Source organism: Terriglobus tenax (genome assembly GCF_025685395.1).
Classification (GTDB): domain Bacteria; phylum Acidobacteriota; class Terriglobia; order Terriglobales; family Acidobacteriaceae; genus Terriglobus; species Terriglobus tenax.
In genome coordinates this window covers 2,292,700-2,347,276 of record NZ_JAGSYA010000004.1, presented here as the reverse complement: position 1 = coordinate 2,347,276, position 54,577 = coordinate 2,292,700, and the positions used below count along the sequence as shown (strand labels likewise).

The 54,577-nt window shown below is 60.4% G+C and carries 60 protein-coding genes (2 of these 60 running past the window's edge); 27 read left to right on the top strand and 33 right to left on the bottom strand.

What is annotated here, in order from left to right; all coding sequences use genetic code 11:
* Nucleotides 1-1,621 carry the 3' portion of a tRNA uridine-5-carboxymethylaminomethyl(34) synthesis enzyme MnmG gene (gene mnmG / locus OHL13_RS15465; protein WP_263411026.1) on the top strand. The gene continues 290 nt to the left of window position 1, outside the view, so only the last 1,621 of its 1,911 coding nucleotides appear in the window; its start codon lies beyond the left edge, outside the window; the stop codon is at nucleotides 1,619-1,621.
* Here the strand turns inward: mnmG and OHL13_RS15460 are convergent.
* The gene (locus tag OHL13_RS15460) at nucleotides 1,618-1,914 is read right to left on the bottom strand and encodes a DUF5076 domain-containing protein (protein ID WP_263411025.1); all 297 of its coding nucleotides are present in this window, start codon (nucleotides 1,912-1,914) and stop codon (nucleotides 1,618-1,620) included. The genes mnmG and OHL13_RS15460 overlap by 4 nt on opposite strands.
* 100 nt (nucleotides 1,915-2,014) lie before the next feature.
* Between OHL13_RS15460 and dnaB the strand changes: the two genes are divergently transcribed.
* Nucleotides 2,015-3,400 carry a replicative DNA helicase gene (gene dnaB / locus OHL13_RS15455; RefSeq protein ID WP_263411024.1) on the top strand — a complete coding sequence of 462 codons (1,386 nt, stop codon included), beginning with the start codon at nucleotides 2,015-2,017 and terminating at the stop codon, nucleotides 3,398-3,400.
* Here dnaB and OHL13_RS15450 read toward each other — a convergent pair.
* Nucleotides 3,397-3,816, bottom strand: a complete 420-nt coding sequence (locus OHL13_RS15450; RefSeq protein WP_263411023.1) for a hypothetical protein — start codon at nucleotides 3,814-3,816, stop codon at nucleotides 3,397-3,399. The genes dnaB and OHL13_RS15450 overlap by 4 nt on opposite strands.
* Before the next feature lie 53 nt (nucleotides 3,817-3,869).
* Between OHL13_RS15450 and OHL13_RS15445 the strand changes: the two genes are divergently transcribed.
* From OHL13_RS15445 to alr, 5 genes are all read left to right on the top strand, one after another.
* The gene (locus OHL13_RS15445; RefSeq protein WP_317889931.1) at nucleotides 3,870-4,178 is read left to right on the top strand and encodes a type II toxin-antitoxin system RelB/DinJ family antitoxin; all 309 of its coding nucleotides are present in this window, start codon (nucleotides 3,870-3,872) and stop codon (nucleotides 4,176-4,178) included.
* Nucleotides 4,114-4,455 (top strand): type II toxin-antitoxin system RelE/ParE family toxin, encoded by a 342-nt coding sequence (locus OHL13_RS15440; protein WP_263411021.1) that lies wholly within the window; start codon nucleotides 4,114-4,116, stop codon nucleotides 4,453-4,455. The genes OHL13_RS15445 and OHL13_RS15440 overlap by 65 nt, the downstream gene beginning before the upstream one ends.
* A gap of 93 nt (nucleotides 4,456-4,548) precedes the next feature.
* Complete coding sequence (locus OHL13_RS15435; protein ID WP_263411020.1) at nucleotides 4,549-4,929, top strand: VOC family protein; 381 nt, start codon at nucleotides 4,549-4,551, stop codon at nucleotides 4,927-4,929.
* A gap of 36 nt (nucleotides 4,930-4,965) precedes the next feature.
* On the top strand, nucleotides 4,966-5,661 hold the full coding sequence (locus OHL13_RS15430; protein WP_263411019.1) for a helix-turn-helix transcriptional regulator: 696 nt from the start codon (nucleotides 4,966-4,968) through the stop codon (nucleotides 5,659-5,661).
* A gap of 61 nt (nucleotides 5,662-5,722) precedes the next feature.
* Nucleotides 5,723-6,898: an alanine racemase gene (alr, locus tag OHL13_RS15425; RefSeq protein WP_263411018.1), complete on the top strand. Its 1,176-nt coding sequence runs from the start codon at nucleotides 5,723-5,725 to the stop codon at nucleotides 6,896-6,898.
* 72 nt (nucleotides 6,899-6,970) lie between these two features.
* Here the strand turns inward: alr and OHL13_RS15420 are convergent, their stop codons facing one another.
* Entirely contained in the window at nucleotides 6,971-8,629 is a 1,659-nt protein-coding gene (locus tag OHL13_RS15420) for a M28 family peptidase (protein ID WP_263411017.1), read from the bottom strand.
* 168 nt (nucleotides 8,630-8,797) lie between these two features.
* Nucleotides 8,798-9,763: an AraC family transcriptional regulator gene (locus tag OHL13_RS15415; protein WP_263411016.1), complete on the bottom strand. Its 966-nt coding sequence runs from the start codon at nucleotides 9,761-9,763 to the stop codon at nucleotides 8,798-8,800.
* A 97-nt stretch (nucleotides 9,764-9,860) separates the two neighbouring features.
* On the opposite strand from OHL13_RS15415, the gene OHL13_RS15410 reads away from it, so the two are divergent.
* From OHL13_RS15410 to OHL13_RS15400, 3 genes are all read left to right on the top strand, one after another.
* Complete coding sequence (locus OHL13_RS15410) at nucleotides 9,861-10,751, top strand: SDR family oxidoreductase (protein WP_263411015.1); 891 nt, start codon at nucleotides 9,861-9,863, stop codon at nucleotides 10,749-10,751.
* A gap of 105 nt (nucleotides 10,752-10,856) precedes the next feature.
* Nucleotides 10,857-11,009 (top strand): helix-turn-helix domain-containing protein, encoded by a 153-nt coding sequence (locus OHL13_RS15405; RefSeq protein WP_399255888.1) that lies wholly within the window; start codon nucleotides 10,857-10,859, stop codon nucleotides 11,007-11,009.
* 51 nt (nucleotides 11,010-11,060) lie between these two features.
* Nucleotides 11,061-12,227, top strand: a complete 1,167-nt coding sequence (locus OHL13_RS15400) for an alpha/beta fold hydrolase (RefSeq protein WP_263411014.1) — start codon at nucleotides 11,061-11,063, stop codon at nucleotides 12,225-12,227.
* 37 nt (nucleotides 12,228-12,264) lie between these two features.
* Here OHL13_RS15400 and OHL13_RS15395 read toward each other — a convergent pair whose 3' ends face one another.
* The gene (locus tag OHL13_RS15395) at nucleotides 12,265-12,390 is read right to left on the bottom strand and encodes a hypothetical protein (protein WP_263411013.1); all 126 of its coding nucleotides are present in this window, start codon (nucleotides 12,388-12,390) and stop codon (nucleotides 12,265-12,267) included.
* 285 nt (nucleotides 12,391-12,675) lie between these two features.
* Here OHL13_RS15395 and OHL13_RS15390 point away from each other — a divergent pair, with 285 nt between their 5' ends.
* Nucleotides 12,676-14,619 carry an alpha/beta hydrolase family protein gene (locus OHL13_RS15390; protein ID WP_263411012.1) on the top strand — a complete coding sequence of 648 codons (1,944 nt, stop codon included), beginning with the start codon at nucleotides 12,676-12,678 and terminating at the stop codon, nucleotides 14,617-14,619.
* Nucleotides 14,620-14,622: 3 nt separating this feature from the next.
* Here OHL13_RS15390 and OHL13_RS15385 read toward each other — a convergent pair whose 3' ends face one another.
* Both OHL13_RS15385 and OHL13_RS15380 read right to left on the bottom strand, forming a co-directional pair.
* On the bottom strand, nucleotides 14,623-15,519 hold the full coding sequence (locus tag OHL13_RS15385) for an alpha/beta hydrolase (RefSeq protein WP_263411011.1): 897 nt from the start codon (nucleotides 15,517-15,519) through the stop codon (nucleotides 14,623-14,625).
* 3 nt (nucleotides 15,520-15,522) lie between these two features.
* The gene (locus OHL13_RS15380) at nucleotides 15,523-16,257 is read right to left on the bottom strand and encodes a hypothetical protein (RefSeq protein ID WP_263411010.1); all 735 of its coding nucleotides are present in this window, start codon (nucleotides 16,255-16,257) and stop codon (nucleotides 15,523-15,525) included.
* Between the two features lie 137 nt (nucleotides 16,258-16,394).
* Here OHL13_RS15380 and glyA point away from each other — a divergent pair, with 137 nt between their 5' ends.
* The 3 genes from glyA to OHL13_RS15365 all read left to right on the top strand — a co-directional run bounded on the left by glyA (nucleotide 16,395) and on the right by OHL13_RS15365 (nucleotide 20,777).
* A complete protein-coding gene (gene glyA, locus OHL13_RS15375; RefSeq protein WP_263411009.1) occupies nucleotides 16,395-17,657 on the top strand; it encodes a serine hydroxymethyltransferase in 1,263 nt (420 codons plus the stop codon).
* 476 nt (nucleotides 17,658-18,133) lie between these two features.
* Complete coding sequence (locus tag OHL13_RS15370; RefSeq protein ID WP_263411008.1) at nucleotides 18,134-19,111, top strand: SPFH domain-containing protein; 978 nt, start codon at nucleotides 18,134-18,136, stop codon at nucleotides 19,109-19,111.
* A 265-nt stretch (nucleotides 19,112-19,376) separates the two neighbouring features.
* Entirely contained in the window at nucleotides 19,377-20,777 is a 1,401-nt protein-coding gene (locus OHL13_RS15365) for a mercuric reductase (RefSeq protein ID WP_263411007.1), read from the top strand.
* A 331-nt stretch (nucleotides 20,778-21,108) separates the two neighbouring features.
* On the opposite strand, the gene OHL13_RS15360 is transcribed toward OHL13_RS15365, so the two are convergent.
* Nucleotides 21,109-21,246, bottom strand: coding sequence for a hypothetical protein (locus tag OHL13_RS15360; RefSeq protein WP_263411006.1), 138 nt, complete (start codon nucleotides 21,244-21,246; stop codon nucleotides 21,109-21,111).
* Nucleotides 21,247-21,340: 94 nt separating this feature from the next.
* On the opposite strand from OHL13_RS15360, the gene OHL13_RS15355 reads away from it, so the two are divergent.
* Nucleotides 21,341-21,811, top strand: coding sequence for a hypothetical protein (locus OHL13_RS15355; protein WP_263411005.1), 471 nt, complete (start codon nucleotides 21,341-21,343; stop codon nucleotides 21,809-21,811).
* On the opposite strand, the gene OHL13_RS15350 is transcribed toward OHL13_RS15355, so the two are convergent.
* From OHL13_RS15350 to OHL13_RS15335, 4 genes are all read right to left on the bottom strand, one after another.
* The gene (locus tag OHL13_RS15350) at nucleotides 21,808-22,749 is read right to left on the bottom strand and encodes a hypothetical protein (RefSeq protein WP_263411004.1); all 942 of its coding nucleotides are present in this window, start codon (nucleotides 22,747-22,749) and stop codon (nucleotides 21,808-21,810) included. The two genes, OHL13_RS15355 and OHL13_RS15350, sit on opposite strands and share 4 nt — an antisense overlap.
* Nucleotides 22,750-22,912: 163 nt before the next feature.
* Nucleotides 22,913-24,091: a DNA polymerase III subunit beta gene (dnaN, locus tag OHL13_RS15345; protein ID WP_263411003.1), complete on the bottom strand. Its 1,179-nt coding sequence runs from the start codon at nucleotides 24,089-24,091 to the stop codon at nucleotides 22,913-22,915.
* Between the two features lie 189 nt (nucleotides 24,092-24,280).
* Entirely contained in the window at nucleotides 24,281-24,829 is a 549-nt protein-coding gene (locus OHL13_RS15340) for a glutathione peroxidase (RefSeq protein WP_263411002.1), read from the bottom strand.
* 170 nt (nucleotides 24,830-24,999) lie between these two features.
* Nucleotides 25,000-25,320, bottom strand: a complete 321-nt coding sequence (locus OHL13_RS15335; protein WP_263411001.1) for a GIY-YIG nuclease family protein — start codon at nucleotides 25,318-25,320, stop codon at nucleotides 25,000-25,002.
* Between the two features lie 231 nt (nucleotides 25,321-25,551).
* Here OHL13_RS15335 and OHL13_RS15330 point away from each other — a divergent pair, with 231 nt between their 5' ends.
* The 5 genes from OHL13_RS15330 to OHL13_RS15310 all read left to right on the top strand — a co-directional run bounded on the left by OHL13_RS15330 (nucleotide 25,552) and on the right by OHL13_RS15310 (nucleotide 29,834).
* Entirely contained in the window at nucleotides 25,552-26,397 is an 846-nt protein-coding gene (locus OHL13_RS15330) for a PEGA domain-containing protein (RefSeq protein WP_263411000.1), read from the top strand.
* 23 nt (nucleotides 26,398-26,420) lie between these two features.
* Entirely contained in the window at nucleotides 26,421-27,053 is a 633-nt protein-coding gene (locus OHL13_RS15325) for a DUF5343 domain-containing protein (protein WP_263410999.1), read from the top strand.
* On the top strand, nucleotides 27,046-27,633 hold the full coding sequence (locus tag OHL13_RS15320; RefSeq protein WP_263410998.1) for a Swt1 family HEPN domain-containing protein: 588 nt from the start codon (nucleotides 27,046-27,048) through the stop codon (nucleotides 27,631-27,633). The genes OHL13_RS15325 and OHL13_RS15320 overlap by 8 nt, the downstream gene beginning before the upstream one ends.
* 103 nt (nucleotides 27,634-27,736) lie before the next feature.
* Nucleotides 27,737-29,050: an adenylosuccinate synthase gene (locus OHL13_RS15315; protein WP_263410997.1), complete on the top strand. Its 1,314-nt coding sequence runs from the start codon at nucleotides 27,737-27,739 to the stop codon at nucleotides 29,048-29,050.
* 250 nt (nucleotides 29,051-29,300) lie between these two features.
* Nucleotides 29,301-29,834 carry a nuclear transport factor 2 family protein gene (locus tag OHL13_RS15310; protein ID WP_263410996.1) on the top strand — a complete coding sequence of 178 codons (534 nt, stop codon included), beginning with the start codon at nucleotides 29,301-29,303 and terminating at the stop codon, nucleotides 29,832-29,834.
* A 72-nt stretch (nucleotides 29,835-29,906) separates the two neighbouring features.
* Here OHL13_RS15310 and OHL13_RS15305 read toward each other — a convergent pair whose 3' ends face one another.
* The 14 genes from OHL13_RS15305 to OHL13_RS15240 all read right to left on the bottom strand — a co-directional run bounded on the left by OHL13_RS15305 (nucleotide 29,907) and on the right by OHL13_RS15240 (nucleotide 41,247).
* A complete protein-coding gene (locus OHL13_RS15305) occupies nucleotides 29,907-30,104 on the bottom strand; it encodes a hypothetical protein (protein ID WP_263410995.1) in 198 nt (65 codons plus the stop codon).
* Nucleotides 30,105-30,302: 198 nt separating this feature from the next.
* A complete protein-coding gene (locus OHL13_RS15300; protein WP_263410994.1) occupies nucleotides 30,303-30,911 on the bottom strand; it encodes an HIT family protein in 609 nt (202 codons plus the stop codon).
* 115 nt (nucleotides 30,912-31,026) lie between these two features.
* Entirely contained in the window at nucleotides 31,027-31,845 is an 819-nt protein-coding gene (locus tag OHL13_RS15295) for a tetratricopeptide repeat protein (RefSeq protein ID WP_263410993.1), read from the bottom strand.
* Nucleotides 31,846-32,020: 175 nt separating this feature from the next.
* Nucleotides 32,021-32,485 (bottom strand): biopolymer transporter ExbD, encoded by a 465-nt coding sequence (locus tag OHL13_RS15290; RefSeq protein WP_263410992.1) that lies wholly within the window; start codon nucleotides 32,483-32,485, stop codon nucleotides 32,021-32,023.
* A gap of 124 nt (nucleotides 32,486-32,609) precedes the next feature.
* Nucleotides 32,610-33,047: an ExbD/TolR family protein gene (locus OHL13_RS15285; RefSeq protein ID WP_263410991.1), complete on the bottom strand. Its 438-nt coding sequence runs from the start codon at nucleotides 33,045-33,047 to the stop codon at nucleotides 32,610-32,612.
* Between the two features lie 42 nt (nucleotides 33,048-33,089).
* Nucleotides 33,090-33,515, bottom strand: coding sequence for an ExbD/TolR family protein (locus OHL13_RS15280; protein WP_263410990.1), 426 nt, complete (start codon nucleotides 33,513-33,515; stop codon nucleotides 33,090-33,092).
* A gap of 109 nt (nucleotides 33,516-33,624) precedes the next feature.
* Nucleotides 33,625-34,359 (bottom strand): MotA/TolQ/ExbB proton channel family protein, encoded by a 735-nt coding sequence (locus OHL13_RS15275; RefSeq protein ID WP_263410989.1) that lies wholly within the window; start codon nucleotides 34,357-34,359, stop codon nucleotides 33,625-33,627.
* Between the two features lie 126 nt (nucleotides 34,360-34,485).
* On the bottom strand, nucleotides 34,486-35,223 hold the full coding sequence (locus tag OHL13_RS15270) for an energy transducer TonB (RefSeq protein WP_263410988.1): 738 nt from the start codon (nucleotides 35,221-35,223) through the stop codon (nucleotides 34,486-34,488).
* A gap of 158 nt (nucleotides 35,224-35,381) precedes the next feature.
* Complete coding sequence (secF, locus tag OHL13_RS15265; RefSeq protein WP_263410987.1) at nucleotides 35,382-36,329, bottom strand: protein translocase subunit SecF; 948 nt, start codon at nucleotides 36,327-36,329, stop codon at nucleotides 35,382-35,384.
* A gap of 21 nt (nucleotides 36,330-36,350) precedes the next feature.
* Entirely contained in the window at nucleotides 36,351-37,964 is a 1,614-nt protein-coding gene (gene secD / locus OHL13_RS15260) for a protein translocase subunit SecD (RefSeq protein WP_263410986.1), read from the bottom strand.
* Between the two features lie 2 nt (nucleotides 37,965-37,966).
* Nucleotides 37,967-38,290, bottom strand: a complete 324-nt coding sequence (yajC, locus tag OHL13_RS15255; protein WP_399255878.1) for a preprotein translocase subunit YajC — start codon at nucleotides 38,288-38,290, stop codon at nucleotides 37,967-37,969.
* A 248-nt stretch (nucleotides 38,291-38,538) separates the two neighbouring features.
* The gene (locus tag OHL13_RS15250) at nucleotides 38,539-39,744 is read right to left on the bottom strand and encodes an EAL domain-containing protein (RefSeq protein ID WP_263410984.1); all 1,206 of its coding nucleotides are present in this window, start codon (nucleotides 39,742-39,744) and stop codon (nucleotides 38,539-38,541) included.
* Nucleotides 39,745-39,753: 9 nt separating this feature from the next.
* Nucleotides 39,754-39,939, bottom strand: coding sequence for a DUF1059 domain-containing protein (locus OHL13_RS15245; RefSeq protein ID WP_263410983.1), 186 nt, complete (start codon nucleotides 39,937-39,939; stop codon nucleotides 39,754-39,756).
* Between the two features lie 138 nt (nucleotides 39,940-40,077).
* Nucleotides 40,078-41,247 carry a tRNA guanosine(34) transglycosylase Tgt gene (locus OHL13_RS15240; RefSeq protein ID WP_263410982.1) on the bottom strand — a complete coding sequence of 390 codons (1,170 nt, stop codon included), beginning with the start codon at nucleotides 41,245-41,247 and terminating at the stop codon, nucleotides 40,078-40,080.
* A gap of 437 nt (nucleotides 41,248-41,684) precedes the next feature.
* On the opposite strand from OHL13_RS15240, the gene OHL13_RS15235 reads away from it, so the two are divergent.
* Entirely contained in the window at nucleotides 41,685-41,876 is a 192-nt protein-coding gene (locus tag OHL13_RS15235; RefSeq protein WP_263410981.1) for an energy transducer TonB, read from the top strand.
* Between the two features lie 4 nt (nucleotides 41,877-41,880).
* Here OHL13_RS15235 and folK read toward each other — a convergent pair whose 3' ends face one another.
* Nucleotides 41,881-42,342, bottom strand: coding sequence for a 2-amino-4-hydroxy-6-hydroxymethyldihydropteridine diphosphokinase (gene folK / locus OHL13_RS15230; RefSeq protein ID WP_263410980.1), 462 nt, complete (start codon nucleotides 42,340-42,342; stop codon nucleotides 41,881-41,883).
* Entirely contained in the window at nucleotides 42,335-43,249 is a 915-nt protein-coding gene (lpxC, locus tag OHL13_RS15225; protein WP_263410979.1) for a UDP-3-O-acyl-N-acetylglucosamine deacetylase, read from the bottom strand. Before lpxC ends, folK begins: the two co-directional genes overlap by 8 nt.
* Nucleotides 43,250-43,373: 124 nt before the next feature.
* On the opposite strand from lpxC, the gene rsmG reads away from it, so the two are divergent.
* The 4 genes from rsmG (at nucleotide 43,374) to OHL13_RS15205 (ending at nucleotide 46,917) form a co-directional block, all read left to right on the top strand.
* Nucleotides 43,374-43,985, top strand: a complete 612-nt coding sequence (gene rsmG / locus OHL13_RS15220; RefSeq protein WP_263410978.1) for a 16S rRNA (guanine(527)-N(7))-methyltransferase RsmG — start codon at nucleotides 43,374-43,376, stop codon at nucleotides 43,983-43,985.
* A 389-nt stretch (nucleotides 43,986-44,374) separates the two neighbouring features.
* Nucleotides 44,375-45,217, top strand: a complete 843-nt coding sequence (locus OHL13_RS15215; protein WP_263410977.1) for a ParA family protein — start codon at nucleotides 44,375-44,377, stop codon at nucleotides 45,215-45,217.
* A gap of 66 nt (nucleotides 45,218-45,283) precedes the next feature.
* Nucleotides 45,284-46,198: a ParB/RepB/Spo0J family partition protein gene (locus OHL13_RS15210; protein WP_263410976.1), complete on the top strand. Its 915-nt coding sequence runs from the start codon at nucleotides 45,284-45,286 to the stop codon at nucleotides 46,196-46,198.
* Entirely contained in the window at nucleotides 46,195-46,917 is a 723-nt protein-coding gene (locus OHL13_RS15205; RefSeq protein ID WP_263410975.1) for a methyltransferase family protein, read from the top strand. Before OHL13_RS15210 ends, OHL13_RS15205 begins: the two co-directional genes overlap by 4 nt.
* A gap of 10 nt (nucleotides 46,918-46,927) precedes the next feature.
* On the opposite strand, the gene OHL13_RS15200 is transcribed toward OHL13_RS15205, so the two are convergent.
* Entirely contained in the window at nucleotides 46,928-47,182 is a 255-nt protein-coding gene (locus tag OHL13_RS15200) for a hypothetical protein (RefSeq protein WP_263410974.1), read from the bottom strand.
* Between the two features lie 126 nt (nucleotides 47,183-47,308).
* On the opposite strand from OHL13_RS15200, the gene OHL13_RS15195 reads away from it, so the two are divergent.
* Nucleotides 47,309-47,953, top strand: coding sequence for a trimeric intracellular cation channel family protein (locus OHL13_RS15195; RefSeq protein WP_263410973.1), 645 nt, complete (start codon nucleotides 47,309-47,311; stop codon nucleotides 47,951-47,953).
* A gap of 16 nt (nucleotides 47,954-47,969) precedes the next feature.
* Here OHL13_RS15195 and OHL13_RS15190 read toward each other — a convergent pair whose 3' ends face one another.
* A complete protein-coding gene (locus OHL13_RS15190) occupies nucleotides 47,970-49,169 on the bottom strand; it encodes a TIGR03435 family protein (protein WP_263410972.1) in 1,200 nt (399 codons plus the stop codon).
* Between the two features lie 146 nt (nucleotides 49,170-49,315).
* Here OHL13_RS15190 and OHL13_RS15185 point away from each other — a divergent pair, with 146 nt between their 5' ends.
* Complete coding sequence (locus tag OHL13_RS15185) at nucleotides 49,316-50,104, top strand: SDR family NAD(P)-dependent oxidoreductase (protein ID WP_263410971.1); 789 nt, start codon at nucleotides 49,316-49,318, stop codon at nucleotides 50,102-50,104.
* Between the two features lie 62 nt (nucleotides 50,105-50,166).
* Here OHL13_RS15185 and OHL13_RS15180 read toward each other — a convergent pair whose 3' ends face one another.
* The 3 genes from OHL13_RS15180 to OHL13_RS15170 form a co-directional block, all read right to left on the bottom strand.
* Complete coding sequence (locus OHL13_RS15180) at nucleotides 50,167-53,139, bottom strand: LssY C-terminal domain-containing protein (RefSeq protein WP_263410970.1); 2,973 nt, start codon at nucleotides 53,137-53,139, stop codon at nucleotides 50,167-50,169.
* Between the two features lie 307 nt (nucleotides 53,140-53,446).
* Nucleotides 53,447-53,743, bottom strand: coding sequence for an HU family DNA-binding protein (locus OHL13_RS15175; protein ID WP_263410969.1), 297 nt, complete (start codon nucleotides 53,741-53,743; stop codon nucleotides 53,447-53,449).
* Between the two features lie 269 nt (nucleotides 53,744-54,012).
* Nucleotides 54,013-54,577: the 3' portion of a DUF2461 domain-containing protein gene (locus tag OHL13_RS15170; RefSeq protein WP_263410968.1), read on the bottom strand. It continues 131 nt past the right edge of the window; the window shows 565 of its 696 coding nt (coding positions 132-696); its start codon lies off the right edge, out of view; its stop codon occupies nucleotides 54,013-54,015.

The following is a 54,577-nucleotide window of genomic DNA, read 5'->3' as shown; positions in this document are numbered from 1 at the left end:
GCAGTGCGACAAGGCCCTGTACCGCGTAAAAATGCGCGAGGTTCTGGAAGCTCAGCCGAACCTGTTCATCAAGCAGGCCGAAGTCATCGACGTCGTCCTTGAAGACACGGACGACACGCGCCGGATCACTGGCGTCAAACTCCGCGACGGACGCACCGTCCACGCCGCCGCCGTCGTCATCACCACCGGCACCTTCCTCAACGGACTCATCCACTGCGGCGAAGAGCGTTACACCGCCGGCCGCAGCGGCGAACCCGCCAGCGTCCTTCTGGGCGAGAGCCTGAAAAAGCTCGGCCTGCGCGAATGCCGCCTGAAGACCGGAACACCTCCGCGTCTCGACGGACGCACCATCGACTGGTCGCGCTTTGAAGAGCAGCCCGGCGACGTCGACCCGACACCCTTCAGCTTCCGCACGAAGACCGTGCCTCAACTGCGTCAGGTCAGCTGCCACATCGCGACCACGACACCGGAGACGCTGGAGATCATCCGCCAGAACGTGCACCGCTCGGCCATGTACTCCGGCCAGATTGAAGGCATCGGCCCGCGCTACTGCCCGTCCATCGAAGACAAGATCGTCAAGTTCCCGGACAAGACCCAGCACCAGTTCTTCCTGGAACCTGAAGGCCTGAATACGCACGAGGTCTACATCAACGGCATGTCCACCAGCCTTCCGATGGAAGTGCAGGCGGCGATGGTCCACTCCATCCCCGGTCTCGAAATGGCCGAGATGCTGCGCCCCGGCTATGCCATCGAGTACGACGCCATTGACCCCACCGAGCTGGACCGCTCGCTGAAGGTGAAGTCCATTGATGGCTTGTATCTTGCCGGACAGATCAACGGCACCAGCGGCTACGAAGAGGCCGCCTGCCAGGGTCTGATGGCCGGCATCAACGCCGCTCTCAGCGTTAAGGGCGAAGCGCCTTTCTGGCTCGACCGCTCCGACGGCTACACCGGCATCCTGATCGACGACCTCATCAGCAAGGGCACCAACGAACCCTACCGCATGTTCACCTCGCGCGCGGAGTTCCGCCTGCACCTGCGCATTGACAACGCCGACCGCCGCCTTACCCCCAAGGGCCGCATGCTCGGCCTGATCGGAGACGAGGCCTGGGCCGACTACGAGGCCAAGCAGGCCCGTATGGTCGCACTCGAAAAGCTGCTCTCCACCGAACGCATCAAGGAAGGCGAAACCAAGGGCCAGACACTGGCCCAGCTTCTCAAGCGGCCGGAAGTAACCATCGACCAGTTGCTACCGAACTTCGTCGCAAAGCTCTCCGAAGACGAGCGCTTCGCTCCCTACGCCGAGCCGCTGGCAAACGGCACGCTACCCTCCTGGATTCGCAATGAGCTGAAGTCCGTCGAAACCGAGATCAAGTTCGCCGGCTACCTGGACCAGCAGCGCCGTTCCATCGATAAACTGAAGAAGAGCGAGGAGCGCGCCATTCCTGATTTCTTCGACTACACGGCCGTCAGCGGCCTCTCGCGAGAAATTCAGGAGAAGCTCACCCGCATTCGCCCGGCCACCATCGGCCAGGCCAGCCGCATTCCCGGCATCACGCCCGCGGCGCTGACGCTGATCAACGTCTTCATCGAGATCCAGGCGCGCAAGCAGCCCGCCTAATGAATCTGCCCGCTGACCTCGTCGGTCGGCTCGTCCATCTCTTCCTCAAAGCCTTCCCGCAGCCGCGCCAGAAATGCCTCGGTATTCTTCGACTTGCCCGCCTGCTTCTGCGCATTGGCAATGTGGCGCGCCAGGTCGGCCAGAAAGATACCCCACGCCGCCGGGTCCTCCCACACCTCCGCCCCCAGGCTTACGTGCTGGTCCTGCTCGGCAATCCATACCCGCAGGATTTCAAAGGACTTCGCATCACGTTTGGCCGCGGGCGGCACCGCCAGGGCATGTTTTTCTGACATATTCGTTCTCCGTAATTCCACAGGTTCCCGCAATTTTCCGCAGCCCGACTTTCTCACCCGGCACGGTCGTAACAGGCATATCCTTAAGCCAGACCCACTGATGGCTTCCTACCTCCAGATTATCGAGCAGCAGGGCGCACCGGCGGCACTGCACGCGGAAAACACGATCCTCGGCGCCATGCTCACCGATGGGCTTGCGATCACGGACGCCACCGCGCGTCTGCGCATCGACGACTTCTCGCTCGACTCGCACCGCCGCGTCTACGCTGCCATGCTGGAGATGATCGAGGCCGGCCACGCCATCGACATTGTCACCGTCTCCGACAACCTTGCCCGCAAAAAAGAGCTGGAAGGCATCGGCGGCATCCCGTACCTCTCGTTCCTGACCGAAGGCATTCCGCGGAACCCGAACATTGAGGACTACGTCCGCATCGTCAAAGACAAGAGCCTGCTGCGCCAGCTCATGTCTGTCTGCAACGACGGGCTCCTCGCCGCGGCCGATCAGTCCGAGCTCGCCATCGATGTTCTCTCACGCGTGGAAGGCCGTGTCCTGGAGATCGCCGAAGGCGCCATCCAGAAGAGCTTCTCCAACATCGGCGAGATCGTCGCCGAAAGCTTCGGCACCATTGACGCGCTCTACGAGCAGGGCCGCGAGATCACCGGCCTGCGCACGCACTACGCCGAGTTCGACCGCATGACCAGCGGCCTGCAGCACTCCGAACTCACCATCATCGCCGCCCGCCCTTCGATGGGTAAAACGGCCTGGGCCATCAACATTGCACAGAACTCCGCCGTGCGCGACGGCAAGGTGGTCGCCGTCTTCTCGCTCGAAATGAGCAAGGAGTCGCTGCTTCGCCGTATGCTCGCCAGCGAAGCCCTGGTGAACTCGAAGAAGATCCAGACCGGCTTCCTTCCCCGCGAAGACAAGACCAAGCTGGTCGCCGCGCTTGACCGCCTGATGTCGTCCAAGATGTTCATTGACGACACCCCCGGCATCACCCTGGCAGAGATGCGCGCCAAGGCCCGCCGCCTGAAGCAGCAGGAAGGCGGTCTCGACCTGATTGTGATCGACTACCTGCAGTTGATGAGCGGCTCCACCGGCCCCGGCAAAAAAGGCTTCGAGAACCGCACGCAGGAAGTCAGCTCCATCTCGCGCGGTCTCAAAGCTCTTGCCAAGGAAATGAAGGTTCCCGTCGTCGCCCTGTCGCAGCTCTCCCGTGCCAGCGAACAGCGCGGCGGCGAAAAGAAGCCCATGCTCAGCGATCTCCGCGAATCAGGCTCCATCGAGCAGGACGCCGACGTCGTCTGCTTCATCCACCGCGAAGAGTACTACGACCGCGAAAACGAAGACGTCAAAGGCAAGGCCGAAATCATCATCGCCAAACAACGCAACGGCCCCACCGGCAGCGTCCACATGGCCTACCTGAGCGACTACACGCGTTTTGAGAATCTGGAATCCGCGCATAGTGGCGGGGCAGAATACTAGTTACTGCTTCTCCCCTGCCGCATAAGCAGAATGGTGACAATCACAGACAAAGGCACCGCGAGGATATCTCCGTCTCCGCCATGCACTCCGCCTAACCTGCTAAGCGCCTTATCAAAAACTGTAACGTGCAGCAGAGAAAAGGGCAGATAGCAAAACCCGAGCAGCAATCGTAGAAACTGCAGCGCGATGAACCCCGGAAACGCAAAAATAGCGATAAACGGCGCTCCAGCTTCGCTCATCAAGCCTGCAATCAACGCAGGAGATATAGCCAGTGCTTCCGTCGCGGATAACTTGTACCAGCGGTCGCGGCTTGTGTCGATGAACTCCAGCATGGTTGCGTAATTATTGCGCACGTCAAACGCAGCAACAAGAGCCTGGTATTCAAAAATGGGAAGCAAACCATTTTTGTTTTTCACAGGACTTGAGTTTGATTGTGTAGAAACACAGTCAACAGATATTTATACCTGTAATGCAATTGCATTACACTCAGTCCATGGCCGCCACAGCTCTCGTCCAAACACGCATCGACCCTGCCATCAAAAAACGCGCCGCGGCCGTGTTGAAGAAACAAGGAATCACTGTCTCGGACGCGGTCCGTATACTCCTCACTCGTACGGCGAATGAAGGCGCTTTACCCATCCCTGCGGACACGGAAGCCTACGATGCATGGTTCCGCGCGAAGGTACATGAAGCCCTGAACGATCCTCGGCCAGATGTCTCGCATTCCCGCGCCAAGGCGAGTTTGGCCCGCAGAAAGGCCGCTCTTCTCAACCGCTAATCTGCATCTTTCCTGGACTGCAGCGTCACTTGAGGACCGCGACGCGCTGCTGACATGGCTCGGCAAACGTAACCCGAAGGCCGCGGTTTCGCTGGATGATCGCATTGAGCACGAAGCCGAACAGCTCCTCCAATTTCCTGCCAGCGGACGTCCTGGCCGTGTCCCTGGAACCCGGGAACTGGTCGTTACCCGGACGAAGTATGTCCTTATTTACACCGTCAAGGGCCACCGCATTCGCATCCTTCGCGTACTCCATGGAGCACGCCAGTGGCCCTAGTCACGAATTAGAAGATCAGAATCTCTACTGACACCCCGCTGTCAGTAGCACGTCAGTAAGCTCCTCCTTGTAGTCATCCAAGGAGACCCCCACATGAGCGAAGCCGTGACCAACGCATCCACCTGGTTTGAAATCCCCACCCTCGAAATCCAGCGCGCACAAACCTTCTACGAGCAGGTCCTGGAGATGCAGATGAAGTCCTTCCCCGATGAAAACCCGATGGTGATGTTTCCCTACGAGCCCGGTGTCGGCACCGGCGGAGCGCTCGTGCAGCGCGACTTTCAGAAGCCCAGCGGGCAGGGAACCATCGTCTACCTCACCTGCAAGGGCGACCTCGACCCCGTCCTCGTCCGCGTTACCGCCAAGGGAGGCAACATCATTATCCCCAAGACGGCCATTCCCGGCGGCTTCGGCCACTACGCCTGCATCCGCGACACCGAAGGCAACCTGGTCGGTCTGCACTCCAAGGAATAACCACTCCTCACCACCTGAACGGATACCATTGCACCCATGCGCCGTGCCGACCGCCTGTTCCGCATTGTTCAAGTGCTGCGCGCCGGCCGCCTGCTGACCGCGCGCGACCTGGCCCGCAAGCTGGAGGTAAGCGAACGCACCGTCTACCGCGACGTGCGGGACCTTCAGCTTTCGGGCATGCCCATCCTGGGCGAAGCCGGCGTCGGCTACACCCTGCGACGCGATGTCGATCTGCCTCCCCTGATGTTCAACGCCAACGAACTCGCCGCACTCGTCCTCGGCGCCCGCCTGGTCAAAGCCTGGGGAGGCGACGAGGCCGTTGCAGGCGCAGCCGACGCCCTGCGCAAGATTGAAGCTGTCCTTCCGCCGGAGATGCGTCAGCAGATCGACTCCGTGATGATGTACGCTCCCGGCTTCCGCATGCAGAAGCACGTGCGCACCCTCATCGACCGCATTCATGAGGCCTGCGTAACGCAGCGCATCATCCAGTTTGACTACTGCCGTGAAGACGGCGAGCGCAGCTACAACCGCCGCACCCGCCCACTCGCTCTCTATTTCTGGGGAGGCGCATGGACCGCCGCCACATGGTGCGAGCTGCGCAACGACTTCCGCCTCTTCCGCCTGGACCGCATGGAGAACTTCGCCCTTCTCGACGAACACTTCACCCTGAAGAAAGGCCAGCGTCTGGAAGACTACCTCCGCCAGGTCGATCCTCCAAAGAAGAAACAGTAGCCGCCAAGGTTCCTCCTCACGCATCTTCCACCGCCCAGCCATCTAGCATGGAAGCAGAAGCATGCGAACCATTGAACCCAACCAGGTGCGGCCGGTGTGGGCCGAGATCTCGGCCTCGCGCCTGGCCACCAACTTTCGCCACACTCGCGCAGCCGCGGGCATGGAACTGCTCGCCGTCATCAAGGCAGACGCCTACGGCCACGGCGCAGAGCTCTGCGCGCCTATCCTCGCCGGAGCAGGCGCCGCGTGGCTCGGCGTCACCAGCGTGGAGGAAGGCGTTCGCGTCAAAGCCTCGCTCGGCATGCTGCCGCACTTCCTTATGCCGCGCATCCTGGTCATGTGCGGCGTTTGGAACGGTGAAGCAGCCGTCGCCGTCGAACACGGCCTTACCCCCGTCGTGTGGGAGGAGTACCAGCTTCGCCTGCTGGAAGAGGCAGCCCGCAAGCGCAGCCTCGCGCCGGGAAGTTTCGCCATCCATGTTGAGGTCGATACCGGCATGGCCCGCCAGGGAGTACTCGACCTTGCCGCCTTCGCTGCGCTGCTCGCCGAAGATTCGCCGCTGCGCATCGAAGGCGTGATGACCCACCTCGGCTCCACTGAAGAAGCAGACTCCCCGCTCAACCACGAGCAGATGCACCGCTTCGCCTCGCAAGTCTCCGCCAGCAAACTCCACCTCGACTGGGTACACGCAGGCAACACCTCTGGCGTGGACGCCGCGCAGATCCTCACCGAAATCAAATCCATCGCCGCCACCTGCGGAGCGCAGCCCATGGCACGCTCCGGCCTGGCCATGTACGGCTACGCTCTACCGCTGACCGGCGATGCCGAGCCGCATGTGCATCCCGCCCTGCAACCTGTCATGACCTGGAAGACCCGTGTGATCAGCCTGCGCGACGTACCCACGGGAGCGACCGTGGGCTACAACGCTACCTTCACCGCTCCGCAGCCCATGCGTCTTGCTCTGATTCCCGTCGGCTACGCCGACGGCCTGCGCCGTGAGCTCTCCAACCGCGGTCACGTCCTCGTACACGGCCAGCACGCAAAAATCGTGGGCCGCGTCTCCATGGACCTGACCATCCTCGACGTCACCAACATCCCCGGCGCGGCCATCGGCGACGAAGTCACGCTGATCGGCGACGGCGTCCCCGTGGAAGAGCAGGCCGCGCTCGCCGGAACGATTCCGTACGAGATCCTCTGCGGCATCAGCGACCGCGTTCCTCGCATGGTCGTGGAGTAGTTCTGCACGCTTGTCTGCAAGCACAAAGGGTGAGGCCGCTGGCCTCACCCTTTGCCGTTCCCGATGCTTTCGTTACTGCTTCTTCAAAGGTTCGGGGGTTGGGATGCGTGGCAGCATCTCTGCGCGAGTAGCTGCGTTGTAGGCGAACCATGCTTCCACAAAAGCTCCCTGGATCACGTCGTCCTTCTGCACGCGGTCATAGGTGTCCGCGTTGGAGTGGTGCGTACGCGTGCCGTACTCCAGGGGATCCTGCATGAAGCCGATGCCGTTCAGTCCGACCCACGTGAAGCTGGTCGAGTCCGTACCACCGGGTGAGGTCATGGGACGGTACTCGGTTCCCGAAACAGCAACAATGTGCTGGTCCTTGATGGGTTCAATCCACGACTTGAAGATGGCGCCTATCTCCTTGCTGCCACCGGCGGAGACGCCGCGGAAGCGGCCCGAGCCGTTGTCGTCGTTGAAGTAGACATCGAACTTGTCATACTCCGGGGTCTTCTTCATAGTGTCGCGCTGGGCGTAGTGCTGCTGCACATATGCGAGGGAGCCAAAGAGGCCTTCCTCTTCACCGCCCCACAGGGCAACGCGCACAGTGCGGGCCATCGGCTTCTTCAGCGTCGCCAGGATGCGTACAGCCTCCATGGCAACCGAGGAACCGGTGCCGTTGTCCGTTGCGCCGGTGCCGCCCTGCCAGCTGTCGAAGTGGCCGCCGACCATAACGACCTCCTCCGGCTTGGTCGTTCCGGGAATCTCACCGATGACGTTGAAGGCGTCGGTATCTTCTTTCTGGTACTCAACCTGCACATCGAAGGTCAGCTTGGGTGTATTGCCATGCTGCAGCAGGCGGACAATGCGGTTGTACTGCTCTGCCGCAATGGCAACCATCGGAGGCGGGACCGGGTCCTTGGGATCCTGCGAGCCACCGTAGCTGCCGAAGATGGTGCCGCCGTCTCCGTTGTAGCCGGGGGTGAGGACAACTGCCGGAGCCTCTTCCTTCAGGAAAGCATTCAGCTCCTTACGAATGGCCGTGTTGCCGGAAAGGGCCTGCGAAGTCGGCGTGAACTCCCACGTGCCTTCGCCATGCCGGCCGCGGCCACTGGGATCACGATCCGCCGGACCGGCGCCCGGACCACCGGGGCCACCCGGGCGTCCGCCACGCGGCGAGTTGGCGCGCTCCAGAATCTCTTCATCGGTAGGAGACTTCTGTGCGTCTGCGGTCATGTGCAGCGTAAGCACCGCCGGATCAAAGATCAGAACGATCTTGCCCTTCAGCTTCCCCTTGTACTTGGCGAAATCTTCCTTGGAATGGATCGGCGCCCACATGGCGTCCGCGGTGACCGGGCCATTGGTTCCGGGTGTCCAGGCCAGCGGGAAACCGGGAATAGCGGCGTACGCCGGAGATTCCAGGGCGCCGTAATATTTCTTGATCTGCCATCCGTAGCCGAAGGGCCACTTCTCCAGGTGGACGTTCTTCATCCCCCACGCTTTCATCTGCGTCATCGCCCACTCGGCGGCGGCACGGTGATTGCGGCTGTTGTTGACGCGCGGACCGTAGACCTCGGACATGTAGTAGAGGTTTTCCATCACTTGCGAGTGCTGGAAGGCCTCCGTCTTGATCTGTGCCAGGGCATCCAGATCAACCTTGTCCCCTGCCAGTTCCTGCGCGGGTGCGGACGGGAAGAGCAACAGTGCCGTAGCCAGAGCGGCGACCTGCTTGAAGCGGTGCAACGACATGGAGAATCTCACTTTCGTTAAGGAAAAGCTGGTGATGTGAGGGGCATAAAGACCTGCGACATTCAGGACAGCGGACTGTCGCGGGAATCTTCTTGAAATGTTGCAGTGGCACCAAGGTAATCGAATTCGCATTCACGGCGCAATACAGAGATCCGGCCCGCGCCTTCATCATTCTGCCGGACGCACGTACGCCCTGGGCGAGCAGCCCATCGTCCTGCGGAAAGCTTTCCCGAAGGCGCTCTCCGACTCATACCCCAGCGCCCGCGAGATCGCAGACAGGCCGTCGGAGGAGTTCTTCAACCTGTCAGCCGCCAGCAACATACGCCACCGCGTCAGGTACTCCATTGGGGTCACTCCGACAATCTGCCGGAAGCGCTCGGCGAAGACGGACCGCGACACGCCCACCCTCTCCGCCAGTGACTCCAGCGTCCACCGCCGGCCCGGCTCCTGGTGCATGCTTGTGATGGCAAGCCCCATCTGCTTGTCGGCCAGCGCGGAAAGCCAGCCCGGAACGGTGCTGGCTGCATCCTTCAAATGTTGGCGCAGCGCCTGGATCAGCATCATGTAGGCCACCTGCTGCGCGATCAGCGCTCCGCCCGGCTGCGGGTTGCGCAACTCTTCGCGCATACGCTCCATGGACCACCGCATGGCCGTCTTGTCCACCTCGCTGCGCAGATGCACGATGGGCGGCAACACCTGCAGCAGCGTCTCGGCATGTCCGCCGGTCAGCGCAAAATGCCCGCCCACAATGTAGCGTGCTCCCACGGCGGCAAGGTCCGGCGGTTCGTGGCTCATGGCAAAGCGAGCCTTGGCTACGGTGTAATGCACCGGCTCCACGCTCAGGTCCGTGGCCAGCCGGAAGGGAAGCCCGCGCGGCAGAACAAAACAGTCACCCGCGCGCAGCAGAAGGGGCTCGTATCCACCATCCAGCGCCAGCCAGCACTCGCCGGCCAGCATGGCATAGCACTTGATGCCCTGATGCTTCGGAAAATGGATCGCGGTTTCGCCGTTCACCGCAAACCCGCCGGCGGCGTAGCTCTGCGGCTTCAGCAGAGAAAGCACCTCCGACAACGGGTCCACGGACGGACGCGGTTGCTCTGTCTGTTCCGGATTCTGGACGATTGGACCGATCATACGGACTCTCAGAATAGATCGTACGCCGTAGCGCTTCCATCTATTCAACAGACGGCATTCAGGGCCGCTCACACCCAAGGTTTAGGAGACATCTCTCATGCGTATCTTCGTTACTGGAGCCACCGGCTTCATCGGCACTCCGCTTGTGCAGCAGCTCATCGCGGCGGGCCACCAGGTACTTGGCCTCACCCGCTCTCAGGCTGGAGCGGAAGCCCTCCGCGCCGTAGGCGCAGAGGTAAAGTTCGGCAATATCGAAGACCTGGAAAGCCTGCGGCAGGGCGCTGCAGACTCTGACGGCGTCATCCACCTGGCCTTCAACCACGACTTCTCGCGCTTCCAGCAGAACTGCGACGACGACCGCGCAGCCATCCTTGCCATGGGCGAGGTGCTTCTCGGCTCCAACCGCCCCTTCGTCATCACCTCCGGCACGGCCATCGCCGCCAACGTCGACGGCAAGCCGTCAACCGAGGACAGCCCCGTCGCCACCTGGAACCCGCGCGGAGCCTCAGAAGCCGCTGTTCGCGACCTGACCGGACGCGGCGTGAATACCTCCGTCGTCCGCCTGCCCCAGGTGCATGACCCGCGCAGGCAGGGCCTTGTGCCCTATGTCACGGCCACCGCAAAGCAAAAGGGTGTCTCCGTCTACGTAGGCGACGGCGGCAACCGCTGGCCCGCGGCACACATCACCAGTGTGGCCACGCTGTATCGTCTGGCGTTTGAAAAGGCCGAGCCCGGCGCGATCTATCACGCCGTCGACGAAGAAGGCGTCTCCATGAAGGAAATCGCGGAAGCCATTGGCCGCGGCCTGAAGGTGCCGGTGAAGAGCATCACTCCCGAAGAAGCGCCCGCGCACTTCGGCTGGCTTGGCCACTTCATTGGACACGACATGCCGTCGTCCAGCGCCATCACCCGCCAGAAGCTGAACTGGACGCCCACCGGCCCGGGCCTGATCGCCGACCTCGACGCCATGGATTACAGCCAGGTATAAGGCAGCCAACCGGATCTCGATGAGAGCCCTGGCAATCATCGAGATCCGCACGTTTTAAGAGAGCTGCTGGAACAAACGCCGCTGGAATACGTCACCGAGTGGCGCATGCAGAAGGCGATGCAGTTCCTTCAACAGCGCGACAGGAAACTCATCCACGTTGCCCGGTCAGTCGGTTACGAGTCCGACGCTGCGTTCCGCAAGGCGTTCAAGAGAGTTGTCGGGGCTAGCCGTGGTGAATACCTTAAACGTGGAATTTGACCGTCGCGCATTCATCCCCTGTTCCCGCTATCCCCGATAAACTAAAGAGGAATGTTCAAGAAGCTGTATTCAGACTGGATGTATGCGTGGGAGACACGCCTGACCACACGCGATACCAACCGCCTTGTCCGCCCCATGGAGTGGGGCTTTGACTGGCTGGAGGAGTGGGGCACGCACATCGAGGAAGACCCGCTCGGCTCCATGAAGGCCATCAATGGCCACATCGTCGCCAACGCGGACGAGTTCTTCAGCTACCAGACGCCCACCGACTTCCGGCTGGAGCGGCGGTACCCCCAGCTTTTCCCAACCAACGTGCGCCCGGAGACCCTGGCGCAGGATGCCCTGCTGAAGGCCAACGCCGAAGAGGGTCTGATTGAGCCGGCCGACTTCCTGCGTTTCACCTCGGCCGTGCGCACGCAGTATCCCGAAAACGACATCGTCAACGCTCGCTGGTATCCGGCGCCGGAACACAAAGACCCCAAACGTCCGAAGCAGGCCATCATCGTGATGCCGCAGTGGAATGCCGACGCCTTCAGCCACAACGTTCTGTGTGAGCTGTTCAATAAGTCCGGCGTCTCCGCGCTTCGGCTCTCGAAGCCCTACCACGACATCCGCCGGCCTGCGGAGCTGGAGCGCAGCGACTACGCCGTCAGTTCCAACATTGGCCGCACCATTGAGGCCGTTCGCCAGGCCGTCGTCGATGTGCGCAGTTGCGTGGACTGGCTTCAGCAGCAGGGCTACACGCACTTCGGTGTGCTGGGTACAAGCCTTGGCTCGGAATACGCCTTCCTCTCCGCCGCCTTTGATCAGCGGTTGAAGGTCTGCGCTTTCAATCACGCGTCCACAAGTTTTGGAGATGTGGTGTGGCAGGGGCAGAGCACGCGGCATGTGCGCGCGGCGTTTGAACAGGCAGGACTTTCGCGGGAAGACGTGGTCGCCTGCTTTGAGGCCATCAGCCCACGCAATTACATGGAGCACTTCGCGCGCGTGAAGGACCGCCAGACGCTGGTGGTCTACGCCACCTACGACCTGACCTTTCCTCTGGAGTTCTCTCTGGAGGTGCTGCGCAGCTTTGAGCAGCGCGGCATTCCGCATACACCTCGAGTATTGCCCTGCGGACATTACGTCGTAGGAGAGAAACCCTATGCGTGGATAGACGGGTGGTATCTTGGCACCTTCGTCCATCGCGCCTTCAAGCGCCTGCGTTCAGCGGGTTAGTAGCCCGGGGGTCAGGGTACAGCTCAGCGGATTGTCGTTACGCAGTCTTGTTGGTGTGGGCCTGAGCCTTGCCAAAGCGCGAAGCAACCAGGCAGGGAATCACGACCACAGCAACCAGGCTGCAGCCCAGCAAAATGTCCATCATGGCGTTCATCATGTTCATCGGCCACCATCCCCCACTGCTTTAGCGCAGCGGATAGATATCTGGGATGCACACTCCTTCATCAGCGTTATCCCCCCGTCGTTCCGAGACAAAACGCTGACACTGTTTTGACTCTGCGAACTCCCGGAAGGACTCGTAACTTTGGCGGGCAATTCCCACAAAGAAGGAATCTCCCGCCTGTACCGCAATCAGCATCTCTCCCTTTCATTGCGCGTCATATCGCCTGCCGGCGTTAGCCCCATGCCACTTTGGTAGCACCCGCCCGCGCGTGGTAGAACCGGAATCATGCAGAGATTGGGTACAGCGGTTGTTCTTGTGGCGGCAAGCATCAGTGTTCTGGGACAGGGAAAACCTCCCGCAGGCAAGGAATCCCCGGCGCGCAGCGCGTTGATTCAACAGCTCACCACCACCGCTGATGGCATGCTGGCCAAACGCGCCGCCACCGTTGCCACCATCCACACGGAAGACGACGCAAAGAACCGCCAGGCCCAGGTCCGCGCCAAAATTCTGCAGTTGATCGGCGGCCTGCCCGGCGAAAAGGAACGCGGCCTGCTCAGTCCGCAGATCGTAGGCCAGTGGCAGGGCGATGGCTTCCGCGTTGAGCGCGTTATCTACCAGAGCCTTCCGCGCTTCTACGTCACCGCGAACCTCTACCTGCCCCAGGGCGACGGACCGTTTCCCGCAATCCTGGAAACACCCGGCCACTCCCCCGAGGGCAAAGCAGGCGAGTACGCCTTCGCCAGCAACTTCGCGCGCAACGGCATCGCCGTGCTGGCCATTGACCCGCTTGGCCAGGGCGAGCGCTTGCAATATCTTGACCCCGCCACCGGCAAATCCCGGATGGAGCGCCCCACCGGCGAGCACGCCGAGGCCAGCCTGCAGCCCATGCTCATCGGCGACCACATCTCGCGCTATTTCATCAATGACGGCATGCGCGGCGTCGACTACCTGCTGACCCGCCCGGAGATTGACCCCAGGCGCATCGCGGCATTCGGCTGCTCCGGCGGAGGTACCGACACCGCTTATCTCACCGCACTCGACCCGCGCATCAAGATAGCCGGCGTCGCCTGTTACATGGGCCGCTTTGAAGAACTTCTGCCCTCCGCTACCGGCGTGCAGGAGGCTGAGCAGACCATCCCCCGCTTCATCGCCGAAGGCCTCAACATCCCCGACTGGGCCGAACTGGCCGCACCCCGCCCCTACGCCGTCATCTCCACCACCGAAGACATGTTCCCCTTCGCCGGAGCCAAAGCCGCCGTCGAAGAGATTCGGGGCTTCTACAGCCACTTCGGCGCAGAGAAAAACGTCCAGTGGATCACTGGCCCCGGACCCCACGGCAACCTGCGTCCCATCTTCGGCCAGATCCTCGACTTCTTCCGCACCGGCCTCGCCGTACAGACCGCCCGGGTCGAACCCGTCTTCGGACAGAAGCCACCCGCCGACGCCCTGCAATGCACAAAGACCGGCCAGGTAGGCTCCAGCTTCGCGGATGCCGAAACGGTCTCCTCACTGAATCGCGCGCGCATGCCCCGGAAGCTGGCGATCATGTCTCGCTCTTTGCCGCCGCTGCCGAAGCGCATCCGCACCGCAACCGGAGCCACCATCCTCCCCGGTGCGGCGACCCTCAAGGCCGACCGCGCGATGGCCAAAACCAACAACGCCATGCTCCCCGGCGTTCTGCACGCCGATGTCGACGTTCCGCTGGCCATGATCACACCAGCCAGTACAAAAAAACTGCCTCTGACCATCCTGCTCGCTCGCGACGTGACCAGCGATGCCACCCACGAAGTGATGCACAAGGCCGCCGCAGCCAGCGGAGGCAACGTACTCGCCGTCGGCATGCGCCCCTCACCCGCAGGCGGGGAAGAGCAGAAGGCCAAAGCTCTGGGCGACTTCTACCTGCTGAACCTGCGCGCCCTGCTGGTTGGCAAAACTCTGGTCGGCATGCGTATCGACGACCTGATCGCCGCCACCAACTGGGCCTGCACCCAGCGCACCTTCGATTGCGGCAACATCACTGCCATCGCAGAAGACGGCCTTGGCCCTGTGCTCCTGCAGGCCGCCGTGCTCGACAGCCGCCTCAAGCATTTGCAGCCCGGGGACGCACCCACTTGGAGCAGCATCGTCAAGCAGCCCATCACCACCAACGCTCCGGAGAACCTGGTACCGGGTGTTGTACTCAGCTATGACATTCCTGAACTGAAGCAGGCGCTGCGGCTCAAACCGTAGCGCTTAACTCTTATGCCAGCGGCTCGAAAGAAACGAAGGAGACCAGCATGGCTTCCACTTGGCGGTCTCCAGTGCTACCGGTAGATTCGCTGGCCACTTGGACGTGCTCGCCGGATCAGGCACGGTATCCATCTCTGGTATGACACCCGCCATCGGGTCGTGCGACAGGTAGTCCAGGTGGCCGTAGTTCCAGCTATCGGGCAGCTTTGCCGTGGGCCAGAGGTTGTCCCGGTTCTGCGTTGGCCCGGAGCGGCCCAGCGCGGCCTTCAGATTCGGGCTGTCCTCATCAAAGAGCGATCCAACCAGGTTCCCAGGCGGATACGCCAGCTCCAGCACGTAGTCCTTGCGCGATGCGACCACCGAGATATGCTCGACCGCGTCCGCGGCGTTGTCAAAATCCGCCGTCAGGGAATTGTTCTCGACCGCGGCAGCCATCAGCACCGCCTGCCGCACCTTCGCTCCCTTACCCATGGCCGCCAGCGCGCGCAGCACCACCCGCGCCCCCAGCGAGTGCGAAGCATACGAGATCGACAACGCCACGGGAGCCAACTGACTGGCGACAAACTGGCCAAGCAGGTCACCGCTCTTGTTGGCTTCGCCGCCCTCCCATACATAGTCGATAAAGATAGGCAGGATGCAGTCGCCCGGCCAAAGAATGCCGATAAAGAACGGCGCAGGCGCGGCCAGGGCCGCTTTGAAGTTGTTCAGTGACACCACGCCATTGGGCCGGTTCACGTTATAGCCATGCGCCATCAACAGCACATCCTGCCCGTTGATCGCGGATCGCAGGTCGGCAACGCTATAAAGACCGCCCTGCCCGTCGGTGATCTTCAGCGTGCCAACCGGGCCGCCATGCGAGTGCGCTCTCAGATCAATAAACCAGTCGTGTGCGATGGGCATACCCTAGGTCGCCTTGAATGTTTTTACGGCAGTAGCCACCGCGGTTGAGAGATCTTTCGCGATGGGAGCAAGTGGTGTCGCCAGCAGCCCCACAAGCACAGCTCGTCCATATTCCACCGGTTCATGCGTTCCGGTGCTCGCGGTAATCAGAAGGGCAAGCAACACCGCCACAACCCCGGCCAGCAGCTTCGCGCAATTACGGTAGAACTGGTCGGCCCGCTCATAGGCACGGTCAATCAGCGTGGTCAGAATCAGGTCAAACCGGCTGTAGACATCCATCTCCGCCGGAGTCAGCTGGGTTTCCGCCGCGGCCTGTGCCGGGTCGGTCGACAGGCCCGCTCCGCGCACCAGCTTTGCCGCGACCGCAGCCAGCAATGTGGCGTCCACGGCGGTTGCCCTGGCCAGTGACGCGGCTGTGGACGGGTTTAACCGCAACTTGATCAGGGCCTTCAACGCGCTCTTCTGATCTGCCAGAACCGTCCCATTCAGCCACTTCGCCTTGATAGTTTCGAAGATCCCGGCATTGGTCAGCGCGGAGTCAGGAGGAAAGACACTATCCTCCGTAGGCACCGCCACCTGGCCGAGAAATCCGCGCAGATATCCCAGCCCGGCACGAGAGATCCCGCCCCAGAACGCCTTCGTTGCATCCACAATGCCAAAAGCAGCTGTTCCAAATGCCCCAATAGCCGTAATTGCCTGGCCCCAATGGTCAGGATTGAGCAGATTCAGATCACCCATATCAAGCTCCGTGCAGGGTTTGAGATACCGCGGCGTGCGCCGAGGGAACAAATTGTCAGGGGGAGTTTGAACGGGCCAAGCATAGGACATGCCAACTCGCTCGTCAACGGAATACTTCCAGCCACTAAAATATCCCTATGCCGATCGACTTCAATGCACCCCTCGCCTCCTCCGACCCAGATATCGCAGCGATGATCGAAAAAGAGATCCATCGCCAGCACGAAGGCCTGGAGATGATTGCCAGCGAGAACTTCGTCTCGCGCGCCGTGCTGGAGGCTGCCGGCACCGTTTTCACCAACAAGTACGCCGAGGGCTACCCGGGTAAGCGCTATTACGGCGGCTGCGAGTATGCCGACGTCGTCGAAAACCTGGCCCGCGACCGCGCCAAGCAGCTCTTCGGCGCCGAGCACGCCAACGTGCAGCCGCACTCCGGCTCGCAGGCCAACGCCTCGGCCTACATGACCATCCTGCAGCCGGGCGACACTATCCTCGGCCTGGACCTGGCCCACGGAGGCCACCTGACCCACGGCCACAAGCTGAACTTCAGCGGCAAGCTCTACCGCGTCGTCGGCTACCAGGTCCGCAAGGACACCGAGGTCGTTGATTACGACGAGCTGGAAGCAACAGCCCTGCGCGAAAAGCCCAAGGTCATCGTCGGCGGCGGCTCTGCCTACCCGCGCACCTTCGACTTCGCCCGCATGCGCCAGATCGCCGATAAGGTCGGCGCGTACTTCATGGTCGACATGGCCCACTTCGCGGGACTGGTTGCGGGCGGCGTGCACCCCTCGCCCGTACCGCACGCCCACTTCGTCACCACCACCACCCACAAGACGCTGCGCGGCCCCCGCGCAGGCATGGTGCTCTGCACGCAGGAGTTCGCACAGGGCCTCGACCGCTCCGTCTTCCCCGGCCAGCAGGGCGGCCCGCTGATGCACATCGTCGCGGCCAAGGCCGTTGCCTTCAAGGAAGCTCTGCAGCCCGAGTTCAAGCTCTACGCCGCACAGGTGGTCGCCAATGCCAAGGCGCTTGCGGAAGCTCTGCAGGGCGAAGGCTACCGCATCATCTCCGGCGGCACCGACACACACCTGATGCTGGTCGACGTCTTCGCCAAGGGAATCCTTGGCAGCGAGGCGGAGAACGCTCTCGGCGCAGCCGGCATCACCGTCAACAAGAACGCGATTCCGTATGACACCAATCCTCCGCTCAAGCCTTCGGGCGTTCGCCTGGGCACACCGGCGCTGACCACCCGCGGCATGAAGGAAGACGACATGCGCATTATCGCCAAGTGGATTGCCGAAGCTCTGGAGCACCGCACCGACGAGGGCCGCCTGGCAAAGATCAAGGGCCAGGTTAGCGAACTGGCGGAGAAGTACCCACTCTATGCCTATCTGCGTCAGTAGCTGCAAGTTACAAGTTGCAGTCAAAGAAAGGCCGGGAGAACTCCCGGCCTTTTCTATTTGCACGACCGCATTTGTTTGTCTTGTCCCTTGTCACCCTGCAAGGATCTGCTTCTCGCTTTAAATACAAAAAGCAGCCCAAAGGCCGCCTTACCTAACCACCAATACCCTCAATTATATCTCCGCCTAACCACAAGTAAATAGCACTTTCGCCCACTATTAGACCGCACACTTACGCCGCATACTTAAATCCAGTTGTGATGGCCCGAGAGGGTCGGGCGACATGTGCGACGAATAACAATCCGATTTGTCCTTTCCTTTCTGGTGCTCGTCCTCGGTTTCGAGTGGATGACCACCGCGTTCCACCTCCTCAATCTACCGAGCGACGCAGCCGTTTACGGCGGCATGCTTCTGCTCGTCTGCGATCTGGTGGTGGTTTGCTCTGCAACCTGGTTTCTCTGGAGGCGTAAGTAAGTTCCATGTTCAACGAAATTCTCAATAAGGCCGGCGGCGGCAACTTCGACGACGACAACGGCAAACGAATGCTTCGCCTCCTGCTCAAGTGGGGTGGCATCGCGGTACTGGTCATCATCGCCCTGAACCTTTTCTTCAGCTACTTCGTCAGTATCACGCGCATCGGTGCGGGCTACGAAGGCGTGGAGATCTCGCTCAGCGGCTCACAGCGTGGCGCCAGTGAAATTCCCATCCGTACCGGATGGGTCTTCTACAGCCCGCTGAAGTCGCAAATCATCGAGTTTCCTACCTTCGTTCAGACAGTGAAGTGGACGCAGGATACGACGGAAGGCCGCGGCACGAATGAGCAGATGAGCTTCAACTCGAAGGAGGGAATGGAGATCTACGCCGACGTCTCGCTGAGCTACGCGATTGACCCCGCACGTGTGCCGGACTTCTACGTAAAGTACCGCGTCAATGACCTGGCCCACTTTACGCACGGCATTCTGCGCGACGTGGTACGTAACTCTCTGAACGAGGTAGCCAGCACCTACACGGTGGAACAGATCTACGGAGAGAACAAGACCGAGTTCCTGATGAAGGTGCAGCAGATGATCCAGCAGAAGATGGATCCTGTGGGCGTCGGCATCCAGCAGTTCGGCTTCATCGGAGCGCCGCGCGTTCCCTCGGTCATTGCCTCTGCCATCACCTCGAAGGCGCAGGCGATCCAGAGTGCCGAACGCGCCCGCAACGAGCTGGCCGAGACCCAGGCCGAAGCCGCCAAGCAGATTGCCGCGGCTGAAGGTGAAGCCAAGGCCAGCGTAACGCGTGCCCAGGGTGAGGCGGAAGCCAACCGCATCCGCCAGACCTCGATCACGCCGCAACTGCTTGAGCTCCGCAAGCTGGAAAACCAGCGCGCGCTGATCGAACGCTGGAACGGCGCCCTGCCCAGCGTCCAGACCGGCAACGGCCAGATGCTGATGGAGCTGCCCAGCGTAAAGTAACCATCGAAACCCTCGCTGCCCCATCCTTCCGCAAGGAAGGGTGGGGTTGGGGTTCAGGCATTGCCCCAACGCACGCGAGCTCTGCTCTTCTTGTTTGTCATTCCGCAGGCTGAGCCAAGTCGAAGCCGGAGGAATCTGCTTCTTCTTCCATCTGACCCGGGTGCCTCACTCATCACGCAGCGATGAATGGGGAAATCACCACAAACACATCCGCAAATAACTCCTCTTCCGGCACAATGGCATCCAACGCAGAAAGAGGAGCAACATGCCAGAACAGTTCGACGCAATCGTCATCGGAGCAGGACAGGCCGGAGTACCACTCGCCAAAGCCATGGCCGAGCACGGCTGGAAGACCGCCATGATTGAGCGCAAATGGATTGGCGGTACCTGCGTCAACGTCGGCTGCACGCCCACCAAAACCATGGTGGGCAACGCGCGTGTTGCGTACCAGATCGGCCGCGCCGCGGAGTTCGGCGTGGTGCTGCCCGACAGCTTCTCCGTCGACATGGCCAAAGTGCGCGAGCGCAAGGACGGCATCGTGCTCAAGTCGCGCCACGGCAATGAGAAGCGTCTGACCGACGCCGGCGTGGAAACCCTCTTCGGGGAAGCCAGCTTCACCGGCCCCAACTCTATCTCCGTCGCCATGAATGACGGCGGCACACGCGAGCTGACCGCGAAACACATCATGATCAACACCGGCACGCGCCCCGCCTTGCCTGATCTGGACGGACTGGAAGGCGTGCCTTACCTGACCAACGAATCCATCATGGAACTGGACGCTGTGCCCGAACACCTCATCGTCCTCGGCGCCAGCTACATTGCGCTGGAGTTCGGACAGATGTTTCGCCGATTCGGCAGCAAGGTCACCGTCATCGAACGTGGCGAGCGCTTCCTTCCCAGGGAAGACATGGACATCGAGGAAGAGCTGCTGAAGATCCTGCGCGAGGACGGCATCGAAGTCCTTCTCTGCGGCCACGCCCGCTGTACCAGCGGCGACGCACAGCAGGTCACGCTGGAGCTTGGCGTTCACGATGCACCCACGGTCGTCACCGGCACGCATCTTCTGGTCGCCGTCGGGCGCACGCCAAACTCTGACAGGCTCGCTCTCGACAAGGCCGGCATCGCCACCGACAAGCACGGCTACATCCCTGTAAACGATCGTCTCGAAACCGGTGTCCCCGGAGTCTACGCACTGGGGGACGTGAAGGGTGGCCCCGCCTTCACCCATATCTCCTACGACGACTTCCGGATCATTCGGGCCAACCTGCTGAACAACGGCAACGGAGACGGTGGTAACACCAGCACCAAAAACCGCGAGATCAACTACACCATGTTCACAGACCCCGAACTGGGCCGCATCGGCTTGAACGAGCAGGAGGCGCGCGAGCAGGGAAGAAAGATCAGGGTCGCAAGCTGCCCGGTCAACTACATGGCCCGCGCCAACGAGCAGGGCGATCCCCGCGGCCTTCTGAAGGTCGTCATCGACGCCGACACGGATCTCATCCTGGGCGCATCCATGCTTTCGATTGACGGTGGGGAGCTGGCAGCCATGATCCAGATCGCCATGATGGGCGGCCTGAAATACCAGCAGCTACGCGAGGCCGTATGGTCGCACCCGGCAAAGGCCGAAGTACTGAACACCATCTTCGGCTACATCCGCGAGTAGCGTTTATCTGTCATCCCACTCACCCGGGTATCCCACCCTCGCAACGCCGGGGGGTGGGGTACGCACCCACCAGCTCTTCCTCACGCAGAGCTTCGCCCTCAGCATTCTCCAGAACGCGCAGTACGCTGATCGCGAACCAGGACGCATGCGCTGTGACTGCTGCCTTCTGAATCTCATCAGAGTGCGGGAACGACGCGTTTGCGGCAGATCTCCTCATGCTTCCTCGACACGCAGATGCGCCGGAGCACATCCTTGCCATGAAGAAGGTATCGGCCGCCAGCGGAGACAAATCACCTGTTTGCGCCGTGTCCGGTGCAAATCGGTAATGGTCTTAGTGCGTCTCGACCAGCTCTTCGTCGCGGACAGGCTCAGACGGGTAGCTGTCGTCCAGGGCAGCAAGCACCTTGGCCGCAAACCAGGCCTCGTGTGCCTCCACCGCCGCAACCACGGATTGTGGGTTAAGCATCATGCTGGAAAGGTTAGCCAACTCCCGTTGACCCGGAAAGTACCTCCCCGGATGCCCCGTTGACTCTCTTGGTGCTGTTGCGACACCCTGCAAACGGATGCTTGCCTTCACTGTCCTCGTCTCCGCCATGCTGCTGGTCACGCTGACCCTGCCGCAGCTTCATCTGTCCAGCCGCCGTGGCAGCCACATGCGCCACTTCGCGGAGCAGACCGGCGGCGACTTTCCTGACGACGAGATTCCGCAGGACTTCCCCTTCTCCCTGACCGACGACCTGGGCTGGGGCGATGGCTGCAACTGTATCTTCTGGCGCGCTCCGCAGCTCTACATGGTCGCCCTGGATGTCTCCCTGGGCTTCGGCAAGGCACAGCGGCCACTGACGCTGGTCGCCATCCACGGCACGTCCACTCGTTCTATCCTCTGGTCGTTGCCGCGTGGGCTGGAACTGCGCCGCGATGGCGACTGGGCCGTAATCTTCCGCCGCGGCGAACACCACGGCCTGCTGAGCACGCACGAGATCGAACAGCTTCGACAGATCGCGCTTCACCAGGTCGAACTCGGCCGGGGCTAAAGGGCAGGATTCGCCGGCTCGCCCGGCAGCACCACATCGCCAATCTCAAACATGCGCGCGTTCTTCGGCAGTTTGTGCCGCCCATCTACCAGGTAGTCCGCCACCACGCCGCCCGTTGCCTCCGGCGCCAGCACGGCCAGCGGAATCAGGTACTTCTTGCTCTTCACCAGCGATTCGGAAACGCCGTCAATCTTGATGCTCCGCTTCACCGTGCCCGGCACCTGCGGAATCAGAAACGCCGTCATATGCAGCTCCGGATGCTTTTTGCTGTACTGCACCAGCGAGCGCGCCGCCTGCTTCGGCGTCATGATGCCGAAGTCGGCAAACAGGCTGCGGTGTTCGGCCTTCGGAAAGTACGTATCCAGCACCTCGCGCGAGAAGTCCGCGCAGTTGTGCGCCAGCAGGTTGAAGTGCCCACGGTTCTTTTTGTCGTTGAACAACGCCATAAAGCGCTCATCCTGCTCTGGAGTCGTGTCGATCTGGAAGCCGTGGATCGAACGATCGTACGAGGAGCCCACCAGTTGGACCCACTCTCCACCCGGAGGATCGCCACCGTCCTCGGACGGCGCCAGCTCCTGCAGGTGCGCCTTCCACGCGGCATCGCGCAGCCGCTCCACATCCTCCCGCGCCACCGTCTGCGGTATCTCGCTGATCGTATCCACCGCGTACAGGTAACGGACCAGGGGCATCGCAATCCAGTCTTTGCCGTCGATCTTGTGATACCGCGAGATCACCGATCCATACTCACCCGCGCGGCAGGGACGCAGCTGCAGCGGCGTCTCCGCGCAGATATTGCTCAGGTAAACCGCCGCGTGGCCCGTCGGATTGAAGGCGCCAAACTCGCCAAACGGTTCCTCCATCAACAGAGCGACGGAGGCAAAGGAACGGACACTGGCAAGCAGCAGGGCTACCGCAATCAACCGCAAAGAAGGACGCATACGGTATTCATACGCGATGCCGCCCTGCGGGAGAAAGCCAAAATCAGGGAGTCCCCCGCACGCCCTTTCGAGTGATCTGTACGCCACAAAGCAAAGCCCCGGCACTTGCCGGGGCTTTGCTTTTTTTGCGCACGAAGTGCGCCTCTCGCTCGACGCGTAGTCGTCAGATGCGCATCGGCATCAGGATGTAGCGGTACTTCTGGTCTTCGTTTGTATCCTCGGGGCGCATCTGGCCGGCCGACTGGGCATCCTTGAACTCCAGACGAACCTCGCCGGTGTTGCCAATCGCCTTCAGGAAGTCCACCAGGTACTGCGAGTTGAAACCAACCACCAGCGGATCGTAGCTGTACGGCGTCTCGATGGAGTCTTCCGACTCGCCCGAATCCGTCGACGACGAGCTGATCTTCAGTTCGTTCTGTTCCAGACGGATCTTGATCGCGCCCGACCGCTCGTCGGCAAACTGAGCCACGCGCTGGATCGCACCCATCAGGTCTTCGCTGCGGACGATCACAAACTTGTTGTTGTCGCGCGGCAGAACGGCCTCGTAGTTGGGGAACTGGCCGGTCAGCTTGCGGCTGGTCAGCACGCGACCGCCCACGCGGAAGTACAGCGTCTGCTCGTCGTCGGCAAACTCCAGCGTGTCGTCCTCGGTGTTGGCCAGCAGCGAGGACAGCTCACCCAGGCACTTACGCGGAATCAGCGTCTTCTTCTCGCCCGAAATTCCAGCAATCGTCTCGTTCAGCCGCTCAATATGCGCCAGGCGATGGCCATCGGTGGCAACCATCGCCATCGACTCCGACTTCAGCACCAGCAGCGCGCCGTTCAGCGTGTAGCGCGACTCCTCGCTGCTGATGGCAAAAATTGTCTTCGAGATCATGCTGCGCAGCCCGGCAACCGAGATCTTCAACCCGCCTGCCTCCGGAAACTCCGGCACGGTGGGGAAGTTCGCGCGCGCCATGCCCACCATCTTGGTGTTCGAACGGCCGGCACGGATCTGCACCCAGTGGTTGTCCATCAGCTTGATGCTGATCTCGCCCTCGGGCAGCAGCTTGATGTAGTCATACAGCTTGCGCGCCGGAATCGTGCAGGCCCCAGCCTTCTTCACCTTCGCGGTGGTCGAGGTCCGCAGCGACTGGTCCAGATCCGTCGCCGTAATGGTCAGGCGCTCGCCGTCGGCCTCAAACAGAAAGTTCGAGAGGATCGGAATCGTCGTCTTGCGCTCCACCACGGACTGCGCCGCCGTCAGCTCCCGCAAAAGATCGCCGCGCGAGATCGTGATTTCAAGATTGCCGGCCGGCGTCGCCGATGCTGCGGCCTGAAGCGGAGTAGCAGTAGTCGTCATGGCAGAGGAGTCTCCCGATGATGGTGAAACCTTGACGTGCGTTTGGGAACCACTTTACCAGTTCACCCACACGCACGGAACACCTTGATTGTAGCGAGGTTTTCCCATCATTCGCCCTTGTGCAAAAACAAGTGCCGAGTGTGGTTATCCGGGAACCACCCATCTCCCGCCCCGGGTGCCAGAACGGGACTACTTCGCCAGCTCCGCCTCGATCGCCGCCACCAGCGCCGGGTCCTCCGGTGTGGTATCCGGAGCAAACCGCGCCACCACCTCGCCATTCCGCCCCACCAGGAACTTCTCAAAGTTCCACAAAACCTCCGGCGGATCGGTCACCGGCAGCCCATACCCGCGCAGATCGGCGGCCATGTCCTTCCCGGTGGTGGAAACAGCCTTCGGCTGCGCCTCAATCAGCGCCTTATAAAGCGGATGGATCGACGACCCGGTCACGCCAATCTTGGCAAACATCGGAAAGCTGACGTCGTAGCTGAGCGAACAGAACTTCGCAATCTCCTGATTGGTCCCCGGCTCCTGCCCACCAAAATCATTCGCAGGAAAGCCCAACACCACCAACCCCTTCTCGGAGTACTTCCGAAAAAGCGCCTCCAACCCCGCATACTGCGGCGTAAACCCACACTTCGAAGCCACATTCACAATCAACAACACCTTGCCGGAGTACTCCGCCAGAGTGGTGGGAGTATCGGTAATGGTTTCCAGAGGGATCGAGGTCAGATTTGCCATAGCAATAGGATGCTACCGGATAACGCTTTTGTCGTTTTTGTTTGTCATTCCGCAGCCGAAGGCGGAGGAATCTGCTTCTTGCCTTTGCTTCTGGCTTTTGCTTTCGATTTTGCCTTTCTTGCCCTGTCATCCCGTAGCGTAGCGGAGGGATCTGCTTCTCCTGCCAACCGCTAAACCAGCGGCTCACCCCGGTAATTCCGGGAAAATGCCGTCGACAAGTCCTCCCAAGTAGGATTCACCTTCTCAATCAACTCCACCTTCTTCTCGCGGCTCCAATCCTTCAACTCTTTTTCACGAGCAATCGCATTCCGCACATATTGGTGCCGTTCGTAATAAACCAGCCGGTCAATCTTGTACCGAGCAGTAAACGACCCCTTACGCCCACCAGCATGCTCAGTATGGCGACGCACAACGTTGTTCGTCATCCCTACATACAGCGTCCGCGAGCGGCTGGCCAGAATGTAGACGTAGAAAACATACTCCCGCGACATGGCCAAAATTCTAAAAGCAGATCCCTACGGGATGACAAAACAAGAAAAGAAAAAACAACGACTGCTTCCCTTTTGTGCCCAGTTGCGTCCCTTTTTAGTCTGTCATTCCGCAGCCGCAGGCGGAGGAATCTGCTTTTCCAGCCAGTCGTACTTCAAAATTTGCTTGCAGTGCCAAAATACTGAAGGTACTCTTCTTCTCACTCCCCACAATTGATTCGTAGGACTGTTGAGATGCATCGTTCATTTATTTCCTTGGCGCTCGTCTGCCTTCTTTCCCTTGGTGATTCTCTTTACGCACAGCAAACAACTCCTCCGCCGGCTTCCGCAGTTTCTGCTACGCCCGCAGCACAGGAGGAACCACCGCGTCCTGCGATCCCCAACACCCTCATGGACGGCACAGAGGTCAAACTGCGCCTCTCGGAAACCATCTCCTCCGCCGACGCACACGTTGGCCAGCAGGTCCCATTCGAAGTAACGGAAGACATCGTTGTACAGGGCGTCACCATCATTCCCAAAGGCTCAGCCGCCCTGGCAACCGTCACCACCGCTGAACCGAAAAAGCGTATGGGACGCGGTGGCAAGCTCGACGTCAATATCGACAGCACCCGCCTCACCACAGGTGAAAAAATTCAGCTCCGCGCCGTCAAAAACACCAAAGGCGGCGGACACGTCGGAGCCATGACGGGAGCCATGGTCGCCACCGGCATCGTCTTCTTTCCGGCTGCCCCACTCTTCCTCTTCATGCACGGCAAAGACATCACTATTCCGAAAGGAACGGAAGTCACTGCCTTCGTACAGGGCGACACCAAGCTCGACATGGCAAAACTCAATCCATTTGCCGCGCCTGTCGCAGCGTCATCCGCCCCGGTAATGGCCAGCCTGAATGTCGAATCCTCTGTCCCAGGCGCGGACATCGAGATCGACGGCGTCTTCATGGGAAACACACCCTCAGCCGTCACCGTAACCCCGGGCGTCCATACCGTAACTGTCAAGAAAAAGGGCTACACCGACTGGACCCGCAAGATGAACGTAGCCGGCAGCGGAGCACGGCTCAACGCGGAGTTAGAAACCCAGTAACTACGTTGATAAGAAAGGTCAATATGTCTAGTCTTCCTTACGTTACCGCTCCTGGAAACATTGAAAAAGCTTTCTTGGCGATCAAGTCTGCTGCGGTACCTGAAAGAGTAAGTCAGGATTTCGTCAAGACCATCTTGCAAATCAAAGGTGGCTCTGGAAACCAAATGACGTCGTTTCTCAAGAAAATTGGATTTGTGAACACTGACGGCGCCCCTTCAGATCTTTATAAAAAATTTCGTAACCCACAATTTTCAGGTTGGGCAGCCTCTGAAGCTCTCAAGCAAGGATATGGGCCCTTATACCTACGTAACGAATACATGCACAAACTCAATGATGACCAACTACGTGGAATCATCATTGAAGAAACTGGTCAGGGCGACGATTCGAGCACGGTTGGACTTATTTTGGCAGCCATTAAATACATCAAGAAATTCGCTGATTTCAATTCGACTGCAGCGAAACAGCAGACCGAGCCTAACCAGGAAATAACAGTCCGCCGCGATCCCGAACCCTTATCGCCACCAGACATATCAGGGACTGGAATTGGATTAAATTTAGGATACACAATAAACCTGAACCTCCCAGCCACTTCGGACATCGCAGTTTTCAACGCCATCTTCAAGAGCCTAAAGGAGAATCTCTTAAAGAATGAATAACGTAGAAGACTATTTACGTTCTTTCGGAATGTCTGGGTTATTAGTTACAGAAGAGCTTCGTGCATTAGAGAAAGAGTTGGGTATTCGACTTGGCCATTCTCAAATCGAAAGAGAAGTGAGTATTACTGAGTACTATCCTCAGTTCGAGAAAAAAGTGCGAGAAGAAGCTGCTTCTATGGCACGCCACTATGAGCTTTTTTATTGTCTCGAAAGCGCGATTAGGACACTAATATCCGAAACCCTTCAAGAGAGTGTGGGAGCGGATTGGTGGAATAGCACCCGCATCCCTGATGCAGTAAAAAAGGGCGTGGGCGAGAGAGTTAAGCGTGATATCGACAGCGGTATGACTCGCCGATCGGATAATGCGATTGACTACACGAACTTTGGGGAGCTCTCGGTCATTATCATTTCGAATTGGGATGTGTTTGGCACAATTTTTAGTAGCCAAAGAGCCGTTGAGCGAGTGATGAATAACCTGAATCTTCTTAGAGGCCCTATCGCCCATTGCTGTACGATCAGCGACGATGAGGTCCAGCGATTGCAACTATCTGTTCGTGACTGGTTCCGGATGATCGGATGATTATTGCTTAGCGTATGAAGACACCCGCCAAACGATAGAAGCTAAAATAGGACACGGTGGCGTTCTCAACGCTGCGCATAATTTGTGCGAGCTGGAGCAATCAGTGTCTTCTTTAAAGCAATCAGCAGTAGTACTAGGCGCCCAGTGGGGCGATGAGGGCAAGGGCAAGATCGTCGACGTCCTCTCAGAGAAGTTTCAGGTCGTTGCCCGGTACGCCGGCGGGCACAACGCCGGGCACACCGTCATCATTGAGGGCAAAAAGTACGTCCTCCACCTGATCCCCTGCGGCGTCCTCCGCCCGGACTGCATCGGCGTCATCGGCAACGGAGTCGTCCTCGACCCCGCCGCCTTCCTCACCGAGGTCAAAATGCTGAAGGAGACCGGCCTGCCCGTCGATGGACAGCTCTTCGTCTCCGACCGCGCCCAGGTCATCCTGCCCTACCACCGCATGATCGAGCTCGCCGCGGAGAACGCCCCCGGCCGCACCAAGATCGGCACCACCAGCCGCGGCATCGGCCCCGCCTATGAAGACAAGATGCACCGCAACGGCCTGCGCGTCATCGACCTGCTGAACCCCGCCCTGCTGCGCACGCACATCATCAACGCCTGCCACGAGAAGAACTCCATCGCGCACGCGCTGTGGGGAACCGAGCCGCTGAACCCCACCAAGATCTACGAGGAGTACGCCCGCTACGCCGAGCAGGTGGCTCCCTACGTGGTGGACACCGCCAGCCTGCTGAACGCCAGCCTGAAGCAGGGCAAGCGCCTGATGTTTGAAGGCGCGCAGGGTGCCCTGCTGGACATTGACCACGGCACCTACCCGTTCGTCACCAGCTCCTCCGCCACGGCCGGCGGAGCCGTCATCGGCACCGGCGTCGGACCCACGGCCATCGGCACCGTCATCGGCGTCACCAAGGCCTACGTCACCCGCGTAGGCGAGGGCCCGTTCCCCACCGAGATCCACGGCGAAATGGGCGAGGAGCTGCGCAAGCGCGGCAACGAGTACGGCGCCAGCACAGGCCGCCCGCGCCGCTGCGGATGGATGGACCTGCCCATGCTCCGCTACAGCAACATGATCAACGGAACGGAGTGGCTGGTCGTCACCAAGATGGACGTCCTCGACTCCCTGACCGAGATTCCCGTCTGCACCGGCTACAAGCTCGACGGCAAGCTCGTCGACACCGTCCCGGCCGATATCCGCGGCCTGGAATCGCTTGAGCCCGTCTACACCACGCTGCCCGGCTGGGCGGAGTCGACCGAGGGCATCGTCGAGTTCGACAAGCTGCCGAAGAAGGCGCAGGACTATCTCCGCTTCCTCGAGAAGGAATCCGGCGCAAAGATCGGCATGGTCTCCACCGGCCCGGACCGCGAGCAGACCATGACCCTGCCGGCGTTTGCCGCCGAGGTCGTCGGCTAACTGCTGACTCAACCTGTTCGTCCAAACCCCACGCCTTGTGCGTGGGGTTTTTACTTTGCGGAGAAGGCGTGCACGGCGTTTCTGCACCATGCTCGATGCGCTTTTAAATAGCGGGTAATCCCCACTGGTGACGGGCTTCCTCTACACTTCCGGCAGCATCGTAACCCTGCAGCAGAAGTTGTAGTTTAGTTACCAAAACTTCTTTTGACTTTGCGCGGAGAACAGGTCTACACTCCGTTACACCTTACCGATGAAGACATGTTTCAAACTCGCCGTAGCATCCCTGGCCGTGCTGGCTTCATTGGCAGCGCACGCGCAGGTTTTCCGGCAGGTTGGCATGGCTCCGGTCAACGGCGTGCGGCGCATTGCCACCGGCAATAAACCCAATGCCCACCGCCAGATTGAAGCGCTGGAGCAACAGTGGCGCCAGGCTCAACTCAAGTGCGACACCGACACGCTGGGTAAGCTGATGTCCGAGGACTACATCGGCATCTCCGCCAACGGCATGGTGCAGACCAAGCAGCAGATGGTCGATCGCGTGATGACACGCAAAATTAACATCACCCGCATGGATGTGGACGACCTGAAGGTCAAGATCATCAACGGCAGCACCGCCGTCGTCACCTCGCAGGTGGACGTGGATGGCGAGATGGATGGCCGCTCAATGCACGGCAAGTACCTGTATACCCGGGTGTATGCCCGCCAGGCCGGTGGTGCCTGGAAGGTTGTGAACTTTGAGGCGACTCGCATCCGTCCGAACCTGCAGCAGGCATCGGCCAAGTAAGGTTTCGCAGCAAAGCAAAAGGCCCGGAGATCGCTCCGGGCCTTTTGCTGTCTTGGTGAAAAATGTCAGAGTTCAGGCAATCCGTGCCTGCGGGTTATAAGCAGCCGGGGCAGGCATCGCGGTTTTGCGCGCCTGGGGTGTGGGCATGTTCAGCGCCAGCAGGCGGCGCGGCAACGACCGCGTCTGGCCTGTGATGCGTGCGTCCTCGGGTTCAATCAACGAGGCAGCAGTGATCGGAGTGATGGTTCGTATCTTGAGCGAGCTTTGCATCGTACACCTCCGGGGCCGGGAGACACTCCGCGAGGTGCGCGCACCTCGGAGCGTCAAAGGGTATGGGTCGTGCGATTCACTTGCTTTTTCGCGTTCAGCCAAATAGATGCAGCGGGGTAAGACTCTGTTGCTCGAAGCAAACTGCTAATTCTTACGTTCAAGAATGACGTACTTTTTCCGGCTCGTATGTATCCGCCGTCACAGATTCGACGCTTCATTTCCCGATTTGGCTTCATCGGCTTCCAAAACCCGGAAAGCCTGCCGCAGACGCTGCCAGGTCACATCCAGATCCTCAGGCAGAATGCGCGTCTCCGCCAGCACGGGCATGAAGTTGTTATCGCCTACCCAGCGCGGCAATCCATGCAGGTGCAGGTGTGCCGCCACGCCGGCCCCGGCAGCTTCGCCCAGGTTCAAGCCAAAATTCAGCCCGTCCGGCCGGTAGGTCGCACGAATCGTCCGCTCCACCTGCTGCGCCATGGTGATCAGCTCATGTGCCGATTCCACGGCAAGCTTCGCCAGGGCGTCCGTGTGCAGATACGGTACCACCATTACGTGTCCGCTGGTATACGGAAATGCGTTCAGCGCCACGTAATGGAACTTTCCGCGAACCACCACATGCCCATGGCGCTCCGCCTCGTCCACCGGCATGCCCTGCCCAATCGCATAGTCCACTGACGCAATCAGGTTGCAGAAGACGCAGCCCTGGTCATCCGGATAAGCATTCAGAGCTTCCGGAATGCCCTTGCGCTGCGAAGGGCCGGATTTCGTGATGTACGCATACCGCCAAGGGGTCCAGAGCCGATCCATAATTCCTTTCCAGTTGAACAGCGCGCGCCTCCCCTTGCAAGGGCTGGCGGCTCCCACCAAAGAAGAAGGCCTCCCTTGTCGGGAGGCCTTCGCGCTTCTCACAGCTTGGGGCGAACTACATCGTTACGCCGCCCTTGTTCTTCTCTTCCTTCTTGCGCTCGTTTTCCTTACGGGCGCCCATAGCCTTGTCGCTCCACTGCTGAGCCTTGTCCAGGTCGGCCTTGCGGGCAGCGTCGTCGCCGCACTCCAGGTCAGCCTTACGGCGGTAGGTCAGGTTCAGGTAGGTCATGGCCTCTTCGTAGGTCGCGTTGTTGTCAACGGCCTTCTGCAGATACTCCAGACCTTCGTTCACCAGCGGAGAGTTCTGAGCCTGCAGCTTGGCGCAGGCATCCTTGCTCTTCTTCGGGTTGCCATCGCCGCCGTCGGTCAGGCCGTCGGCAGCCAGAATCGTGGTGGCGTTCTTGTACGCCTGCATCCAGTCGATAACGCCGATCGTGTAATACGCCTCAGCGGCGGCCGGATCGACCTCAATGACCTTCTTCTGATAATTCTTGGCGTCGTCAAACTTCTTGGTATTGAAGCTGATGGAGGCCATCTGCTGCAGAGCAGTCTTGTCCTTCGGGTCCTTGGCAAGAATTTGCTGGAAACCATCCATCGCGCGTTGTGCCGTTTTCAGGTTCTCAGGCGTCTCAAGATTAGGCACGACCTGCGAGGCCAGCGTGGTGGCGAGATAAAGGCGCGCCACGTCATAGCTCGGATCGTAGTCCAGGGCCTGCTGGAAATGATTAATAGCGTCTTCGTACTTCGCGCCCTTGAAGGATGCGATGCCCTTCGTAAGCTGGTCGCGGGCCTTCAGACGGTTGCATCCGGTGGCCGAGAGAAGCGTAACCAGGAGAAGTGCGGCCGTTGCCGGAACACGTAGCTGGAATTTCATTGGACGAAGGGTCTCCTTGAGAATTCGCGATAGTAGTGATTTTGCCGGATTGCGTGCGAGAAGCGCGACAGTCTTGCACGATGATTGTAAAGGCATAGTACGACCGATGGCCAGTAGTTGAAAGTGAAAAGAGGGCACCCGTTGCGATTAGCGGCTGCCCTCATGCCAAGACGACTCAGCAGCCCGCCAGGTTGCAATCTTTCCGTGTTAATAAAGCAATTCCCGATGCTCCCGTGAGGCGGACAGTATTGACCACACGAACGACTTCGCGCAAGTCCAGACGAGCGTCAGCCTGCAGAAACACCATCCGGTTCTGCCTCGGGCTAAGTGCAGTTGCAAGCGATCTGCCCAGCTCTTCCAGGCCAGCCTGCTGCTGCTGGTTGATGGCATATCCTGCCGCGCCATCGTCACGATAAGACACCTGAACTACGATCGGCGACGGGGTTCGATCCTGCTCAGCACCCGGCCCTGCCTGCGGTACACCTGCGCCAAGACCATGGCTCGGCACAGGTGCAATGACCATAAAAATAATCAGAAGAACGAGAAGAACATCAATCAGCGGCGTGACATTGATCTCTGCGGTGGTGCCGTGTGTTCCTGCTGTGAATGCCATGTACGAACCTCGAAAGGGAAGTCGCAAGCGAGCACAGCCTTAAAGACACCGCGGGCGGCAGCTATGTGCCACCGCCCGCGCAGATCACCGTAGGCATTCCTCCACTGACACGCAGGACATCTGTCCGTACGCGAGCGGGATGCGAACCAGCTTACTGTCCAGCCTCGACGCGAGGCGTGATAATACCAACGTTATCCACGCCGGCTTCCTTGCCAAGACCGATGATCTCGGCCACGTACTGGAAGTCCAGGTCCTTGTCGCCCTTCACGAACATCACCTTTTCGGCGCGCGTGGAGTAGATCTCCTGCAGCTTGGGCAGCAGGCCTTCCTTCGCGAAGTCCGAATCGTTGATCTTATAAGCCGGCTTGCCACCGTTGTTCGAAAGCACCTGAACCACAATGGTGCGATCGTTATTCGGTTCGGGCTGGTTCTTATTCTTGGGGGGCTGGGGTACCAGCGTGTCCAGACCGTGAACTGCCGTGGGCTGGATGACCATGAAGATGATCAGCAGCACCAGCAGAATGTCGATCATGGGCGTTACGTTGATCTCGGAGGACATCCCTCCGCCGCCACCACTACTCATTCCCATAGCCGAAGCTCCTTCTTGCCGACGTCGCGGCGAATCTTGTTCTTACTGGTCTTCGGTCTTTTCGGTCAGCAGACCAAGCTCGCTGACGCCGGCCGAGCGAACACCGTCGATAGCATCCATGACCTTGCCGTAGTTCGCGCGCGCATCGCCACGGAGATAGACGTGCTTATCCGTCTTGTTCTCCAGCTTGGCCGAGATCTTCGCGCCCATATCGTCCAGTGTCACCTGGTCGCCACCCAGAAAGACCTTGCCGTCGCGAGTCACAGCGACCACAACCGAGTCTTCCTTGTTGGCGTCTTCCATGATGACCGCGGCCGTGGCCTTCGGCAGGTCAACGTTGACCTTGTTGTTCAGCATGGGCGTGATCACCATGAAGATGATCAGCAGTACCAGCATCACGTCCACCATCGGCGTAACGTTGATGTTGCTGTTTACCGCCGCGCCCTCGTTCCTTGTTGCCAGTCCCATCGGAGTAGCTCCCTTAGCGAGTTCTGATATCTGCGAGCCTCAGGTCCGGGAAACCCGGCCTGCCGTTTCGCGGCGGCAGGCCGGGTCACCGGTGACTCTCGCGTTGGGTTTAGCGGTGCGACTGCTTGATGAAGTAGTCCACCAGCTCCGAGGAGCTGTTGTCCATCTCCACGTCAAAGGACTCAACCTTGCCCGTGAAGAAGTTGAAGCACATAACGGCAGGGATAGCTACGAGCAGACCGAACGCGGTCGTTACCAGAGCTTCCGAGATACCGCCAGCGACTGCGCCGATACCAGAGGTCTTCTGCGTAGCGATCTGCTGGAAGGCGTTAAGAATACCGACTACCGTTCCGAACAGTCCGATAAACGGAGCCGTCGAACCGATGGTGGCCAGGCCACCCAGACCGCGCTTCAGCTTGGCGTGAACGATCGCCTCAGAACGCTCCAGAGCGCGCTTGGCAGACTCGATCTGAGCCTCGGTGATGGCGCCGCCGGAACCGAACGAACGGAACTCCTGCAGACCAGCCGTCACAACCTCAGCAAGGTGCGACTTCTTGTTACGGTCGGCGATCTTGATCGCCTCATCCAGGCGGCCATCCTTCAGCGCGCCGGCAACCTTGGGCGCGAACTCACGGGACTGCTTACGAGCAGCCGAGAAGTACAGCGCGCGATCGATGATCACTGCCAGCGACCAGATCGACATAATGAACAGGATGATGGCGACGGCCTTCGCCAGCAGGCCCATGTTGCTCCACAGGCCCATGAGCGAAAAGCTGACCTGACCTTCCTGCAGAAACATTCCGAGGCTGTGGGGGGCGAAAGTTGCGAGATGAGCGAGAATCACTTGATTCCTTCCTCCTGGTTGGGACTTCCAGTTACTACTGAGATGCAAATCGTTGATTGTTTGAGCTGCGCCGCACTGGCCACAGCTCCCGCAATGTCATAAACCTGTTTGCCGGAAAACTTCGGCCTAGGTACCCATCGTGAAGTTGACGGTGATCGTGGTGTCAACCTCGGTCGGTTCGCCGTTCAGCAGGTAAGGCTTGTACTTCCACTGCTGTACAGCTTCCATGGCGGCGTTGCGCAGCATCTCAGGTCCGCTGACAACAGCCAGGCCCTGGATAGCGCCCGTCTTCGAGATCACGGCGTGCAGAACCACCGAACCCTGAACGTGAGCCGCGCGTGCGATCGGAGGATAGACCGGGTTGGTCTTCACCAAGATCTGGCCAGCCATTACACCGGCCGATACGCGGGTCGGTCCCTTGGGAGGAGCAACCTTGACCACAGGTGCAGGAGCCGTACCGATACCGCCGAGAACACCACCGGCAATACCGCTACCCGAGCCACCACCCATGCCCGCCATGCCGGCAACACCGGCAACCTGCGGCGGAGGAGCAGCTTCTTCCTTCACCATCTTGATGTCCTTGGGGATCTTGGTCGGAGCGTGCAGACCCTGGTCCAGCTCGCTCACGATCTTGATCGGCTTGACCACCTGCGCCGGCGGCGGCGGGGGTGGTGGCGGCGGCGGCGGCGGCGGCGCGCTGAGCATCGCCGTCATAGCCGTCTTTGGCAGCGCTTCGGGATACAGCAGCGGAATCAGAATCATCAAGGCGATGATGACTGCGTTAAACCCAAAGGTGGCGATCATCCAATAGCTGGACTTGGACTTGATCTTGCCGCCGGACTCCATCAACGAATCTTCAAACATAGTGCAACCCTCAATTTGGAGGTGAGCTACGTGCTACAGACACCGCTGTTTCTTGTTTTGTTCCCGATTCGGATTGGGTTTTAAGAGAAATCGCGAAAAAAGTTGCGGTTGCACTGAAGTCAGTGCAACCGCGGATGTTTCATACACCTGCAAGCCCTTTAGGCCCGCTTCCCACCAGGAAGCGAAGCCGACTTGCCCTTCGAAAGACGCCAGTCCTGGTACGCCACCAGCATCGGCGCCGCAACGGCGATCGACGAATACGTACCGATCAGAATGCCCACCACCAGCGCAAAGCTGAAGCCGCGCAGCACCTCGCCGCCGAACACGTACAGGCAGAGCACCGTCAGGAAGGTCAGGCCCGAAGTCAGAAGCGTCCGGCTCAGGGTCTGGTTGATGCTCTTGTTGACCACCACGGACAGGCTTTCGCGGCGGCTGGTCGCCAGGTTCTCGCGGATACGGTCAAAGACCACGATCGTATCGTTCATCGAGTAACCGACCAGCGTCAGGATGGCCGCAACCACGGTCAGCGTAATCTCCTGGTTGGTCAGGCTGAAGGCGCCGATGGTGATCAGCGTGTCATGGAAGACCGCAACCACAGCCGCAACACCATAGATCAGCTCAAAGCGGAACCACAGGTAGATGAGCATACCCAGCAGGGAATACAGCGTGGCAAACAGCGCCTGGTGGCGGAGTTGCTCCCCAGCCGTCGGTCCGATAGTCTGCGAGCTCTCCACCTTGAAGCCGCCGTCATGGAAGTTGCTCTGCATCGCTCCCAGTACAGCCGCGCGCGCGTTGAACCCGACCGCATCGCTCTTTTCGGGAAGAGATACCAGCACCTCGGGACGGGCGCCTACATCCCCCTTCACCGACTGGATCTTGGCATCCTTAATCCCGGCAGCGTCAAAAGCAGAGCGGATATGGTCTTCGTTCGGCTGGGAGTCAAAGCTGACGTGCACCTGCGTGCCACCCTTGAAGTCCACACCATACGGAATCCCGTGCCAGAACAGCATGCTGAAGATGCCGGAGACCGAGAAAACAAGAGAGAAGGCGAGCAGGTACCACTTCTTGCTCAGCCAGTCGATATTAATGTCGCGAAACAGTTCCACTGTTGTTGCTCCGAGATTCCGTTAGATCGAAAGCGCTTCGCCGCGCTGCTTGCGGTTGAGGATCGCGTCAAAGATGGTGCGCGAAACGAAAACCGCGGTAAAAATGTTGGCCAGCAGACCAAAGGTCAGGGTCACGGCAAAGCCGCGCACCGGGCCGGTGCCGAACAGGAACAGGATGGCTGCCGAGACGATCGTCGTCACGTGCGTATCAATAATGGTGATCCACGCATGCGCAAAGCCGTTCTGCACTGCGGCGCTGGGCGCGCGGCCCAGGTGCAGTTCTTCACGGATGCGCTCAAAGATCAGCACGTTCGAGTCGACGCCCATACCGATAGTCAGAATCACACCGGCGATACCGGGCAGCGTCAGCGTCGATCCGGTCAGGCCCATGAAGCCCAGCAGGATGACCAGGTTCAGGATCAGTGCCAGGTCGGCATTGATCCCCGCACCGCGGTAGTAGATCAGCATGAACAGCATGACGACCAGCATGCCGGCGATCGCCGCATACACACCATGCTGAATCGAAGCCGCACCCAGCGACGGGCCGACCGTCAGCGTGTCCAGGTAGGAGATCGAAGCCGGCAGAGAACCCGTGCGCAGCAGCAGGGAGAGATTCTTCGCCTCATCCGGCGACAGACCCTCGATCACGCCCGAGTCGCGGATGGCGCTCTTGATGCTGGCCACCGAGCGGACGCGGTTCTCGAGAACCACGGCAATCGCCTTGCCGACGTTCGCGCTCGTGAACTCGTAGAAGCGCTCACCGGCGCCCGTCGTCAGGTTGAAGCTGGTCTGCGAGGTTCCCGTGTTCGGGTCGCGTACCGGTTGCGCTCCGCGGAAGTCCGTACCGGAGACGATCGCCACGCGCTTCAGCACATAGAACATGTCCGAGTTGCCGGCGGCGGTCACCGAGCTTGCGCCCTTAACAATAATGGCATCCGGAGGAAGCGAGCCGCCCAGCGTCTGCAGGGCATCGGCCTCGGTGGCAGCCGGGCCGCCCACCACTTCGTGAATCTCAAGACGCGCGGTCGACTGGATGGCGTTGTGAACCTGGTCGGCGTTGTCCACGCCCGGCAGTTCAATCAGGATCTGGTTGTCGCCCAGGCCATACTGCTGGATCACCGGCTCGGCAACACCCAGCGAGTCCACGCGCGTGCGGATGGTCTCGATGGAGGTCTGAAGGACGGTAGCCTCCATCTCCTTGCGCGACTGCTGCTTCATCGTCAGCGTGTAGCCGTTTGGCACCGACGCAACATCGTAGGTCGCCGAGTAGGAGGTACCGTTCACCACCGTGCTCGCCTTGGAGCTGTCAGAAAGTGGAACGCCAGCAATATTAATGACGTCGACCTTGGTGGGGTCCAGCTTGGAGACCTGCGCGCCCAGAACGCCGGCCTTGGCCAGGTCGCTCTGCAGGCGAACAGCATCGGAGTCGGTCTGTGCCGCAACAGCCTCGGCCACGTGAACCTGCAGCACCAGGTGGGTACCACCCTTAAGGTCCAGGCCCAGGTGGATGCTGTTGGTCAGCAGCTCTTTGATGCTGCCCTTCTTCGGCAATCCGGCACCGAAGAAAATGAAGTAGGTGAAGACCACAAGGGTCGCAATAATAATGCCGGTCCGTCCGGCGAGCTTCTTCTGCATGGCTACTTTTCTTCCTCGCCCGTCGTCACGCTGGCAATCGCGCTCTTGGCAAACTCGAGCTTCAGGTTGTCGGGAGCTACGCGCAGAATCAGCACGTCGTCCTTCACCGACAGGATGGTGCCCTTGATGCCGCTCGTGGTGGTTACACGGTCACCGGCCTTCAACTCGCCCAGCATCTTCTGCCACTTCTTCTGCTTCTTCTGGTTCGGAAGAATCAGAAGAAAATAGAAGACGGCAATCATCAAAACGATGGGCAGCATGGTCACCAGGGAAGATCCCTGGGCAGACTGCAAAATCACGGCTGGAGCAGGTGCGAATACAGTCAACGAGAGCATCCTTCAACAGACCGGGGCGTACCCGGCGGCTGCCGGAGACGTACCGGATCAAAAAATCTTCACCCGATGTTCCTTTTAGAAGTCAGGTACGTCCGGAGGGACAATAGCCTGCGTCATGCCGGACCCAGCTACGCCCGCTGAAATGGACGCACGAATGCCTGCCCGGATGGAAGGGTGCTAGGCTCCAGCATCGCCGACGCCGCTCCGCTGTGTCAAGAAATCCGGAAACCCCGGAATCCTCAATTTCGAAGAAACCGCGCCGCCGTGTCGGGATGTCCCAGCAGCGTCCGCAGCTCCGCCGAGCGGATTCCCGGCAGACTCTCCGACTCCAGTACGGCCTTGACCATTCGTTCCATCATGGCAATCCCCTCGAAAACGCCCTCGTCGCTGACCACCGCGACCGGGTCATAGCGCTCTTCCGTCACCCTGGCCAGGCACCGGCCCAGCACATCGCGGATATCGCTTTTCTTCACCGCACGCAGGGGGCGAAGCACCATCCGCATTCCGGCCAGGGGATGACGCTCCAGCAGCTTGACCGGGCGGCTGTGCTCATCCACCACCACCACCAGCCTCGTCTCCGCGTTCTGCGCCAGGTAATTCTCGGCGGCCACCTCATCCACACAGGAGAAACAAGCCTCGGTTGCGCTGGCTAGATTGCACTGCGCCAGCGCCTGCGTCCGGGTGCGAATCATGTCGCCGTGTTGCAACGGCAGCGGGTGCATTACAGGGTCCGGCTTCCCCAGGTAGTAGCCCTGCGCCAGAGGAACACCGAGGTGCAGTAACTCGTCCAGTTCAGCCGCCGTCTCCACGCCCTCGGCAATAATCCAGGCGTCCATACGGCTGGCCATGGTGCCCATCATCTCAATCAGCGACGACCGCGCCGCTTCTTTATTGCAGCCGCCCACAAAAAACCGGTCCAGCTTAATAAAGTTGGGGCGGAGCTCCATCACATGCTTCAGGCTGGCGTATCCGGCGCCGGTGTCGTCCACGGCAATGTGCCCGCCCGCTTCCCGAATCTGCTCCAGCCGGCGGCGAAAAATGGCGTAGTCGTGAATCGGCTCATCCTCGGTAATCTCAATCACCGTGCCACCCAGATGCCCAATGTCTTTCAGAAGGTACTGCCACTGCCGCGACATCAGCAGGGAAGGCCCGGCATTGACCGTCAGAAAGCAGTTCGGCGGCAGCTTATGCCGCTCCGTCAGAGCAGCCCGCACTACAAGGCTCTCCAGGTCCGCGCGGCGGCCAATCTCGCTGGCGCTTTGAAAAACCTGGCCCGGCCGTGCCGAGACCTCTTCAGGAAAACGCGACAGCGCCTCGTATCCGGCCACCACCCCGCGCTCCAGGTCGGCAATCGGCTGGAAGTGAAAGCCGAAGGGAATATCGCCGTCCAGGATGCCAAGAATCGTGCGCCGCTGTTCCTCGCGCCTGGCAAGGTTGATATACATGCCGCGCTCTTAGCCGTTCACCGACGAATCAGTCACCTTCTGCTTTACGGCTTCCACCAGCGATGCGGGGATCTCCGTCATACCGTGATCCTCGCGGGCGTGCTGTGCAACCCCGTCAAGTATCCTTTCCACGCTATCGGCATGGAAGACCTTCAGACAGCCGGGCACCACATCGCCGCAGGCAAATCGCTTCATCGAGCTACCCTCTCGTATGGCCTGCTCGGCGCAATGCTGCTCAACGGTGAAACCGGGGCCTGTTTTGTAGATATGCCTCAACTTTTGCACGGAATAGGCGATCGCACAATGACACTCCTTGGTCATACAGCACGGCCGTCAAAGTGAAGGCGTTTCCAGCTCCCGTCGTAGCACATCCATTTGGTTTAGGTAAAACGCCAGGTTATGCTCGCTGGCCAGCGTCAGCGCCAGCGGCTCACCACTATGCATAAGATGCCGCAGATAGGCGCGGGTGTACCTGCGGCACACCATGCAATCGCACGCCGGATCAAGAGGATTTTGATCCTCCGCAAACTGCCTGTTCTTAATGTTGATGCGGCCCTGGCTGGTAAACAGAAGTCCATGACGCCCGGCGCGCGTCGGCAGCACACAGTCCATCATGTCCACGCCCATGCGGGCATACTCCACAATCTCATCGGGATAGCCCACACCCATCACGTACCGTGGCTTGTCCTTCGGCAGAAACTCGAGCGTGTGCGCAATCATCTCGCGCGTCACCTCGCGCGGCTCACCCACCGCCAGCCCGCCAATCGCATAGCCGGGAAAGTCCATCTCCACCAGCCGCTCAGCACTCTCCTTGCGCAGGTCCTTATACATCCCTCCCTGCACAATCCCAAACAGCGCCTGATGCTTCCCTTCCAGACCAGCCACTACACTGGGTGCCCCATCCATCGCAGTCTCATCGCGATGGGTGGGTTGGGACCACGGCACCTCGTGCCGGTGTTCCTTCCAGTAATCCAGCGACCGCTGCGCCCAGGCATGCGTCAGCCCCATCGACTCCTTCGTGCGCTCCCAGGTCGCCGGTGTCTCCACGCACTCATCAAAGGCCATCATGATGTCGGCCCCCAGCGCGATCTGCACCTCCATCGAGTGCTCTGGCGAGAAGAAGTGCTTTGATCCATCCAGGTGCGAGCGGAACTCCACGCCATCCGGCGTTACCTTGCGCAGCTCACTCAGGCTGAAGACCTGGAAGCCACCGGAATCGGTCAGCATGGACCGGTCCCAGCTCATGAACCGGTGTACGCCACCCGCGCGGCGGATCAGCTCATGCCCGGGACGCAAATACAGGTGATAGGTATTGGCCAGGATGATCGCCGCGCCCTTGCCTCCAGCGCCATTGACCTCCAGCACATCCTGCGGCACCGCCTTCACCGACGCCGCCGTTCCCACCGGCATAAACACCGGCGTCTCGACAGGACCATGCGGCAGCTCCAGCGTCGCTCGACGCGCCGGGCCAACTTCATTCTTAACGGAGAAACTCAAGGACACTCAACCATTCTACGAAGTAGCAGAGGACCAGAGGGAACAGACGATGACACCGCGCTCAAGCCCCTCAAAATAAGGCTTTAGTCCCGGGCCTTCTGATTTGATTTGCCCGGCAAACGCACACACAGAGAAGGATTGCTCCATCGCCCCAACTCTGATAGCTCTAAGCGCATGATCGCTCCTGCTCGCTTCATCGTTGCTGTTTTGCTTTTCGCCGCTGCAGCCAACGCACAAAAGGTCGAACGGGAACATCCGGACAGGCCTATGGTCATCCGCCTCAGCACCACACCGGACTCCCGGGGCGAAACTGTCTACGAGGTACAGGGCAAAGACGAGAAGAATACCCCACCCGTTTCCGGCAACATCACGGCGCCGGTCCTTCTCCACAGCGTCGCGCCCGTATTCCGGACTCGCTCCGCGGCAAATGGCATAAGCCCAAGGTGATCGTCGAAGGCGTCGTCACCGAAAGCGGCGACTTCATCGACCTCAACATCCGAACCACACCTCTCGCGGACGACATCCGGAAAAGCGCCCTGGACAGCCTGAACACCTACAGGTTTCAGCCCGCAACGCTGGACGGCAAACCCATTGCCGTCCGCTTGAACGTTATGATCCAGTACAAGTTCTGGTAGCGGCTTACGCCGGCAGCTGTTGCAGCAACTCCGCAACCGTTCGGCCTAACACCGGATGCACCCACTCCGGCGCAATCTCCGCCAGCGGCTCCAGCACAAACCGGCGCTCCTGCATCGCCGGGTGTGGCAAGGTCAGCTCGTCACTATGGAGCAAAAGATTGCCACATAATAGCAAATCCAGATCCAGCACACGAGGCCCCTTGGGTGCCACAAGAGCGCGATTTCGACCCATTTTGCGCTCGATTTCGAGCATCTCCCGCAGCAGAATCAAGGGAGTTAACCCCGTCTCCAGCACACAGGCAGCATTCAGAAAGCGCGGCTGATCCAGATACCCCACCGGCTCCGTGTCATAGAAGCTGGAAACGGCAACCACCTGCCCCAACGCGCTAAGCTGTTGAATTGCTTGACGTAAATGGCTTTCCCGGTCGCCGAGGTTCGATCCCAGGGCAATCGCCGCCCTAGGCATGGACAGGCTGCAACCCGGCAAAAGCACGGCCCCTGACCGGCTCTTCGTCGTATCCAAAGGCCAATTCCCAGGTAGAGCGGTCCTTCATCAGGTGCGAAACCAAGGCCGTATGCATGGCATGCCCGGCCCGCTCCGCAACCACACGGCCCTGGATGCGGCGGCCCGCCAGAGCCAGGTCTCCGATCAGGTCCAGCACCTTGTGGCGCACAAATTCATCCGCAAAACGCAGGGGGCCGTTCTGCACGCCCTCGCGGGTCAGAATGATGGCCGAAGAGTCCGAGACTCCGCGGATCAGACCCATATCGCGCAACTTGGCTTCGTCTTCCTTCCAGCCGAAGGTGCGGGCCGGGGCAATCAGATCGGTGTACGCTCCGGTCTCAAGATCACCCAGGAAGCGTTCGCGGCCGATGGGCGCGGGGAAGTCGATCAGGTAATCGATCTGGTAGCCGGTGCCGGGGTAGACACCGATAAACTTGTCGCCTTCCCGCACTTCCACCTCTTTGAGGATGCGGATGTACTCGCGCTTGCGGCGCTGCTGCTTGACGCCCACCCGCTCAAAAGCGGCGACATAGGGGTCAGCCGAGCCGTCGAGGATGGGAAGCTCCAGATTGTCCAGCTCAATGATGACGTTGTCGATGCCGTAGCCGATGAAGGCGGAGAGCAGGTGCTCGGTGGTGGAGATCAGCACGCCCTGGCGCATCAGGCTGGTGGCATAGCTCACCTTGGCGACGTTGCGATTGGTGGCGGGAATCTCGAAGCCATCCAGATCTGTCCGGCGAAAGACGATGCCTGAGCCGGCGGCGGCGGGAATGACCCGCATGTTGACCGGAGCCCCAGAATGCAGACCAACCCCGGAGAAGCTGACCTCTGCGGCGATGGTGCGTTCGTAATGCGGCTTCTCTGACACTCGTTCTAATCCCGTCCGTACAAGGTGTGACGGTTGTCAGAGTAGCTGCGGTGACACGATCTTCGAATGTGGCAAAAATGACACAGTTAATCGCGTAGCTGCCTGAAGCGGTAGACTTCTGCCGATGGCTACGCTTTCGACTGACACCCTGCTCGCCCTGCTGCAACCGTATCTACCGGCCCCCTTGACGGCTGAGGCCGCCGGCCGGCTCTCCACCTACCTGGACCTGCTGGTGAAGTGGAACGCCCGTACCAACCTGACCGCCATCCGTACGCCGGAAGAAATGGTGCGACGACACTTCGGAGAAAGCCTGTTCGCGGGCTCGATTGTTCCACGTGGAACAACAACACTGCTGGACCTGGGCTCCGGCGGAGGATTTCCCGGGATTCCCGTCCAGATCCTGCGGCCGGAGATTGCCGTAACTCTTGCGGAGTCCCAAGGCAAGAAAGCGGCCTTCCTGCGCGAAGCGGTTCGCACCCTCGGCCTGAAGACCACCGTTTGGGCCAACCGGGCGGAGAAGCTGCCGGAACAGTTTGACGTGGTGGCAATGCGCGCCGTCGACAAGATGGAAGAGATGATTTCTGTGGCCGAAGAACTGGTGCGCCCCGGTGGAACCCTGATGCTGTTGACCACGACTGGACAGGTGGAGGCGCTGGGCCATCTCACGGCTTCGGCAACCCCGCTGCCCGGCTCCCAGGATGGGATTGTGGCACTGTTCCACGTGGAACAGTCGTAGAGGAAGAAGCTTTCAGGAATTTTCGCTGTTTGGCCCGTCCCTAAGGCGACGCGCCCCGGAGGGACGGGTGACCCATGTTCCACGTGGAACATGGTGACTCCCATCTAGCCACACGACGAACGGCCCGGTCTTTTCTCGTCCCAGGGCGTGACGAAGACCTGGCTTCAGACTTCCTTCCACGCTCTCCTTGTTCCACGTGGAACAGCCTCCGGTCAAAAGCGGTCGGATATCAGTGGAAATCCCCGGACATGCGGCGCGCACAGGATTGGCGCGGCTTTCCTTCGACCGCGTTCCACGTGGAACAACACTTTTCCACCTTCCTTCCACAGGTAACGGTGGCTTTTCTGTTGAAGCCTCCGCCGCCCTCCCATAGGCTCAAGTCTGTTCCCATGAGCAAGGTCATAGCCATCGTCAATCAGAAGGGTGGAGTCGGTAAAACCACGACTGCCATCAACCTTTCCGCCGCCATCGCCCTCGAAGGCCTGGACACCCTGCTGATCGATATCGACCCGCAGGCCAACTCCACCGGAGGCTTGGGTTTCGGACGCGATGAGGACCGCGCCTCCACCTACGACGTGCTGATGCACGCCGTTTCCCCGGACGCCGCCATGCTCACCACCGAGATCGGCACCCTGAAACTGATCCCCTCCAGCAAGAACCTGATCGGCGCCACTATTGAACTGATCCAGGCCGATCGCCGGGAGTTCCGCCTGCGCGACGCTCTGGCGCCCCTGCGCGAGAAGTTTCCCTTCATCCTGCTGGACTGCCCCCCCGCGCTCGACCTGTTGACCCTGAACGCCCTGACCGCGGCCGACGGCCTGCTGGTTCCGATGCAGGCGGAATACTTTGCCCTGGAAGGCATCAGCGAACTGGTCAGCACCATGGACAAGGTCGCGCAGGCTTTCAACCCGGACCTGGCGCTGGAAGGCGTGCTGATGACCATGTATGACGAGCGCACGAACCTCGCCCAGCAGGTGACGGCCAACCTCCAGGAGTTCTTCGGGGACAAGCTGCTGAAGACAACGATCCCGCGCAACGTCCGCCTGGCGGAGGCTCCCAGCCATGGCAAACCGGTAATGGTCTACGACCCGCGCTCCCGCGGATCGGATGCCTACCGTGACCTGGCGCTGGAACTGCTGGAGCGCAACGGCATCAAGAGTCCCAAGGCCAAGGAACGGGCCGCCGCCGAGAAGAAGGGCGTCGAGTTCAAGTTCTGGCCGTACAACAAGTAGCTTGGCGAATGGCGCCGGATCTCCGGCACCATCCGCAACTGAGATTTTTTTGAGGAACGACACTCTATGAGCACTGGTAAACGCGCAGCGCTGGGTAAAGGCCTGGAAGCCCTGCTGCCCTCGAAGAAGCCTGCGGCCACTCCGCCCCCTGTACCGGCTGCGGCAGCACCTGCCGCCCCTGTTGTCGTGGAAGGCAAGCCGAAAGAGATTCCGGTTGACGCCATTGAGCGTAACCCCTACCAGACGCGTATGCGGTTTGATGAAGCCGCGCTGAATGAGCTGACGCAGTCGATTGCAGAGCTGGGTGTGGCGCAGCCCATCCTGGTCCGCCCTCTGCCTGGCGGCAAGTATCAGCTCATCGCGGGTGAGCGTCGCTGGCTGGCTTCCAAGCGTGCCGGCAAGGACACGGTTCCCGCCATCCTGAAAGAGGTGTCGAACGAACAGGCGATGGAGATCACCATCGTCGAGAACCTGCAGCGCGCCGATCTGAACCCGATGGAGCAGGCAAAGGCGTACCAGCGGCTCTCCAGCGAGTTCGGCCTGACGCAGGAGCAGATGGCGAAGCGGACCGGCAAGGACCGCGCAAGCGTGGCTAACTTCCTTCGTTTGTTGAAGTTACCGGAATCCGTCCAGCATCGCGTGGAGGCCGGGGAGATCACCTTTGGCCATGCGCGTTCGCTGCTCGCCCTGGAAGACACGCAACTTATTGAAAAGGCTGCACTTAAGGTTGTCCAGATGGGCATGTCCGTGCGTTCCACGGAGACTTTCGTGCAGAACCAGCTTAATCCGGAGCGCAAGCTGGGCAAGGTGGAAGCGGTTGAAGAGCCACCCATCGACCCGAACGTCAAAGAGGCGCAGACCAAGCTGCAGCGGCACCTTGGCCTGAAGGTGCGTATCGAGGACAAGAACGGCAAGGGCCGTGTCGTAATTGAGTACGCCAATGTGGATGACTTTGATCGTCTGCTCGAGGCCCTGGCATGAAGTGGCTGCGCGCAACCGCGCTGGAATATCGCCTGCGCTACCTGATCCACACGGTCATCTACGTGGTCGGCTTTACCGCGCCATGGGCTAAAGGGTGGATGAATTTTGGCCGGCAGGCCGTCTGGGTTGAACTCTCCGGCGGCTTGATGAAGGGCGCGGGTATGGGCTTTGCCGCGTCCACGCACCTGGTGCTGGGCCTGGCAACACTGCTGGCGATTGCAGGCGCATGGCTGCGTACCTGGGGCACAGCCTACATTGGCGCGGGCGTGGTGCAGGACGGCGCCATGCACGGCGACCGCGTGCTGGCGGATGGACCCTACCGCTACACGCGCAACCCACTGTACCTGGGCACCATTCTGCATACGCTGGCGATTGCGGTGCTGATGCAGCCGCTGGCCGCGCTGGTCGTCCTTGTGTTGATCACCGGCTTCCAGTTCCGCCTGATCTTCCGTGAAGAGGCCTTTCTGACCGCGCAGCGCGGCGAGGCGTATACGCGCTACCTGGCAGCGGTGCCACGTCTGTTCCCCAGCCTGCGTCCCGGTGTTGCAGCGGGGGGTGCAAGCCCGGTGTGGGGACAGGCTGTACTGAACGAGATCTACTTCCTGGGCGTAGCGGCCAGCTTCCTGCTGCTGGGCTGGCAGTGGGACGCGTGGCTGATTCTGCGCGGTATCCTCATTTCGCTGGGCGCGTCGATTGTGGCCCGCGCTTTCCTGAAGTAAACGAACAACCCTAGCGAAGAAGAAACAGCGTAGAGGCAGACCCATCCGTCTGCTTCTGCGCTTTCTTTTTGCCGGCGGTAAAGCTGACCGCGCCAAACAGAACGGCCGTCATCATCAGCGGCAGGCCGACTACGAGAAAAATCACGAAGTAGAGAAGAGACTCCGCCGTGCTGGGGCGTTCCAGCGTGGAGCGAAGGGTGGCTGCGTGCATTCCGAGGGCAAGCAGCATATTCAGGACAAAGTAAACGGTCAGAAAGGTCGTCATAGGCTCTTCTTACTGCGGCATTTCAGATGCAAGGGACTTCTGTACCTCATCGGCAACGCGAGCGATTCCATGAAGTGCTTTGCGATTGTTTCGGCCATGAGTACCGTTACTAACAGGAGAGCTTGCATGGAAGTCCTAAAATTGAAGCGCGGCCTTGACCTGGTGCTGTTGACGGCAGACTTTGCCGGAACCCTGCTGTTTGCCATGGAAGGTGCGCTGGCCGGCATTCGCGGCGGCATGGACCTGTTCGGCGTTCTGGTGCTGGCCTTCATCACCGCGGTTGGCGGAGGCATTGTGCGCGACCTGCTGATCGGCGCCACTCCCCCGGCTTCCATCAAGGACTGGCGTTACGGAGCCATTGCCTTTACTGGCGGCATGATGGCCTTTCTGTTTCACGGAGTCATTGCACAGAAGGCCAGCTCCGGCGTCATTACAGCGCTGGATGCTGCGGGACTCTCCCTGTTTGCCATTGCAGGCGCGACGAAGGCGATGGAGTTTGGCATGCACCCCATGATGGCCGTGCTGCTGGGAACCATTACCGGCTGCGGCGGGGGAACGATACGCGACATTCTGCTGAACACCGTTCCGGGTGTGCTGCGCGCGGATATCTACGCTTCAGCGGCACTGCTGGGTGCGGCGGTCATGGTCGCGTTCGTTCGCGTGCTGAAACTGCGCCCCAGCCTTGCCGCGCTGGCTGGCGGCATCAGCTGCTTTGCGCTGCGCATGATCAGCGTATGGCATGGATGGAGTCTGCCGAAGGTAGGCGCCTGAAGACAGCGCCATAGCGCTAGTTCTCCGACGGCTTCTCCACGTGGTCGATCGTCAACGTAACCGCGGGAGCGCGGGTGGCCATGAGCTTGAGTCCGAGCTGCTGCTGAATCGCGGTGAACAGGTCCGGTTTACTGGTGTCCACCAACGTATCGCGTGGACGGTCAGGAAACTGAAAGCTGTCCGGAGTCCACTGCAAACCGAAATCCCATCGTCCACTCAGGCCCGTCTGATCGAGAATGGGACGATCCAGCACGGACCGCTGCAATGCCTGCGCCAGGTCGACCATCGTTGCATTCTGCGCAGACAGAACGCCGGGAGCACGGAAGCCAAGGCCGGGCAGGCCATTGGGATCCCCCTTACTCTGCGTCAGGCGTGTGCCGCTGTCCGCCACCGTCAGGGCATATACGGGCAGGTCTTTGTGGTCCGGATGCGCCTTCAGACCAAAATGCTCTGCCAGCACCTGGCGGACCATTGCCTTGCACTCGGGATCGCCGGGGTAGTCTTCGCCGGCGTAGAGCATCTCGAGATCGAACTTCTCCTTGTCGGCCCACTCCGGCCGGTTGAGCACCTGTCTTGACTGCAACTCATAGGCGAACTGCAGTAGCTCGCTCACCGACATATTGATCGCTTCCAGACGGCGGCCACGAACGCGAAGACCGCTGCCCATCGCTTCCGGGTTTGCGAGCTTCACCGTTGCCACTTCATAACCCAGCGACACACCGGTGGGCGCCTTCCTGCGCGGCGGCAGGGCGGGGATCTCCCACGCTGTTGCTTCCGTGGCTCTCTGGAAGACGAGAGACTTCGCGGCCCCATCCTGTTTCCAGTTGCCGTCGATCACATCCCCTTTGTTGCCTAGCCTGCCCTCGAAGCGAGCTCCGATGGAAGCAAAGGCAAACTCGACATGCTCCCCCAGAACGAAGAACTCAGTCGCTGCGTGCGGCTGCCCGTTGCGGTCAATGTTGTAGAGCAGTGCCGAGGGAGATGTCCCTTCCTGCGGTTCGACCTTCAGGACAAACCGGAACGCACGGTCCGCCTGGAGGGTCGCCTGCCATGTCCCCAGGATGGCGTTCTTCGTTGTGCGTTCCGGCGATGCATGCGAGGCAGTCTGCGCCTGGGCAGCCTCTTCGCCGCGAACCACGGCACCTGCCGGAAGCAGGCAAAGAAACAGTCCGCACATGCAGGTGCGGGAAATGCGACGTGGGGACAACCCTGCCATATCAATCCACCTGTACCGAGAGGTTCGCTGCGTTTTGCGATGTACCCGCACTGTACCTCACCCGCCGGACACATTCCTCGCAAAATCGCTCCCGTAAAGCTGGAGTCCTGCGAGCGCCGGGTGACATCCTAGACAGCATGGACATCGTGAAGACTCAACGTCCCCTGGCACTGGTTACCGGAGCGAGCAGCGGCATTGGGCTGGAGCTGGCACGCGTACTGGCAGCGCATGGGCATGACCTGCTGCTGGTGGCGCGGCGTGCGAACCTGCTGCAGAAGATGGCGCAGGAACTGGAACTGACATACGGCGGGCGCGCCGAGGTGCTGACGCTGGACCTGTCGCAGCCCGGCGCGGCAGAGCGGGTTGTGGCCGAACTGCAGGCGCGAGGGCGCACAGTGGATGTGCTGGTGAACAACGCCGGCTTCAGCCAGCATGGGCTGGTGGCTGAACTCCCACTCGACAGGCTGCAGGCGATCGTACAGGTGAACGTGCTGGCGTTGATGGATCTGACGCGACTGATCCTGCCCGGCATGCTGACGCGGAAGCAGGGAAGAGTGATGAACGTAGCCTCCGTCGTTTCATTCACGCCCGCTCCGTATGCCGCCGTCTATGCGGCCACCAAGGCGTTCGTACTCAGCTTCAGCGAAGCGCTGGCAGAGGAACTGCGAGATACAGGGATCACCGTAACCGCACTGTGCCCGGGCACCACCGCAACCGAGTTCGCCACGACCAGCGGCATGACCGATACGCTGGCCTTTCGCAGCGGCAGCATGCCGGCAAAGACCGTGGCCGAGATTGGCTACCAGGGCATGATGCGCGGGAAGACCATCGTCATCCCGGGATGGATGAACCGCCTCACTGTCTTCAGCCTGCGCCTGTCGCCGCGCAGCCTGGTAGCCAAGATCGCGAAGAAGCTGATGAGCCAGGCGAAGTAGCCTGACGCGCTGTCCTCTCTGCATACTTCGCAACGGTGAAGCTCGAACACGAGCCAAGGTTGCTAGAACGTAAACGCAAACCCCATCGTCGCCCTCTGCTGGAAGAAGCTGTGATCCGGCGGACCGTTGAGGACATACACATCATAGTTATCCGGCAGGTCGCCGGGAACGAAGTCTTCATACGAACTGCGGATGATGCGCGGGTTGCGCGACCATGTCTCGCGCCAGTCCATGCGCATGGTGAAGCGTGGTGTCACGCGATACTTCACACCGGCGCCGTACTGCAGCCCGGGCTGGAAGATACCGCCACCATCCAGCGGAGCGGTACGGCCAAAGTCGAAGGCCGCTTTGAACAGGCCAATGTTCTTCAGGCCGAGTGAGTAGTAGCCGGAGGGACGCTTCAGCGGAGCCTCCGACAGCGCAATCAACTGCAGCACCGGACCAGCGGCAATGTAAGGCCGCCAGCGCGATGACGGCGGACGAAGGTGCACCAGCGAGTTGTACTCAAACTGGCGGGTCACCAGGCCAATGGTTGCCGTGGCTTCGTTGAAGTCAGAATCATCGATGGGCGTATCGCCGCCGGGCACCTGCAGAGAGAACGCTCCCAGGCGATACTTGCCTTGCTGGCGGAAGTAGCTGAACTCGTTGGAAACCCACTTCCAGCTGTTCACCGTGACCGAGAATCCGGCTGTCCATCCGTCGCCCACTTCATCGGCAAGCCCTGCAATGAAGGCAGGGTCGGTGTTGTTGTTGGGGTCAAGGATGACGATGTCGGCTTCGAGGCTGGGATTGCGGAAGCGGATGTAACCGCCATGCAGCGCGATCTCATACTTCGGTGGCGCCCAGCGGTTCAGCGCCGCGGTGGACTGGCGCTCCATGACCTGCTTTGCCGGATGGCTTTGCGGACGTCCCATATTGTTGGCGTCCTGATCGTCGCTGGCATCCGATGCCTCCGTGCGATACCACGTGCCAAGATTCGGAGCGGCATCGCGCTCGGCAAACATGGTGAAGCCCTTGTGGCCGTAATCAACGCCCTGGTAGACCAGGTTGCCGCGGTAGAGCTGGTTCCGCAGTGTCAGCATGGTGTTGCGCACGCTGCGTTCAAATCTATTCGGCCGTGGCGCCGGAATTGGCGTTGTCATCACAGGGTTGGCGCAATCGTTGATGCGCAGCACAGCCACATCGCCATCGGTACGCAGACGGTCGCCGGTGGAGTTGTATGCGTCCTGTGGCACCCACGGACGCGGCACCATCTGCACAGCGTCCACGCAGCGCGTAAAAACCAGGTCATTGACCACCTTCGCACGCTCGTTGTCGATGTACTGGTCGATGACGTGGATGAAGGTACGCTTCTTGCGCGAGAAGGCAATGCCGGTGTCCTGCGTGGTCGAAGCCGTCAGTACCGTTTCACCATCAAAGCTCTTGCCCGTGGGGAAGACGCGCAGGTGGTGCCGCGCGTTGAAGGTGTTGGTCGTCTTCGTCAGCGTGGTGATCGGCTCCTGGTGGTCAAGCAGCAGTGTCGACATGGGAGCTTCGTTGTAGGTTTGCGTTCCACTGATGCTGCGCAGCGTGGAGAAGGTCGAGGCAGCGGTCAGCGAATCAGCCGCCACCCATCCGGCTGCGGCAAAGGCGCGCTTCAGCGCATCGGGCGAGCCGAGGAAGACGATGCTGGTCAGGTCGGAAGGATGATCGCCAATCTGCGTCGTGGTGCGGAAGGGAAGCGAGCGCAGAAAGGGCTGCAACTCCGCCTGCTGCTTCGTCGCTTCGCGCGCCGTACTGCGCGGATAGGTCGTGCTGCTGAGCAGCGGCACATTCAGCGCACCAATCATCTCCGTTCCGGCGGGATAAAGAATCTCGCTCTCCGCAAAGCCCAGCACGGCAATGGAGTCCGAGGTCAACGCGATGTACGCAATGGGATCTACCTGTGCCAGGCCGGTGATCTGCCCTTCGGCGGAGTGGCCCAGTGTTCCGGTGGCACGCTGGCCCTTGATCTCACCCGCGGTATTCACGGACTCACGTGCGTTCTCCACCTGCACAATGCGCGTGTCGACGGCCAACACTGGACCGTTCGGAATCTGTGCGTGGTCAAAGTGCAGTGTGATCAGCGCGGTCTCACGGCCAAAGCCGTAATGCACACCATGCACCTTCATAATCCTGCCGGTGAAATGCGTATCCTGCGGCAGGTAGATTCTGCCGTCCACGACGGCGGGAAGAATCAGCGCAGCCTCAACCGGCTGCCCCGCCTTGTTGGTGCGCGAGTTCAAAGGCTGCAGCAGGCGCAGCGTCAGGCGTGTCTCCGCTGGAACACCGGTCTGCTCCTGCAGACTGCTGCGTGTCAGGGTAGTGGTGCTTGAACCGGTCTGCAGAAAGACATTATCGCCATCGGTCAGCCATGTTCCGGAAACCGGCTTCCCTGCATCCACCACCACGGCCTTGCCATTGGGCAGCAGTTGCAGCGTGCGATTGCTGGTAAGGAAGATGCGGTGGAACAGATCTTCTCCAAGGGCGGTGCGCAGGGGAAGATGCACCGCGGCTGCGCCGGTGGATGGTGTGTATTGAATCTCTTCTTTGCTGAGCGCAGCGTTGCTGCCGCCCACGACACGGGTGTGGATGGCCGTCGTGTCGGCCAGGTAGATGGCCGGGCGGCCGTCCTGGGTGCCTTTTAGCAGAAAGACCGGGGAGCCGTCTGCCTTCTGCACCTCGGCAAACTCAGGGTTTGCCAGCGGAAGATCTCCCAGTGTGTGGCGCTCACCGGAGTCGAGGTCGAAGATGCGCAGTTGCGGCTGCGCGTGTCCCTTCTCCGGCGGTGCGATTATCACAACAGCATGCGCCTCGTCCGCCAGCCACGCGTGCGTGGCGCGCCGCGTCACCAGCTGCGGCTTCGGTTTGCCGTCGATATGTGCAAGGGCGCGGCCAAAGCTCTGGCCCGGTTTGATGGCGACATCCACGGAGGTGGCCGTTGGCTGCTGTGCATGGGCACAGCACGCGGCAGTCATTGCAAGACAGGTGAGCCAGTGCAGCGTTGAGCGATTCATGGGGGGTGCTACCACTGTAACCCCGGTTTTATGTGCGAGAGAAGACAGAGCCGCAAACTTTCTTCACGCGTATGTTTCCAAAGCTGGTTTCACAGGCGGTGCATGCTGCGGGCTAAAACCGAAAGCCGGAGGGGAAATCCCTCCGGCTCTCTGCCGTACGTACTGCCAGGTTGTGTCCTGCCCCGGTGCTCTCCCGCCCGTTTGCGCGGCGCTCTCCTCTCCGCAGAGAGCGTGGCCCGCGTTCCCAGTCGTGGCCTGCACGTCGGTGGCCAGGAGTTGGACTGCCAGCCGATGGCGAGCCGCGAAACTACTTCTTCGACGGAGCGATAACGTCCTTGGCGGCCTTGGCGACGCGGAACTTAACCACGGTCTTGGCCTTGATCTTGATGGTCTCGCCGGTCTGCGGATTGCGGCCCAGACGAGCCTTGCGCTCAGCCTTTACCAGCTTGCCGATGCCGGGGATCGTGAACTCGCCGTTCTTCTTGGTCTCCTTGACCGCGGTCTCAGACAGCAGGTCAAAGAAAGCGCCCACCTGCTTGTTGGTCAGCTCAAGCTTCTCGGCCACGGTGCGAATCAGGGCGGTCTTGGTCAGTCCCTTTGCCATTGTGTGTATCTCCTCTTATTGCGTTCAACGTTTCTGGTGTCAGATTGCTTCCGTTCCTCATACCCCTCTGGCATACTGCGAAATCGCCAGTGTTTACGCGGGTGGAAACTACCTACCGCAACTCACACTGAGGCTTTGCCAAACGAAAGTCAAGGGCGAAAGTCCAGTTTCCACAGGTTTTTTCCGGTTTTCTCCGGTTTTTGTCGCTTTTTGGGTTCCCAAGGGCCAAAAATGCCCGAAAAACGGGGTTTCGCGGTCGTCCCCGGGGATCAGAAAAGCGGCTTGCGCTTCTTCTCCACCAGCAGGGGAGTATTCAAAAACCCGATCAGCGGCGTCATGGCCTTAAAGCGAGTCACAATCTCTTTCCCCAGCGAGGGCGAAAGCGCCGTCTCCACCGGCAGGGTGATGGAGCGGCCCCACTGCTTGTTGCGGATAAGATCGATGGCCGGATGGTCGGCGGCAAAGCCCTTCGGAGGCCGCGTCAGCGAGGTCGCTTCGTCGTGGGGCAGCAGCTTTACCAGCGGCCTGGCGTTATAAAGCTTCCGCATCTCCTCGTGGTGGTCCAGCAGGTAACGGCGGATGGCCAGCAGTTGCTCCGGCTGCGGCATATAGCATCCTGCCGCCACCAGTACTTCCTTGCCGGAGATGTGGAAGTAGAAGCCCGCTCCCGATGTCTTCTCAAGGCCGGCACGAACCCACCATGCACCTACATGCTCCTTGTAGGGACGCTTGTCATTGGAGAAGCGCGTGTCGCGATAGATGCGAAACAGAATCTTCTGCGGCGGACGCAAATGGTCCGGAGCAAAACTCTCCATCGCGTGTGAGATCTCCGTG

Excerpts from the sequence above, each read along its gene's own strand:
- OHL13_RS15175 (WP_263410969.1), bottom strand. The coding sequence starts at position 53,743 with ATGGCAAAGGGACTGACCAAGACCGCCCTGATTCGCACCGTGGCCGAG.
- folK (WP_263410980.1), bottom strand. The coding sequence starts at position 42,342 with ATGCCTAGGGCGGCGATTGCCCTGGGATCGAACCTCGGCGACCGGGAA.
- OHL13_RS15380 (WP_263411010.1), bottom strand. The coding sequence starts at position 16,257 with ATGGGTGATCTGAATCTGCTCAATCCTGACCATTGGGGCCAGGCAATT.
- OHL13_RS15330 (WP_263411000.1), top strand. The coding sequence starts at position 25,552 with ATGCATCGTTCATTTATTTCCTTGGCGCTCGTCTGCCTTCTTTCCCTT.
- OHL13_RS15180 (WP_263410970.1), bottom strand. The coding sequence starts at position 53,139 with ATGAATCGCTCAACGCTGCACTGGCTCACCTGTCTTGCAATGACTGCC.
- OHL13_RS15295 (WP_263410993.1), bottom strand. The coding sequence starts at position 31,845 with ATGAAATTCCAGCTACGTGTTCCGGCAACGGCCGCACTTCTCCTGGTT.
- OHL13_RS15365 (WP_263411007.1), top strand. The coding sequence starts at position 19,377 with ATGCCAGAACAGTTCGACGCAATCGTCATCGGAGCAGGACAGGCCGGA.
- dnaN (WP_263411003.1), bottom strand. The coding sequence starts at position 24,091 with ATGACGACTACTGCTACTCCGCTTCAGGCCGCAGCATCGGCGACGCCG.
- OHL13_RS15385 (WP_263411011.1), bottom strand. The coding sequence starts at position 15,519 with ATGCCCATCGCACACGACTGGTTTATTGATCTGAGAGCGCACTCGCAT.
- alr (WP_263411018.1), top strand. The coding sequence starts at position 5,723 with ATGCGAACCATTGAACCCAACCAGGTGCGGCCGGTGTGGGCCGAGATC.
- OHL13_RS15435 (WP_263411020.1), top strand. The coding sequence starts at position 4,549 with ATGAGCGAAGCCGTGACCAACGCATCCACCTGGTTTGAAATCCCCACC.
- OHL13_RS15300 (WP_263410994.1), bottom strand. The coding sequence starts at position 30,911 with ATGGATCGGCTCTGGACCCCTTGGCGGTATGCGTACATCACGAAATCC.
- OHL13_RS15395 (WP_263411013.1), bottom strand. The coding sequence starts at position 12,390 with ATGAACATGATGAACGCCATGATGGACATTTTGCTGGGCTGCAGCCTG.
- OHL13_RS15280 (WP_263410990.1), bottom strand. The coding sequence starts at position 33,515 with ATGGGACTGGCAACAAGGAACGAGGGCGCGGCGGTAAACAGCAACATC.
- OHL13_RS15440 (WP_263411021.1), top strand. The coding sequence starts at position 4,114 with ATGTCTCGCATTCCCGCGCCAAGGCGAGTTTGGCCCGCAGAAAGGCCG.
- OHL13_RS15325 (WP_263410999.1), top strand. The coding sequence starts at position 26,421 with ATGTCTAGTCTTCCTTACGTTACCGCTCCTGGAAACATTGAAAAAGCT.
- OHL13_RS15410 (WP_263411015.1), top strand. The coding sequence starts at position 9,861 with ATGCGTATCTTCGTTACTGGAGCCACCGGCTTCATCGGCACTCCGCTT.
- OHL13_RS15415 (WP_263411016.1), bottom strand. The coding sequence starts at position 9,763 with ATGATCGGTCCAATCGTCCAGAATCCGGAACAGACAGAGCAACCGCGT.
- OHL13_RS15340 (WP_263411002.1), bottom strand. The coding sequence starts at position 24,829 with ATGGCAAATCTGACCTCGATCCCTCTGGAAACCATTACCGATACTCCC.
- OHL13_RS15400 (WP_263411014.1), top strand. The coding sequence starts at position 11,061 with ATGTTCAAGAAGCTGTATTCAGACTGGATGTATGCGTGGGAGACACGC.
- OHL13_RS15205 (WP_263410975.1), top strand. The coding sequence starts at position 46,195 with ATGAAGTGGCTGCGCGCAACCGCGCTGGAATATCGCCTGCGCTACCTG.
- OHL13_RS15270 (WP_263410988.1), bottom strand. The coding sequence starts at position 35,223 with ATGTTTGAAGATTCGTTGATGGAGTCCGGCGGCAAGATCAAGTCCAAG.
- rsmG (WP_263410978.1), top strand. The coding sequence starts at position 43,374 with ATGGCTACGCTTTCGACTGACACCCTGCTCGCCCTGCTGCAACCGTAT.
- OHL13_RS15360 (WP_263411006.1), bottom strand. The coding sequence starts at position 21,246 with ATGATGCTTAACCCACAATCCGTGGTTGCGGCGGTGGAGGCACACGAG.
- dnaB (WP_263411024.1), top strand. The coding sequence starts at position 2,015 with ATGGCTTCCTACCTCCAGATTATCGAGCAGCAGGGCGCACCGGCGGCA.
- glyA (WP_263411009.1), top strand. The coding sequence starts at position 16,395 with ATGCCGATCGACTTCAATGCACCCCTCGCCTCCTCCGACCCAGATATC.
- OHL13_RS15190 (WP_263410972.1), bottom strand. The coding sequence starts at position 49,169 with ATGGCAGGGTTGTCCCCACGTCGCATTTCCCGCACCTGCATGTGCGGA.
- OHL13_RS15210 (WP_263410976.1), top strand. The coding sequence starts at position 45,284 with ATGAGCACTGGTAAACGCGCAGCGCTGGGTAAAGGCCTGGAAGCCCTG.
- OHL13_RS15460 (WP_263411025.1), bottom strand. The coding sequence starts at position 1,914 with ATGTCAGAAAAACATGCCCTGGCGGTGCCGCCCGCGGCCAAACGTGAT.
- secD (WP_263410986.1), bottom strand. The coding sequence starts at position 37,964 with ATGCAGAAGAAGCTCGCCGGACGGACCGGCATTATTATTGCGACCCTT.
- OHL13_RS15245 (WP_263410983.1), bottom strand. The coding sequence starts at position 39,939 with ATGAAGCGATTTGCCTGCGGCGATGTGGTGCCCGGCTGTCTGAAGGTC.
- OHL13_RS15310 (WP_263410996.1), top strand. The coding sequence starts at position 29,301 with ATGAAGACATGTTTCAAACTCGCCGTAGCATCCCTGGCCGTGCTGGCT.
- OHL13_RS15405 (WP_399255888.1), top strand. The coding sequence starts at position 10,857 with ATGCAGAAGGCGATGCAGTTCCTTCAACAGCGCGACAGGAAACTCATC.
- OHL13_RS15390 (WP_263411012.1), top strand. The coding sequence starts at position 12,676 with ATGCAGAGATTGGGTACAGCGGTTGTTCTTGTGGCGGCAAGCATCAGT.
- OHL13_RS15420 (WP_263411017.1), bottom strand. The coding sequence starts at position 8,629 with ATGTCGTTGCACCGCTTCAAGCAGGTCGCCGCTCTGGCTACGGCACTG.
- OHL13_RS15195 (WP_263410973.1), top strand. The coding sequence starts at position 47,309 with ATGGAAGTCCTAAAATTGAAGCGCGGCCTTGACCTGGTGCTGTTGACG.
- OHL13_RS15370 (WP_263411008.1), top strand. The coding sequence starts at position 18,134 with ATGTTCAACGAAATTCTCAATAAGGCCGGCGGCGGCAACTTCGACGAC.
- OHL13_RS15215 (WP_263410977.1), top strand. The coding sequence starts at position 44,375 with ATGAGCAAGGTCATAGCCATCGTCAATCAGAAGGGTGGAGTCGGTAAA.
- OHL13_RS15285 (WP_263410991.1), bottom strand. The coding sequence starts at position 33,047 with ATGGGAATGAGTAGTGGTGGCGGCGGAGGGATGTCCTCCGAGATCAAC.
- OHL13_RS15200 (WP_263410974.1), bottom strand. The coding sequence starts at position 47,182 with ATGACGACCTTTCTGACCGTTTACTTTGTCCTGAATATGCTGCTTGCC.
- OHL13_RS15305 (WP_263410995.1), bottom strand. The coding sequence starts at position 30,104 with ATGCAAAGCTCGCTCAAGATACGAACCATCACTCCGATCACTGCTGCC.
- OHL13_RS15335 (WP_263411001.1), bottom strand. The coding sequence starts at position 25,320 with ATGTCGCGGGAGTATGTTTTCTACGTCTACATTCTGGCCAGCCGCTCG.
- OHL13_RS15445 (WP_317889931.1), top strand. The coding sequence starts at position 3,870 with ATGCAATTGCATTACACTCAGTCCATGGCCGCCACAGCTCTCGTCCAA.
- OHL13_RS15250 (WP_263410984.1), bottom strand. The coding sequence starts at position 39,744 with ATGTATATCAACCTTGCCAGGCGCGAGGAACAGCGGCGCACGATTCTT.
- OHL13_RS15320 (WP_263410998.1), top strand. The coding sequence starts at position 27,046 with ATGAATAACGTAGAAGACTATTTACGTTCTTTCGGAATGTCTGGGTTA.
- OHL13_RS15350 (WP_263411004.1), bottom strand. The coding sequence starts at position 22,749 with ATGCGTCCTTCTTTGCGGTTGATTGCGGTAGCCCTGCTGCTTGCCAGT.
- OHL13_RS15355 (WP_263411005.1), top strand. The coding sequence starts at position 21,341 with ATGCTTGCCTTCACTGTCCTCGTCTCCGCCATGCTGCTGGTCACGCTG.
- OHL13_RS15430 (WP_263411019.1), top strand. The coding sequence starts at position 4,966 with ATGCGCCGTGCCGACCGCCTGTTCCGCATTGTTCAAGTGCTGCGCGCC.